A 55475-nucleotide genomic window follows, 5' to 3' on the forward strand; every position below is an offset into this window, starting at 1 on the left:
TCGCTGGACGGGCCGCTTGCGAAGGCGACATTCCGAGCGGGATTGGTGTGCGCGGCGAGGAGCATCTGCAACAGGGCGCCGGCTTCGGGGACGAGGATCCCGTTCGCCCGGAAGTTGCCATTGGGAAGTTCGGTCACCGTCAGGCCGCGCGCCCGGAAGGACTGATCATGATCGTGGTCCGGGTCGAACCCATCGGCGGTGAGGACATCGACCCACGCGTCAGCGTGCGCTTTCACCACGCTCCAGGGCGGCACCGCCAGCACCCCTTCCGCGGTTGCGGCAGCGGCGCCTGCGAGTGCCGGCGGCAGCACCGCATCCTCGAGGTCGGAGGCGATGGCGCCGGTGGCGATCCCGATGAGGTGGCGTTCCATCGTGTCGACCCTGTTCCGCTCGTTCGCCGGCAGGGCGCGTGCGGCGGTGTCCATCGCCTTCAGCAGCAGTGCCGCCGGCTCCGCCCCGAGGAGTCCCGCTTCCAGCGCCGCGGCCAGCAGCGGCCGTTCAGCGGGCAACGGCAACCCGGTCGCGGACTCCCGGTCGCGCGTGCGCTCATCGGTCCGAGTTCGGACGCCGAGCGACGCGCTGGGCGCTCCGGTCAGGCGTTCGAGGAGCTCTCGCCCGGTGCGGCACCCGAACGCCTCCGACAGTGGATGCTCCAACCCGCGCCGCGAACGCCGGGTGACCTCTCCCGCGGTTCGAATCCGCACGGCGTCGACCAGCCGGCCGAGCTGCTCGACGCGCCCCGTCAGCGCCACCAACTCCGCGTCGGGGACCTGTTCGACCAGCCCGAAGACCCCGTCCAGCAGCTTCGCGGCCCCTCCCACCAAAGCGGTGGGAGCGGATCGCGTGACCGGGCTGGCGTCTTCGACCATGCCCTCACGATAGGAGCGACCACGGACATTCCCGGCCCTGAGAATCGAAAATCGAGCGGCGGGGGAGAACTCGAAGAAGACACGCCGCGTGAGGGAATCTGTGCACGAGACGTGCTTCCCCAACCGAACACGAAAGACATCGACATGAAGCGCATTGCTTACCGCACCACGCGCGTGACGCACCCGATCCTCCTCGCCGGGCCCAGACCATCCGCTCAGAGAACCCAGCGAGCGCATCTGTCAATCCCCTCGTCGCTCGCGGCGTCGAGGAGAAGGCTCGCCCCATGCAGAACGAACCCGACAACGACAAGCTGGCACAGGAGAACGCGCAGGGATCCCCGGAGCGTCTGCCCGACGGTCCCGCAGGCCTCGGCTCGAGCGATGGCGAGGTGCCGCCGGATGCCGTTCGGGGCCCCCTCAGCGGACCGGACGAAGGCGACGGCCAGACCCAGGACGCGGACTCCGTCGACGTGGAAGACCTGCCCTGACCCGAGCATCCGCGACGGGCGCCGCGGGGACCAGCGGGGGCGATCCTTCGGGATCGTCCCCGCTTCGTGCCGAAGCCACACGATCCGAGGAGCGAGCATGACCGACAGCGACGAGCGCTACGACGTCGTCTTCCACATCGCCGTCGAGGACGACTGGGAGCTGAGCCGGGCACCCGGCATGTACCGCGTGTCGACGCGGGGGATCCCGTTGGAGGAGGCCGGCTTCATCCACGCGACGACCGAGGACCGTGTCGACGACGTCGTGGCGAGCGAATTCGCCGACAGCTCGCTGCCGCTGGTGGCCGTCGAGCTCGACGTCGCCGCCCTCGAGGCTGCGGGAAGTCCCGTGCTCATCGAGGACGGGAGCCCATCGATCATGGGCCCCATCCCGATGACGGATGACGTGATCGTCTCCGAACGTCCTCTCTACGACTGATCGGACGCCCGTCGGCCGGATTCGACAGCGGCGCGCGCTTCGGCCAGCTCGGCGAAGTCCGCGATGCGCTCGGAGTGCGCGTCGAAGGCGGCGAACCCGCCTCCCGGCAGCTTCTCGATGAAACCCATGAACGCTCCGCCCCGGTTCGCCACCTGAAGGCCGCCCGCAACCGGGCACCAGGTCGTGCGCGTGCCGTGATCCGCGATGGTCATGACTGCATCTCCTCTACTCGGCCGACGGTGCTTCTCGCAACGCGGCGCAGCGGTCCACCTCGACCGCTCTTCCACCATAGGCACGGCGTCGTGCCATTCGCATCCGCCTTGTGGCGGAGCACGACCGGTGCTACCCGAGCGCCCCCGCGCAAGGGGCAGATCGGGATGCGGTGGATGGAATATGGTCGCCGGAGGAAGAGCGCCGAGGAGGACCCATGGGACTGCACGACATGAGCGACGAGGAGAAGCGCCGCGATCAGCTGACGTCCGCCCCCGAGGCGACGGAGGAGGACGCGAAGCCGCGCATCGACGTCACCCATCGCGACGGCGTCACCCGCATCGACGTCCGTGACGATGCGGCGGTGCGACCCGGGTTCGGGCAGCCGGGTGAAGACCAGTCACGCGAAGACGAGCCGCGGGACTGATGGTCCGCCTGCTGCTCGTCCGCCACGCGACAGCGGACTGGCCGGATGGCGTCGACGACCTCGAGCGGCCGGTGACGGCGCAGGGCGCCGCGGCCGCTCGAGAACTGGGCGCCTACATCGCCGCCCACGACCTGACGCCGGATGTCGCGCTCGTCTCCGTGGCGCGCCGCACGAGGCAGACGTGGGAGCAGCTCGCATCGGAGCTGCCGACCGCTCTGGACGCGCAGTTCGAGGAGGACGCCTATGCGGCGTCCGCGCGGCGGCTCCTGCAGGTGGTGCGCGAGCGCGGTGGCGACGCGGAGACGGTGCTGGTCGTCGGCCACAATCCGGGCATCCACGATCTGGTGGCGGTGCTGTCGGCGGACCGCGAGCGCGTGCCGCTCAGCTACCCCACGACGACGCTCGCCGTGCTCGACCTGCCCGCAGACGGATGGTCCGGGGTCGAGGTCGGCACGGCGAGCGTCGAGCGCGTAGTGGTGAAGCGCTCTCGCTGAATCAGCGCGAGCGGGGCGTGCGGTTCTCGGCGCTGACCATCCAGGACAGCTGCTCGAGGCGCTCGAGGACGGCGTGGAGGATGTCCGCGGTGGTCGGGTCCTCCTCGTCCACGTCGTCGTGCACGTCGCGGCACGTCTGGCAGACGGCGTCGATGCGCTCGGTGATGAGGTCGATGACCTCGCTCGTGGCGATCTCGCCCTGCGGGAACTCCGGCAGCGTCGTGCCCTCGGCGACGGTGTCACTGCGCCCGTCGGGCAGCGCGTGCAGCGCGCGCATCCGCTCGGCCACGGTGTCGGAGAACTCGCGAGCGGACTCGATGACCTCGTCGAGCTGGAGGTGCGTGTCGCGGAAGTTCGTCCCGACGACGTTCCAGTGCGCCTGCTTGCCCTGCAGCGAGAGCTCGATGAGGTCGACGAGCACGGCCTGGAGGCGCTCGCTCAGCTCCTTCGAGGCGGTGAAGCCGTGCTCCGCGTTCTGCTCCTTGGTGACGTCGGCGCCGCTGCCGCCGCGCGCGGGGCGCCGGCGGTTCTTCTGCGTCGTGCTCTTCGATGCGTTCGCGGTGTCGTTCTTGGTCTCAGCCATCGTGTTCCTTCCGGTCGCGTGGATGGCCAGCCTACGAAGGAGCGGCGGCGGCTGTCGCGGCCTTGTCGAGCGCGCTCGGTCGTGTTAGCCGCGCATGTCGGGCCGCCCGCGATGTCGGCGGCCGGCCCTATCGTGGGAAGCGCCGATGACGCTGTCGGCATCGATCGAAAGGACACTCGATGAGGACCGTCCCTCTCGGACCCACCGGCCAGCAGGTTCCCAACGTCGTCGCGGGCCTCATGCGCATCTCGGACAAGACCGACGAGCAGATCCGCGAGCTCGTCGACACCGCTCGCGGCGCCGGGATCGACTTCTTCGACCACGCTGACATCTACGGCACCGAGCCGCACCAGTGCGAGCGGCGGTTCGCCGAGGCGATGCGGCTCTCCTCGTCGGAGCGCGCGGAGCTCACCATCCAGACGAAGTGCGGGATCGTGCGCGAGGGCCCGTACTTCGACTTCTCCTACGAGCACATCATCGAGTCGGTCGAGGGCTCCCTGCGCGCCCTCGAGACGGACTACATCGACGTCCTCCTCCTGCACCGCCCCGACGCGCTGGTCGAGCCCGACGAGGTGGCCCGCGCGTTCGACGAGCTGGAGTCTGCCGGCAAGGTGCGCGCGTTCGGCGTCTCCAACCACACCCCGCGCCAGATCGACCTGCTGCGCACGTCGGTACGACAGCCGATCGTCGCGAACCAGGTGCAGCTGTCCATCACGCACGCGCCGATCATCGCGCAGGGGATCGCGGCCAACATGGCCGGCGTGGAGCAGTCGCAGGTGCTCGACGGCGGCGGTCTCGTGGAGTACAGCCGGATCAACGACATCACCCTCCAGGCGTGGTCGCCGTTCCAGTCCGGCTTCTTCACGGGCGTCTTCCTCGGCTCGTCGGACTATCCGGAGCTCAACGCGGTCATCGACCGACTCGCGGCGCAGTACGAGGTGGAGGCGATGGCCATCGCCACGGCGTGGATCACGCGTCACCCGGCCGGCATGCAGGTCGTGCTGGGGACGACGACGCCCGAGCGGGTGGTCGCCGCCGCGGCAGGCAGCGACATCCCGCTCACCCGCGCCGAGTGGTACGAGCTGACGAGGGCGGCCGGGCACCGGGTGCCCTGACGGGCAGGGGTCGGCGGATGGCCGGGGCCGGTCTCCCAGGACCGGCCGGTACCGTCGTGGCATGCGTCGACCCGTCCTCGTGCCGCTGCTCGCCGTCGGTCTGCTGTCGGCCCTGGCGGGCTGCGCCCAGGCGTCGCACGTCGCGGCGGACGCGCTCGGCGTCCCGGTCGAGGAGATCTGCGCGACGGCGGATGACGCGTACGGGCAGTACCGGCAGACGGTCGACCAGGTCGGCGTGACGCAGGAGCAGCTCGGCGTCGCACGCGACTCGCTCGTGCAGACGCTCGACGACCTGGCCGACGACGTCGGGGGACAGGTCGGCGAGCTCATCCGCACGCAGTCCGCCGGGCTGGCCGGCATCTCGGATCTGTCCGCGCCCGAGAGCATCGCCGCCATCGAGCAGGCGAAGGCCGCGCTCTCCGCCGTGTGCGAGTAGTCGCCCGCGGCGCCTCGTAGGATCGAGGAAGGCCCGGCCATCGCAGGACGGCGCCGGACGGGGAGGCGCGAGATGCGCGGAAGCGGTACGACCTGGGTGCTCGTCGACGGCGAGAACATCGACGCGACGCTCGGGACGTCGATCATCGGCCGCCGCCCGCAGCCCGAGGAGCGCCCCCGGTGGGACCGGCTGATGTCGTTCGCCGCCCGGCAGTGGAACCAGTCCTCCCGCGGCGTCTTCTTCATCAACGCATCCCAGACCATCCCGCAGAGCTTCGTGCAGGCGCTGAAGGCGATGGACTACGAGGTGGTCCTCCTCTCCGGCGCGCCGGACGAGAAGGTCGTCGACATCGCCATCCAGCGCACGCTGCAGGCGCTCGTCGGGCGCGACGACGACGTGATGCTCGTCAGCCACGACGGCGACTTCCTCGACGACGTCGCGGCGCTGATCGGCGGCGACCGGCGGGTGGGCGTCGTCGCGTTCAACGAGTTCCGCAACGCCGGCTACGCCGCGCTCCCGGGCCTGCACCGCTTCGACCTCGAGTACGACGCGGCCGTCTTCGACGCGCAGCTGCCGCGTCTGCGGGTCATCCCGATCGACGAGTTCGACCCGACCACCTTCCTCGGCGCGTAGCCCCCGCCGGCATCCGAGTCAGCGCGGTCGGAATCAGTCGCGGATCACCGGGATCTCGCCGGTGAGGGCGGCTCCCGGCGCGTCCTCGCTCGCCTTGCGCGCGGCGAGGGCGGTGCCGATGCTCGCGGCGACCACGAGCGCGACCGCCGCGATGCGCAGTGCGCTCATCTCCTGACTCAGCAGCAGCCATCCGGCCGCGGCCGCGACGACCGGCTCGAGGCTGAGCAGCACCCCGAACACTCGCTGCGGCAGGCGCCGGAGGGCCAGGAGCTCGAGCGTGTAGGGCACGACCGAGGCCAGCAGCGCCGTCCCCGCGGCCAGTGCGAGGAGGTGGGGCTCGGCGAACGCGGCCGCGGCAGCCGGCACGCCGAAGGGCAGCAGCGCGACCGACGCGACGACGAGCGCGACGGCGAGTCCGCCCATCCCCGGAACGAGCTGACCGACGCGGGCGCTCGCGCGGATGTACAGCGCCCAGAACGCCGCGGCGATGAGCGTCAAGACGACGCCGACCCCGTCCAGCGCGACGCCGAGGGCGCTGTCCACGCCCAGCAGCGCCATGCCGACCAGCGCGAGCGCCACCCACGCGAAGTCCAGAAGGCGACGGGTGAGGACGGCGGCGAGCACGAGCGGTCCGAGGAATTCGATCGCGACGGCCGTGCCGAGCGGGATCCGCTCGAGCGCGGCGTAGAAGAAGCCGTTCATCCCGGTGAGCGACAGGCCGAACGCGATCACCGCGAGCCACTGGCCGCGGTTCCATCCGCGCACGCGCGGCCGGACCGCGACGAGCAGCACGAGGGCGGCAATCGTCAGCCGCAGGGCGCTCACGCCCCACGAACCCAGCGCGGGGAACAGCTGCACGGCGAGCGTGGCCCCGAACTGCAGCGAGACGCAGGACCCGAGGACCAGTGCCATCGAGCTGCTCAGGGAGGAACGGGGCGTCACTCCTCCAGTCTCTCTCCGTCCTGCTCCACCTCGTGTCAAGGCCTGCCGTGCGCGAGCCTCGGCAGGCAGACTCGCCGCATGCCCCGCCTCCGCCGCACCTCTCCTCAGGACCGCGGCTGGACACGCCGACGCTCAGGCAGCGGCTTCACCTACCTCGACGAGAACGGCGAGCGGCTGCCGGATGAGGCGATCGAGCGGATCAAGGCCCTGGTCATCCCGCCCGCCTGGAAGGACGTGTGGATCACGCCCTATCCGAACGGGCACCTGCAGGCGGTGGGAACGGACGACGCCGGACGTCGGCAGTACCTGTACCACCCGCAGTGGCGCGCGCGTCGGGATGCGCTCAAGTTCGACCGGGTGCTCGACTTCGGCGCCGCCCTCGGGCTCGCGCGTCCGGCCATCCTCGGCGAGCTCGCGCTGGACGGCATGCCGGTGAACCGCGCCTGCGCGGCCGCGGTGCGAATGCTCGACATCGGCTGCTTCCGCATCGGCGACGACGTCTACGCCGACAAGAACGGGAGCTTCGGGCTCACCACGCTCGAGCGTGCGCACGTGCGGCGAACGGGCGATGCGCTGGTGTTCCGCTTCCGCGGCAAGTCGGGTGTGAACCACCGCATCGAGATCGCCGACCCCGGCGTGGTCGCCGCCATCGAGACCATGCGCCGGCGCCGCGACGGGGAGCCGGCGCTGCTCGCCTATCGGGATGCGACGGGGTGGCGACGCCTCACGGCGACCCTCGTCAACGACTACGTGCGCGCGTCGACCGGAGCGAACGCCACCGCGAAGGACTTCCGCACCTGGCACGCGACGGTGCTGGCCGCGACCAAGCTGGCCGAGCGCTCGCTCGAGCTGGATGAGCGCGCGAGCGCCACGAAGAAGCGGAAGGCCGTCACCGCCACCATGCGCGACGTGGCGACCTTCCTCGGGAACACCCCGACCATGGCGCGCACGTCGTATGTCGACCCGCGGGTGGTCTCGGCCTTCGACGAGGGGCGCACGATCGCCGAGACGGTGCGCGTCGAGCACGCGGACGAGATCGCGCGGCAGACCGCGCTCGAGGCGGCCACGCTCTCGCTCATCCGCGACTGACGGATGTCGGCGCTCGGCCGTAGGGTCGGGGCATGACGGAGTACGTCGCGCTGCTGCGCGGAGTGAACGTCGGCGGCGTCACCGTCCGCTCGGCGGACCTGAAGGCGCTGTTCGCCGAGAGCGGCTTCGCCGACGCGCGCACCTACCTCGCCAGCGGCAACGTGCGGTTCTCCGCGGATGGCGAGGGCCGGGCTCTCAAGACCGACCTCGAGCGGGCGCTGGCCGAGCGCTTCGGCTACGACGCATGGATCGTCCTGGTGACGCTCGCGGAGATGCGCGCGGCGCTCGACGCCTTCCCGTTCGACGCGTCGGATGAGGCGCGCCAGCCGTACGTCGTGTTCTGCGCCGACCCCGCGGTGCGGGAGGAGCTCCTCGCGAGCGCGGAGCCGTCCGATGAGGACCCGATCGCACCCGGTCCCGGCGTCGTCTACTGGACGCCGCCGAAGGGCTCGAGCGTCGACACCGCGTTCGCGAAGCAGCTCGCGAAGCCGCGGTGGAAGGCCGTCACCACGACGAGGAATCTCCGCACGGTGGCGAAGATCTGCGCCTGAGGCGGGCCGGAAACAGCCGAACGGGCCCACTGTGCGTCAGGCCCGTTCGAAAGGTATGGCAGACGAGGTGGCGGTGCGAGCGTCAATCCCGTCGATACCCCTCCAGCGTCCCCCGGGTCATCCGATCGCGACAGCGGCGAGAAGGACAGGGTGCGAAAGGATTCCGCCAGCGCCGCCGCACGACGTGCGCGGCAGACTGACGAGCATGGATCCGCTCGATGCACTGGCAGAGATCGCCTACCTCCTGGAGCGCGAGCGCTCGTCGCGCTACAAGTCGAAGGCGTTCCGACGTGCCGCCGACGTCATCGCATCGCTCACGCCGGAGGAGCTGCGCGACGCGGCGTCGCTCCGGCGACGGGAGGGGATCGGCGAGACGACGTTCCGCGTCATCCAGGAGGCGCTCGCCGGTGACGTTCCGGCCTACCTCGCCGACCTCCGCGAGCGCACCGGCGTCGCCGGGCGCAGCGAGCTGCGAGCGGCCCTCCGCGGCGACCTCCACAGCCACTCCGAGTGGTCGGATGGCCTCACGTCCATCGACCTGATGGTGGCGGCCGGTCGTCGGTTGGGGCACGAGTACCTCGCCCTCACCGATCACTCCCCGCGGCTGCGGGTCGCGAACGGGCTCTCACCGGAGCGGCTGACCGCGCAGCTCGACGTGGTGGCCGGCCTCTCCGGCGACGGCTTCACGCTGCTCAGCGGCATCGAGGTCGACATCCTCGACGACGGCGGCCTGGACCAGGAAGACGCGCTGCTCGAGCGCCTCGACGTCGTCGTCGCGAGCGTGCACTCCCATCTGCGCGCAGATCGACGCGAGATGACCGCCCGCATGCTCGGGGCCATCCGCAACCCCCGCACGCACGTGCTCGGGCACTGCACCGGCCGTCTCGTGGAGGGGTCGCGCGGCACGCGGCCGCCGTCGGAGTTCGACGCGGACGCCGTGTTCGACGCGTGCGCGGAGCACGGCGTCGCGGTGGAGATCAACTCGCGGCCCGAGCGCCAGGACCCGCCGGACGAGCTCATCGCGCTCGCCCTCGCGAAGGGCTGCCTGTTCTCGATCGACAGCGACGCCCACGCGCCCGGTCAGCTGTCGCTGCTGGACTACGGCGCCGAGCGCGCCGAGCGGGCGGGAGTGCCGGCCGATCGCATCATCACGACATGGCCCCTCGATCGGCTGCGCGGGTGGCTGCAGTGCGAGCGCTGAGCGCTCGCATCCCGCCGATTGGGTCGCGCAGATGAGACCTTCGGACGACGCGGAGCGCCGCCGCGCGTTCCTAGGCTTCGAGTATGACGGTCGACATCGCGCACCCGGCGAACGGGCAGAGCATCCGAGGCGTCCCCCGCTCCGGCAGGTGGCGCAGACTCGGCGGAGAAGCGTGGCGTCTGCTGGCCGCGCTCACGGCCGGGGTGCTGCTCTTCATCGTGAACTTCGGCCTCAGCGTCGAGTCGGGCCTCGCCCCGGATGACCTGCGGACAGGAGGGATCCTCCTCGCCGACCTCGTGCTCGGCCTCGTCGCGGTCCTGCTCATCCCGTTGCGCCGTCGCGCGCCGGTGGTCGTCGGGACTCTGGTGGCCGTCGTCGCGGGCTTCTCCACTCTCGCGGTGCCCGCGGCGCTGCTGATGCTCGTCTCCGTCGCGACCCGCCGCCGCTGGCAGGAGATCGCCGTGGTGTCATCCGGCGTGATCGCCAGCAGCGTCGTCGTCGAGATGACAGGAGCGACGCTGCTCCCGTCCGCGGATCCGCTCTCCGAGCTGGGTCTCTTCGTCCCCCTGCTCGTCGCCGTGCTCGCCGTGGCCATCGCGATCGGCATCTCCATCGGCGGCAGGCGGGAGCTCGTGGCGTCGCTTCGCGAGCGCGCCCAGCTGAGTCGACGAGAGCAGGCGCTGCGTGAGAGCCGTGCCCGCGAGCACGAGCGCACGCGCATCGCGCAGGAGATGCATGACGCGCTCGGCCATCGCCTCTCACTGGTGGCGATGCACGCCGCGGCTCTCCGCTACCGCACGGATCTGACGAGCGCGGAGACGCGGTCCGCCGTCGACCTGGTGCACGACAACTCCCGCTGCGCCCTGCAGGAGCTGCGGGAAGTGCTCGCGGTGCTGCGCGAGCACCCCGACGACGCGTCGTCGCCGCTCCCGACGCTCGCGGACCTGGACGATCTCGTCGCCCAGCATCCGGACGCCTCGCTGCAGGTGGACGTCGACACGGCGGGCATTCCGGTGACCGTCAGCCGTCACGCGTTCCGCATCGTCCAGGAGTGCCTCACGAACGCGCGCAAGCACGCGCCCGGTCGGCGCGTGTGCGTGGCGCTGTCCGGCGAGGTCGGCAAGACGCTCTGCATCTCGGTGTCGAACGAGCTGCTCGAGGCAATGGCGAGCACGTCCGGCGGCGGATTCGGCCTCATCGGCATCGACGAGCGCGCCCGCACGGTCGGCGGCTCTGCACGTGCACACGTCGACGGCGGCGCGCACATCGTCGAGGTGGAGCTCCCGTGGACGTGAGCGCGGCCACCGCGAAGGCGATTACGAGTCCGGACGCCGTCCGCGTCGTGATCGTCGACGACGACGCGTACGTGAGAGCCGGCCTCACGCTTCTGCTCGGCACCGATCCCGGCATCGTCGTCGTCGGCGAGGCAGCCGACGGGCTGTCCGCCGCGGCCGCGATCGAGACGACCGATCCGGACGTGGTGCTCATGGACATCCGGATGCCGCGGTGCGACGGCATCGCGGCCACTCGGCGCGAGCTCGACCGCGACCCGGACCTCGCCATCATCATCCTCACGACGTTCGACGCCGACGACCTGGTCGTGCAGGCGCTGCAGGCCGGAGCCAGGGGCTTCCTGTTGAAGGACACGCCCCCCGATGAGCTGGTGCGGGCAGTCCACGCGGCGGCGCGCGGCGGCTCGACGTTGACGCCTTCGGTATGGCAGCGGATCGTCCACCTCGCCGCCGGAGGCGCGCGTCCGGCATCGACCGCGGATGCCTCGGCCCTGTCCGCGCTCACCCGGCGGGAGCGAGAGGTCGCGGCGGCGGTGGCCAGGGGCATGTCGAATGCGGACATCGCGGCCGAGCTCTTCCTCTCGCTCGCCACGGTGAAGACCCATGTCGGTCGCGTGCTTCAAAAGCTCGGCGTGGACAATCGCGTCCAGGCCGCCGTGCTGCTGAAGGACCTGGCGGGCAGCGGCAGCGCTGAGCGCTAGCCGCCGCGAGTGAAGGTGCGGCGGTAGTCGGTCGGCGTGGTCCCGAGGATGCGCTGGAAGTGCTGGCGCAGGTTCGCTCCGGTGCCGAGGCCCACATCGGCGGCGATCTGCTCGATGCCGAGCTCCGACCGCTCCAGCAGCTCGCGCGCGAGGTCGATGCGTGCGCGCATCACCCACTGCATGGGCGTGTAGCCGGTGTCCTCGAGGAACCGGCGCGAGAAGGTCCGCGCGGACACCGCCGCGTGACGGGCGAGCGTCTCCAGCGTGAGCGGGTCGCCCAGGCGATGAAGCGCCCACTCGCGCGTCGCGGCGAAGCGCTCGCCGATGGGCTCGGGCACGCTGCGGGGCACGTACTGCGCCTGCCCGCCGCTGCGGTACGGCGCGGCGACGAGACGGCGGGCCGCGTGATTGGAGGCGGCGACGCCGAGATCCGCGCGCAGGATGTGCAGACACAGGTCGATGCCCGACGCGGCGCCGGCGGAGGTCAGCACGCTCCCCTCGTCGACGAACAGGACGTTCTCGTCCACGCGGATGCGCGGGTGCCGACGGGCGAGCGCACGCGTGTAGTGCCAGTGCGTGGTCGCGCGGCGGCTGTCGAGGAGGCCGGTCGCCGCGAGAGCGAAGGCGCCGGTCGAGATGGCGGCGAGCCGGGCGCCGCGCGCGTGCGCGGCGATCAGCGCGTCGACGACAGCGGGCGGCGGATCGTCCTCGTCGGGGCGACGGTAGCCGGGGATGAAGACGAGGTCCGCCCACTCCAGCGCCTCGAGCCCGTGGGCCACGTGGTACGACAGGCCGTCGCCGCCGGCGACGAGCCCGGGGGCCGCGCCGCACACGCGCACCTGGTACGGCATGCTCGCGCGCGTCGTGAACACCTGCGCGGGGATGCCGACGTCGAGCGGCTTCGCGCCCTCGAGCACGACGACGGCCACGCGCCGGAGGTCGGCGGCGGGATCGGTCACCGCACTACTCTCGCACGCGGGCGGCGGCGGTCAGAGGTGCACGAGGGCGTCGTCGGGGCGGCGGTCCTCGTCGCGGTGCGAGACGAGCACGACGACCCTGTCTTCTGTCGCCGCACGGACGTCGGCCATCATGGCGGCCGCGGTCGGGGCGTCGAGGTGCGCGGTGGGCTCGTCGAGGAGGATGACGTCGGCCCGCGCCAGCAGCGCCCGAGCGACAGCGAGTCGCTGGCGCTCGCCGCCGGAGAGCGCGGAGCCGGCCGCTCCCACCCGCGTGCTCAGGCCATCCGACAGCGCAGCGAGCAGCGGCCCGAGCCCCACCCGGATCAGCGCGTCCTGCAGGGCCGCGTCGTCGGGGCTTTCGTCCCGGCCACGGGCGAGGAGGAGGTTGCCGCGGAGGGTGGAGTCGAAGACGTACGCGTCCTGCGGGCACCAGGCCACGCGACCGCGCCAGGCGTGCTCGTCGAGCGACGTGAGCGCGGTGCCGTCGGCGCGGATCTCGCCGTGCGCGACCGGAAGTGCGCCCATGATCGCCGAGAGCAGTGTCGATTTGCCCGACCCGGAGGGGCCCGCGACGACGAGCCAGCGGCCGGCGGTCGCCGTTCCCGAGACGCCCGAGACCGCCGGATGGTCGGCGCCGGGGTACTGCACGGCGACGTCGTCGAGGTCGACGGCCTGCGTGACGCCGTCGGGCTGCTGCTCGCCCCACGCGGCGGTGGGGGCGGGCCGCAGCACGGGAGCCAGGCGGCCGATCACCTCGCGCAGGGCCGGAACGCGGTGCGCGGCGGCGACGAATCCGGCGAGCGGGTCGAGCAGTGCGAGCGCGAGGAGGGCGATGACGGAGACGCTCTCGGCGGGGATGCCGGGGGAGAGCGGCGCGACGACGACGGCGAGGATGGCCGTGGCGGCGGTGACGACGGCGGTGCCGAGCCCGGCGGCCCAGGAGGCGCGGCGCTCGGCGTCCGCGAGTCGGGCGGCGGCCGCGTCGAGCGCGGTGAGCGCGGCAGGAGCCATCCCGTTGCCGCGGAGGTCGGCGGACGCGGCGGCGAGGGCGGCGGTGCCGCGGACGATCTCCGAGCGGGCGGCGACGCGCGCGCGCCCCGCGCCCCGCTCGGCGAGGGACGACAGCCAGGCCGCGAGGGCGAGGGCCCCGGCGAGCACGACGAGGACGAGCAGGGTGAGGTGCGGGACGACGAACCAGGTCGTCACGACGGCGCCGAGTGCGGCCAGCACGCCGATCGCGAGCGGCGCGACGACGCGCGGCAGCTGGTCGCGCAGGTCGTCGGCGAGCGTGACGAGGTAGTCCAGCGGCGCGCCGCCCTCGAGGAGCCGGCGCGATCCCGCGCCGCGGGCGGCGATCGCACGCCACAGGCGCAGGCGCAGCGCGTCCACGGTGCGGAAGGCCGCGCGGTGCGTGACGAGGCGCTCGGCGTATCGGCCGACCGAGCGGCCGATGCCGAACGCGCGGACGCCGACGATCGCGACGAGGAGGTACATGATGTACTCCTCCACGCTGGCGCGGACGATCAGCCACCCCGACACCGCCGTGAGCGCGAGCCCGAGTCCGGTGGCGACGACGCCGAGCGCGACCGCCCCCGCCCACGCCGGGAGCTCGGGCCGGAGGAGCGAGAGCAGGCTGAGGCCCTTCGCCTGATCCGCCGTGTCTCGGTCGCTGCGAGTTCGCGGCTCGGATGCCCGCGCGGGCTGAGACACGGGGGAAGCGGCGGATGGCCGCGCGGCGTGAGACACGGTCCCCGGCGTGAGGGGGGCGGCGGGCGCGAGGGCGACGGTGGACGTCGCGAGGGCGAGCGTCTCGGGCTCGTGGCTCGCGAGGACGACGGTCGCCCGCTCCGCGCGACGGCGGATGGCCGCGCGCACGCGGTCCGCGGACGCCCGGTCGAGGTGGGCGGTCGGCTCGTCGAGCACGAGCAGCCGGGCTCCCGCGTCGACGCGCGCCAGGGCCCGTGCTACCGCCAGGCGGCGCAGCTCGCCGGGGCTCAGCTCGGCGATCGACGCCTCCGCCACGTGCGCGAGGCCGAGCTCGGCCAGGGCGCCGAGCGGGTCGGCGGCACCGTAGAGCGCGAGCTCCTCGATGGGAGTGCCCGCGAAGCCGCGGGGCGCCTGCGGTGCCCAGCCCACGCCATCCGCCCCGACGCCGTCGACCCGGCCCGTCGCCGTCGCATCGGCGGGAAGCGTGCCGGTCAGCGCCGCGAGCAGGGTCGACTTGCCGGCGCCGCTCGGGCCCGCCACGGAGACGATGCCGGAGAGCTCGGCCGTGACCGGGGTGAAGGCGACGTGCTCGCGGCCGGCGTACCGGACGGCGAGGCTCTCGACCCGGACCGTTGCGAGAGCGCCGCCGTCGCGGACGTCGCGCGCGACCGGTCGCGACAGCAGCGCCTTCGCGCGGTCGAGGGCGGCGAGGCCGTCCTGCGACGCGTGGAACGCGGTCCCCACCTCGCGAAGGGCGGCGTAGCACTCGGGCGCCAGGACGAGGGCGAGGATGGCCGGGGCCAGTTCCACGGTGCCGTTCAGCAGGCGGATGCCGAGGAGGACCGCGACGAGCGCGACCGAGATCGTCGCGATGAGCTCGAGGGCGAGCGCGGACAGGAACGCCCAGCGGAGGGTCTCCTGGGTGCGCTCGCGATACGCGCGCTGGATGCCGTCGAGGGCATCCGTCTGCTCCGCCACCCGCCCGAGGCCGACGAGCACGGGGAGCCCGCGGGCGAGCTCGGCGAGGTGGTCGGCGAGACGCGTGAGCGCCGAGAGCGCGGCGTCGGTGCGCTGCTGCGTGTGCTTGCCGATGAGGATCATGAACAGCGGCACGAGCGGCACCGTGAGGACCACGACGCCCGCGCTGATCCAGTCGGCGCCGAGGATCCGCAGACCCACGACGAGCGGGACGACCGCCGCCGCGATGAGGGCGGGCAGCGACTGCACGTAGTAGTCGTCGAGGTCGTCGAGTCCGTCGGCGGCGAGCACCGCGGTGCCGCCGCCGGCCGCGTCGCCGCCCGCGATGCGCCGCCACAGCCGGGAGCGGAGATCGCGCTTGACCTCGCTCGCGACCCGACGCGCGGTGACGGCGGTGGCCCATTCGGCGCCCGCGCGCAGCAGCGCGCCCGCGACGCCGGCGATGAGGAGGGCGCGCGCGGCCGCGGTGTCGAGACCGCCGGTGGCGAGGGCGGCGATGCCGCGGGCGATGGCGTCGGCGATGAGGACGAGACCCAGCGCCCGGAGCGCGGCCAGCACGCCGAGCGCGACGAGCCGTGCCCGGGGCACCGGGCCGAGGTCGGGGCGGCGGAAGCCGGGGACGCCCGCGGTGCGCTCAGCTTCGAGGACCCAGGGGTCGAGGGCGGGCTGCGGCGTTTCGTCTCGCTTCGCTCGCTCAACCTCCGGGGCGGCCATGCCGCTCACTTGGCGCGGAGGATCGCGGGCAGCACCACGTGCACGTCGGGGATCATCCCGGGCGTCACGCGACGGCGGAAGATCCAGTAGCTCCACGCCTGGTAGAGGAGGACGACCGGAAGGCCCACGCACGCGACGACCGTCATGACCCCCAGCGTGTACTGACCGCTCGACGCCGTCCACACGGTGAGGTCGAAGGCCGGATCGATCGTCGAGGGCAGCACGCGGGGGAACAGCCCTGCGAAGATCGCCGCGACGCCGAAGACGCCGAACCCGGCGTATCCGACGAAGGCGCGGCCCTCCCGCCGGCGACGCGCCTGCAGCCATCCGTAGACCGCCGCGACCACCGCGAGCACGACGAGCGCCCACGACAGCAGCGTGCCGCCGTGCGCGAACTGCACCCACAGCGCCCAGACCGCGGCCGGGATCAGGCAGAACGGCGCCCATCGCGAGGAGAACCGGCCCGCGCGAGCGCGGACGGGGCCATCCGACTTCAGCGCGAGGAAGGTCGAGGAGTGCGCGAGGGCGAAGCCGACGACCGCGAGGCCGCCGATGATCGCCGGCAGCGTGAGCCAGACGAACGGCCCGCCGACGCGGTTGCCGTTCTCATCGAGCGGCAGCCCCGTCGAGGTGAGGGCGAGGGCGGCGCCCACGCAGAACGTGACGATGACCGAGCCGATGCCGATGCAGCGCGTCCAGAAGCGCGCCCACCGGGCCGTCGCGACCTTGCCGCGGTACTCGATGCCGACCGCGCGGATGATGAGCCCGATGAGGGTGATCGTCAGCGGGAGGTAGAGCGCGGAGAACAGCGACGCGTACCAGTGCGGGAATGCGGCGAAGGTCGCAGCTCCCGCCGTGATGAGCCACACCTCGTTGCCGTCCCACACCGGGCCGATCGTGTTGAGCATGACGCGGCGGTCACGTTCCTCGCGCGTGCCGAAGAGCATGTGCATGCCGACGCCGAGATCGAAGCCCTCCAGCAGGAGGTAGCCGGTCCAGAGAGCGGCGATGGCGATGAACCAGAAGACGGGAAGAGCATCCATGGGGGTTCCTCAGCAGTCGATCAGTAGGCGAACGCGAGCACGTCGTCCCGCGGGCCGTCACCATCGGGATGGTCGTCGCGGTCATGCGCGGGGGCGAGCTCCGGCATGGCGCTCGCCACCCCGCCGCGCACGTACTTGACGAGCAGGAAGAGCTCGAAGACGAGCATCACCGCGTACACGGCCGCGAGCGAGATGACGGAGAACAGCAGCTCGCCGGCCGTGACGCCGGGGGACACGGCGGCCGCCGTGAACATGAACACCCCGTCGACCCCGGTCGCGTCGGGGTTCGGCGCCACGACGAAGGGCTGGCGGCCCATCTCGGTGAAGATCCAGCCCGCGATGTTCGCCGCGAACGGGGCGAGGATGCCCAGGAGCGCGAGGCGCATGATCCAGGGCGAGCGCGACACGGTCCCCTTGCGGGTGAGCCACAGCGCGATGACGGCCGCGCCCGCGACGATGCCGCCGAGCCCGATCATGAGCCGGAAGCCCCAGTACGTGATCCACATGACCGGCACGTACTGCACCTCGCTGCCGGCCCGGTCGCCGTAGAGCGCGTCGTCGGGGATGGTCTCGCCGTACTGGTCGACGTACTGCGGCTCGAGGTCGCTGATGCCGGGCATCTCGGCGCCCCACTCGCCGGTGCCGAGGAAGCCCAGGACGCCGGGGACCTCGATGAGGGTGACGACGTCGGAGCAGTCCGACGAGCCGGGGTCGCCGAGCGACAGCACGGAGAAGGACGAGCCGGTGTGGCAGGCGGCCTCCGCCGCGGCCATCTTCATGGGCTGCTGCTCGTACATGAGCTTGCCCTGCACGTCGCCGGAGATGACGGTGCCGGCGAAGCCGAGGATGGCGACGACCGCGCCGAAGCGGAGCGACCACAGCCAGACGCCGTGATCCTTCTCGTCGCGACCAGGGACATCCGCTCGCCCGACGACGACGCGGCCGTCGTCGTCGACGGAGTCGATGCCGTCATGGCGCCGCCGCCACAGGTGGTACCAGGACAGCCCGAGGAGGAACATGCCGGCGACGACCAGCGCGCCGAGGATCGTGTGCGTGAACGCGGCGATCGCGGTGTTGTTCGTGAGGACCGCCCAGATGTCGGTCATGACCGGACGGCCGTCGTCGCCGAGCTCGACGCCGACGGGGTGCTGCATCCACGAGTTGGCGACGATGATGAAGTACGCCGAGACCCAGGAGCCGATGACCGCGCACCAGAGGGCGGCGAGGTGGAGGCCCTTCCGCAGGCGGCCCCAGCCGAAGATCCACACGCCGAGGAACGTCGACTCCACGAAGAACGCCAGCAGCCCCTCGAGGGCGAGCGGGGCGCCGAACACGTCGCCGACGAACCTCGAGTACTCGCTCCAAGCCATCCCGAACTGGAACTCCTGGACGAGGCCGGTCGCGACGCCGACGATGAAGTTGATGAGGTAGAGCTTCCCCCAGAACTTCGTCATGCGCAGGAACCGCTCATCGCCCGTGCGCACCCAGGCGGACTGGAAGATCGCGACGCACATGCCGAGCCCGATCGTGAGCGGGACCATGAGGAAGTGGTAGACGGTGGTGATGCCGAACTGCCAGCGGGCGATGTCGAGGACGTCCACGCGGGTTCTCCTTCGGGGGGATCGGGTCGGGCGCCTCGCTCGACCACGTCTAATTCTACGCCTTGTAGAACTAGTTCGACTGATCGTAGAACAAGTTCGACCGGGGGTAGAATTGCGGCAGATCACGACCGGTGCGGATGGCCGTGATCGCGAGGATCGGGAAGCAGGGAGGTGCGCATGGGAACGCTGGGCGAACTCGAACGCGCCGTCATGGACGCGGTGTGGGATGCGGATGTGCCCCTGACCGCGTACGACGTCAAGGACCGACTCGAGCTGGAGCAGGGGCGCGCGCTCGCCGCGACGACCCTGCTGACCGTGCTGTCACGCCTCGAGAAGAAGGGCTTCGTCGCCTCCGACCGCTCCGTGCGCCCGCACCGCTACACGCCCGTCGCCTCGCGCGCGGACCACGTCGCCGAGCTCATGCACGAGGTGCTCGGCGAGTCCGCCGACCGGATGGCCGTGCTCGAGCGGTTCGTCGGCGGCGTCTCCGAGGAGGACGCGGCCGTGCTCCGCAAGCTGCTGCGCGGCGCGGTCTGAGCGAGCGCCCGTGACGCGCTTCGCGGCCGACGCCGTGGCCTCCGGGCTGGACGGGGCCATCGTCATCCCGCACGGGATGATCGTGTGGAGCGCGGTCGCGCTCGGCCTCTTCGCGCTCGCGCTGGCCTGGCCGGTGCCCGTCGTCCTGTCGCGGGCGGCGTGGCCGATGCGCGCCCCCGTCATCGCGCTGCTGCTGTGGCAGGCGATCGGCCTCGCGGGCGGCCTGTCGATGATCGGCGCCCTCGCCCTCGCCGGCTACGCCGCCGCCCCGGGCCGCCATCTGCTCGCGCTCGCTCCCGCGGCGGCCTTCGCGCTGTACCTGCTCGTCCACCTCGCGGTGACGATCGTGCAGGTGGTGCGCCAGCGCCGACGGCACCTGTCGCTGCTGGATCTGCTGTCGTCGCCGCATCCCACGCGCGCCCGCACGCGGGTGCTCGACGACGCGGTGCCGGTGGCGTACTGCCTGCCCCGCGGCGCCGGGTCGGTGACCGTGCTGTCGCAGGGGCTCCTCGACCGCCTGGACGCCGACGAGCTCGTGGCGGTCATCGCACATGAGCGCGCGCACGTCGAGCAGCGGCACGATCTGCTGCTGCTGGCCTTCCGCGCTTGGCGTGCGGCGCTGCCGTGGTTCCCGATCGCGGCGCGCGCAGAGGCGGAGGTCGCCGCGCTCGTGGAGATGCTCGCCGACGACCACGCGCGACGCGAGGTGCGCGACGAGGTCCTGGCCCGGGCCATCCTGCATGTCGGTGCGCCGGGGGTCGCCGGCGCCGAGGTCGTCGTGTCGGGCTCAACGCGCGTGAGCGACCGCTTCCGCCGTCTCGCCGCGTAGGGGGCGGCCCTCAGGCGGAGTCGCGGACGATCACGCGCGGCCGCACCGGCGGGAGGATCGGCTGCTCGCCGGCGAGGATCGCGTCGATCTGCTCGGGCCCGATCTGCGGGTGGCCGCCGTCGCTCTGCGAGACCGTCGTGAGCTGCGGATGGGTGCGGCGGGCGAGCGGCAGGTCGTCGATGCCGATGATGGCGAGCTCGTCCGGCACCGCGATGCCCGCGCGGCGGGCGGCGCCGAGCACGCCCACGGCCACCTCGTCGTTGTACGCTGCGACGCCGGTGGCTCCCGCGGCACGCAGCCGCGCGAGCTCGGCGGCCAGCGGCTCCTGCTCCGCGAGCGGGATGGCCGTGAGCGCGATCCCGCGCGCGGTCGCCTCCGCGCGGGCGGCGGCCAGCCGCAGCTCGGAGAGCGCTGCGAGCTCCGGCTCGGGCGGCGCGACGTAGACGAGCGACCGATGCCCGTGCTCGGCGAGATGCGCGACCTGCAGCGTGGCCATCACGCCGATGTGGTCCTGTGACGACGCCGTCACGACGCGCGCGACGCCCAGGCCCTCGAGTCGGGTGACGAGCGCGGGATCGAGATCTCCGAGCGCCAGCACGACCTCGGGTCGCAGCCGGTCGGCCAGCGCGACGAGCACCTCGCCGCCGGCGTCGGCGCCGGTGTACTGATTCACCACCGGCACGTAGCCCCGCTCGACGAGCGCTCGAGACAGCGCGCGGGTGGCGTTCGCGACGAGCTCGCCGTGCGGGATGGTGCTGGTGTCGATCACGACGATGCCCGTGCTCCCCGATGCGAGGGCGCGCGCATGGACGCTGGGCACATACCCGAGGTCGGCGGCCGCCTGCAGCACGCGACGCCGTGTCGTCTCCGGGATCGTCTGCCCCGGGGTGTCGTTGAGCACGTAGCTCACGGTGGCGCGGGAGACGCCGCTTGCGGCGGCGACGTCGGCGGCGGTCACGCGGGCGCTGCGCGTGCCGCGCGGGGAGGGAGGGGCCATGCGCTTCCTTGCGTTCGGAAAGGGCTCGGGGTACATTCAACCCCATACTGAAGCGCGTAAGTGATCTCGGCGACGAGGTCCGGCACGGACCGAGAAAGGCCTCCCCATGCACCCAGCCGTCTCCCGCCTCTCCCTCGACGAGAAGATCTCCCTGCTCACGGGCGACACCTTCTGGTCCACCCGGGGCATCGAGCACGCCGAGATCGAGGGTGCGACCCTGACCGACGGCCCGCACGGCGTCCGCCTGCAGTCCGGCGCCGCGGACCACCTCGGCATCAACGACAGCCACCCCGCCACCGCGTTCCCGACGGCGGCCGCGACCGGCTCGACGTGGGACCCGGAGCTCCTCGCCGAGATGGGCGAGGCCCTCGGCCGCGAGAGCCGTGCGCTCGACGTCGACGTGCTCCTCGGCCCGGGCGTCAACATCAAGCGCTCGCCCCTGTGCGGCCGCAACTTCGAGTACTTCTCCGAGGACCCGCTGCTGGCCGGCGCGCTCGGCTCGGCCTGGGTGCGCGGCATCCAGCAGCAGGGCGTGGGCGCCTCCCTCAAGCACTTCGCCGCGAACAACCAGGAGTTCGAGCGCATGCGCATCAGCGCCGAGGTCGACGAGCGCACGCTCCGCGAGATCTACCTCCCCGCATTCGAGCGCACCGTGAAGGAGGCGCAGCCCGCCACCGTCATGTGCTCGTACAACCGCGTCAACGGCGTCTACGCGTCGGAGAACCGCTGGCTCCTCACCGACGTCCTGCGCGACGAGTGGGGCTACCAGGGCTACGTCGTCTCCGACTGGGGCGCCGTCAACAACCCGCCGGCAGCCGTCGCCGCCGGCCTCGACCTCACGATGCCCGCCGCGGGCGCGCGCCACGCCGCGGACGTCCGCGCCGCCCTCGAGGCGGGCGAGGTCGACGAGGCCGCCATCGACATCGCCGTCTCGCGCATCCTCACCGCGCACGACCGCCTCCGCGCCGACCGCGGCGCGACGGAGGACGTCGACTTCGAGGCGCACCACGCCCTCGCGCGTCGCATCGCGGCCGAGAGCACCGTGCTCCTCGCCAACGAGGGCGCGATCCTCCCGCTCTCGGCCGAGCAGGGCGGCGCGATCGCCGTCATCGGCGAGTTCGCGCGCACGCCGCGCTACCAGGGCGCCGGCAGCTCGCACATCAACCCCACCCGCCTCGACACCGCGCTCGAGGCCATCCGCGAGGCGACCAGCCGCGACGTCGCATTCGCCGCCGGCTTCCGCCTCGACGGTCAGGCCGACGCCGCGCTCGTCGACGAGGCCGTCGCCGCCGCCCGCGGCGCCGAGACCGTCGTGCTCTTCCTCGGGCTGCCCGACGCGGAGGAGTCGGAGGGCTTCGACCGCACCCACCTCGACCTGCCCGCCGTGCAGCGCGGGCTGCTCGACGCGGTCGTCGCGGCGAACGCGAACGTCGTCGTCGTGCTGTCGAACGGCTCCGTCGTCTCGCTCGACGGCATCGCCGGCCACGTCCCGGCCATCCTCGAAGCCTGGCTGGGCGGTCAGGCCTCCGGCTCTGCCGCCGCGGACGTGCTGTTCGGGATCGCCGAGCCCGGCGGGCGCCTGGCCGAGACCATCCCGCTGCGCCTCGCCGACAACCCCGCGCACGTCAACTTCCCCGGCACGCCGAAGAAGGTCGTCTACGGCGAGCGCATCTACGTCGGCTACCGCTGGTACGACATGACCGAGCGCGACGTGGCCTTCCCGTTCGGCTTCGGCCTCGGCTACACGACCTTCACGCTGTCGGATGTCGCGGTGTCGGCTCCCGAGTCCGGCCGCGCGCATGCCGTCGTCGAGGCGACCGTGACGAACACGGGCTCGCGTGCGGGCGCGGAGGTCGTGCAGGTCTACGTGGGCGACCCGGAGGCCTCCGTCGACCGTCCGGTGCGCGAGCTGAAGGCGTTCCAGAAGGTGCGGCTCGCCGCCGGCGAGTCGACCCGCGTGCGCCTCGAGCTCGACGACCGCGCGTTCGCGTTCTGGGGCGAGAGCGGCTGGACCGTCGAGCCCGGCGCGTTCGTCGTCGAGGTCGGCACGTCCTCGCGCGACATCGTCGCGGCCGAGACGATCGAGCTCGACGTGCCGGCTCCGGTCTTCTCGCTCGACATCGAATCGACCGTGGGCGACTGGCAGCGCCACCCGCAGGGAGCGGGCGTGCTCTCGCAGGCGCTCGCCCAGCAGGGCGCCCAGGTCGCGGCGATCATCTCCGACGAGGAGATGGTACGGATGCTGGAGTCGATGCCGCTGCGCACGCTGCTCGGCTTCGGCGGCGAGGTCGACGGCACGGAGGTCGTCCACCAGCTCCTCGCGGAGGTCTGACCCGCACCGAGAGGGCCCGCGCGTCGCGATGACGCGCGGGCCCTCTCGCGTCTGCGCGGGGTCGCGCGGAGAGGCGCGCGCGGGGCGTGAGCGGTGTCAGACCGCCACGCGGCCGAAGCTCGCGGCGAGGCCCGCGGGGGAGAGCGCGTGCTCCACCGCGAGCATGCTCGCGCCGACGACGGCCGCCCGATCGGCGGCAGCCGACTGCACGATCGACAGGTGCTCCGTCGCCAGCGGCGTCGAGCGCGTGTAGACGATCTCGCGCACCCCGGCGATGAGGTGCTCGCCCACGCGCGCCATCGATCCGCCGATGGCGATGACCGACGGGTTGATGAGGCTGACCGACGCCGTGAGGATCTCGCCGATGTCGCGCCCAGCCTGGCGGACGGCCTGGATCGCCTGGAGGTTGCCGTGCTTGACGAGCTCCACGACGTCGCCTCCGCTGCGCGCGGCCACGCCCTGCTCGCTGAGTGCGCGCGCGAGCGCGGGCCCGGACGCGAGCGCCTCGAGGCACCCGGTGTTGCCGCACTGGCAGGGGATGTCGACCCCGCGGGCCACGCGGACGTGGCCGATGTCTCCCGCGATGCCCTGCGCGCCGCGCTGCAGGCGACCGCCGGAGATGATGCCGGCGCCGATGCCCGTGGCGACCTTCACGAACATGAAGTGGTCGGCGCCCGGCCACGACGTGGCGCGCTCGCCGAGCGCGGAGATGTTCACGTCGTTGTCGACCAGCACCGGCACGGGCATGGGGAGGTGCGAGCGCACCCATCCGGGCACGTCGAACCGGTCCCAGCCGGGCATGATCGGCGGGTTCACCGGCTGGCCCGTGAAGAACTCCACCGGTCCGGGCAGGCCGATGCCGATGGCCGCGACGTCGGCCTCGCCGCGTCCCGTCTCCTCCAGCAGCCGGTGCGCGCTCTCGATCAGCCACGTCAGGACCGGCTCCGGGCCATCCGCGATGACGATGCGCTCGCTGTGCTCGGACAGCACGGCGCCGGTGAGGTCGGTGATCGCGACGGTCGCGTGCGAGGCGCCCAGGTCGGCCGCGACGACGACCTTGGCCGCCGGGTTCAGCGCGAACTGCGACGGCGGGCGGCCGCCCGTCGACACCGCGTCGGCCACGGGGGTGATGAGCCCCATCCTCATGAGCTCGTCCACGCGCGCGGCGACGGTCGATCGGGCCAGCCCCGTCGACTTCGCCAGCTCCGCGCGCGTGCGCGGCGTGCCGTCGCGCAGCAGCTGGAACAGCTGGCCGACATCGGCGCGGCCGGTGGAGGCCTCTCGCATGTCGCTTCCCTTCCCCGCGCCGCCGCAGCAGATCGCGGCCCCGACACGGACACGTCATCCTACGTGCGCGTCCGCTCCCTCATCCTGCGACGACGGCTCGGTCGGCGCGTGCTCGCTCCGCCCAGCGCGTCGTCCACGGCTCAGCTCGAGCGCGTGTCCCGCGCGGCGAAGCGCTGCTGCAGGAGCACCGCGATGACGATGATGACGCCCTTCGCGACGGCCTGCACCGAGGAGGAGAGGTTGTTCTGCACGAAGACGTTCGACAGCGTGGCGAAGATCAGCACCCCGAACACGGTGCCGGTGATCGTGCCGCGGCCGCCGATGAGGAGGGTGCCGCCGACGACGACGGCGGCGATGGCGTCGAGCTCCCACAGGGTGCCGTGCGTCGAGGTGCCTGCCGTGGTGCGCCCCAGGATCATGACGGCCGCGATGCCCGCGGTGAGCCCCGACAGGGCGTAGAGCCACATGGTGTGCCGCTTCACCTTGATGCCCGCGAGGCGCGCGGCCTCGCGGTTGCCGCCGATGGCGACGGTGCGGCGGCCGAACGTGGTGCGGTTCAGGAGCAGCCAGCCGGCGACCGCGACCAGGGCGAAGATCCAGATGAGGATGTCCACGCCCAGGATGTCGACGTTGAGCGCGCGCACGAAGTCGCGGTCGGAGATGACGAGGGTGCGGTTGTCGGCGAGGATCTCGGCCACCCCGCGGGCGCCGACGAGCATCGCGAGCGTGGCCATGAACGCCGCGACCCGGCCGTAGGCGACCACGACGCCGTTGATGAGCCCCGCTCCGAGGCCGATGAGGAGGGCGATGAGGATCATCAGGGTCCAGTGGATGGAGTCGGCGAGGTCCTGCACGACCGCCAGCGACGCCGCCACCGAGGCGAGGGCGGTCACCGCGCCGACCGACAGGTCGATGCCGCCGGAGATGATCACGAAGGTCATGCCGATGCTGATCACGCCGATGATCGACGCCTGACGCAGGATGACGAGCGCGTTGTCGAACGTGGTGAACGTGCCGGGCGCGGTCACGGCGCCGACGATGACGATGATGAGCAGCGCCACCACGAGGCCGAGGTTGCGCCCGGCGGAGCTCGAGAAGAACCGGCGCAGGGGCGATGCGGGCGCGGTGGTCGCGGTGGCCGTGGTGGGGTCGGCGAGATCGGGGGACGTCTGCGCGCTCATGCCGCAGCTCCTTTCATGACGAGATCGAGCACGCCGTGCTCGTCGATCTCCGAGGCGGGAAGAGTGGCGAGGACGCGCCCGTCGCCGACGACGAGCACGGTGTCCGCGAGTCCGAGCACTTCCTCGATCTCGCTGGAGATGACGACGACGGCGTTGCCGGCCGCCGCGAGGCGTCGGATGAGTCCGTAGATCTCCGCGCGAGCGCCCACGTCCACGCCGCGCGTGGGCTCGTCGAGCAGCAGCACACGGCTGCCGTGGACGAGCCAGCGCGCGAGCAGGATCTTCTGCTGGTTGCCGCCCGACAGCGTCGCGGCGGGCCGGTCGGGGTCGGCCGGGCGCAGCTCCAGCGCATCGATCTGCTCGCGCGCGACGCGCCGCTCGGCGCGTTCATCGAGGAAGCCGCCCTTCGCGTGCCGCCCGAACGACGACAGGGTCACGTTGCGGAAGATCGGCTCGCCCAGCACGAGTCCCTGCGACTTCCGCTCCTCGGGGCTGAGTCCCATGCCGGCGGACACCGCGGCGGCGACGGAGCCGCGCGGCAGCGTCTTCCCCGCGACCCGCACGGTGCCCGAGGTCGAGCGGCGAGCCCCGTACACGGTCTCGACGATCTCGGAGCGCCCGGAGCCGACGAGCCCCGCGAGCCCGACGACCTCTCCGGCGCGCACCGAGAACGACACGTCCTCGAAGACGCCGTCGAGAGCGAGATCGTCCACCTCGAGCAGCACCGGGGCGTCCGCCGGCAGCGGGATGGCCGGAGGGAAGACGTTCTCGACGGTCCTGCCGGTCATGTGGCGGATGAGGACATCGGTGGGGGTGTCCGCGACGGCGAGATTGCTCGCCATGCTGCGGCCGTCCTTCAGCACCGTGATGCGGTCGCCGATCGTGCGGATCTCCTCGAGGCGATGCGTGATGTAGATCACGGCGATCCCCTGCGCGGTGAGCTCGTGGACGACGTGGAAGAGCTTCCGCACCTCCTCGGCGTCGAGCACGGCGGAGGGCTCGTCCATCACGATGAGCTTGATGTCGTGCGACAGGGCGCGCGCCATGCTCACGATCTGCTTCTCCGCGGCGCTCAGCGAGCCGACCTCGGTGTGCGGGGAGAGGGAGCCGTGCCCGAGCCGCTCGAGGAGCCGGCGCGTCTCGCGCGCGGACTCCGCGCGTCGGGTGAAGCCGCCGCGGTCCAGCTCGTGGCCGAGGAAGATGTTCTCCGCGATGGTGAGGCCGTCGACGACGTCGAGCTCCTGGTACATCGTGGCGATGCCGAGCTCGATGGCCTTCTGCGGGTGCGTGATGTCGACGGTCTCGCCCTGCCAGACGATCTCGCCGGAATCGGGCTGGTGGACGCCCGCGAGCGTCTTGATGAGGGTGGACTTGCCCGCGCCGTTCTGACCGAGCAGGCAGTGCACCTCGCCGGGGCGGACATCGAGATCGACGCCGCGCAGCGCCTTCACGCCCGCGAAGCTCTTCTTCACCTGGCGCATGGACAGTAATGTCGATCGGTGGTCATCTTTGATCACGCGATGAACATAACAGCTCGCCCATCCGCCGTACAGGGGCGAACGGGCCGCGGCGAAGCGCAGGATCGACGACCGCCGAAACCCTCTCTGACCGGGCCTCTCGCACACGGTCGCGCCGTCCGCGGGCACTTCTGACGACCGCGCGGCGAAAGCTGTACACGCCCTGCGCGGTTCTGTTAGCTTGACCTCGTCGATGTGGACACCTTCTCCGAGAGCGGATGCGCTGCGGCGCGGGGACGCATTGGCGCATCTGCATCATGTTCAAGGAGGAGACATGCGGACAATGCGTAGACCCGGCGCTCGTTCCCTGGTGACGGGCACTGTCGCCCTCGTCGCCGTCGGACTGCTGGCCGGCTGCACCAGCGACGGCGAGGAGGCGACTCCCGAGGAGAACGTCGCCGAGCAGGGCACGTCCAGCGACGAGAACGCCGCCTCGGGCGACACCGTCGTAATCGGCTGGTCGGGACCCGAGGCCGACCACGGCTGGCTGGGCGCGATCAACTCCGGCGCGCTGGCCGCGGCGGAGAGCTTCGACGACGTCGAGCTGCGCCAGGCGGAGGGCACGAACGACGCCAGCCAGCAGATCGCCGCCGTCGAGCAGTTCATCAACGAGGACGTGGACGCCATCGTCCTGCTCCCCACCGACGGCGCCGCGCTGACCGAGGTCGCCCTGCAGGCGATGGAGGCGGGGATCCCGGTCATCAACGTCGACCGCGAGTTCTCCAGCACGTTCGCCTCGCGATCCACCATCCTCGGCGACAACTACGGCATGGGGGTGAGCGCCGGCACGTACATCTGCGAGCAGCTGGATGGGCAGAGCGACGCGGTCGTCGGCGAGATCGCCGGCATCGACTCGCTGCCGCTCACCCAGGACCGCTCGCAGGGCTTCGCGGATGCGCTCGAGGACTGCGGTCTCGAGGTCGGCCCCCGCGTGGCCGCCGACTTCACCGTCGCGGGCGGCGAGTCCGCCGCGTCGCAGCTGCTGTCGGCGAATCCGGAGATCGACGCCATCTGGAACCACGACGACGACCAGGGCGTCGGCGTGCTGGCCGCCATCGAGGCCGCGGGGCGCGACGAGTTCTTCCTCGTCGGCGGCGCCGGCAGCGTCAACATGATGGACCGCATCGAGGCCGACGACAGCGTCATCAAGGCGACCGTCATCTACCCCTCGACGCAGGCCGCGGACGGCATCGCGCTCGCGCGCCTCGTCGCGCAGGAGAAGACGATGAGCGACCTCATCACCCCGAGCGTGCCGTACCGCATCGTGCTGGACGCGCCGGTCGTGACGAAGGACAACGTCGCCGACTACATCGATCTGGCGTTCGAGTCCTGATCACGAGCGGGGGCGCCGGGTTCGGCGCCCCCGCTCGACCGGGCCTCGCGCCCGCATGAGGGAGTGAGACATGACGACAACGCTGCGGGTCGCGATGATCGGCCACGGCTTCATGGGCGCCGCCCACTCGCAGGCGTGGCGCACCGCGCCGCGGGTCTTCGCGCTGCCGAGCGCCGTCGAGATGTCGGCGATCGTCGGTCGCAACGAGGCCGCGGTGGCGGGGGCGGCGGCGGCGTGGGGATGGCGCGAGGCCGCGAGCGACTGGCGGGAGGTGATCGCCCGCGACGACATCGACGTCGTCGACATCGTCACACCCGGCCACTCCCATGCCGAGATCGCGATCGCGGCGCTGCAGGCCGGCAAGCACGTGCTGTGCGAGAAGCCGCTCGCCAACACGGTGGCCGAGGCCGAGCGGATGGCCGAGGCCGCGCGGAGCGCGGCGGAGCGCCGGATCGTCGCGATGCTGGGATTCACCTATCGGCGCGTGCCGGCGCTCTCGCTCGCGCGGGACCTCATCGCCGCCGGTCGCATCGGCCGCATCCAGCAGGTGCGCGCGGCGTACCGGCAGGACTGGCTCGTCGATCCGCGCGCACCGCTGTCGTGGCGCCTCGAGAAGGACAAGGCCGGCGCGGGAGCGCTCGGCGACATCGGCGGCCATGCCGTCGATCTCGTGCAGTTCCTCACGGGGCAGCGGATCGAGCGGGTCACGGGCGTGCTCGACACGATCGTGACGGAGCGCCCCGTGGAGACCGAGCGCGTGGGCATCGCGGGGGTGGGTGGCGACGAGATGGGACCCGTCACGGTCGACGACGTCGCGATGTTCACCGCACGGCTGGAATCCGGGGCGCTGGCGGGGTTCGAGGCCACGCGCTTCGCCACCGGGCGCAAGAACGCGCTGTCCGTGGAGCTGTCGGGCGACCGCGGCGCCATCGCCTTCGATCTGGAGGACCTCAACGTCCTGTGGGTCTACGACCGCGATGCCCCCGCGACCGAGCAGGGATTCACGCGGGTCGTCGTCACCGAGCCCGGCCATCCGTATCTCGAGGGATGGTGGCCAGCCGGTCACATGCTCGGCTACGAGCACGCGTTCTCGCATCAGGTGAAGGACCTCGTCGAGGGCATCGCGTCAGGGACGACTCCGGCGCCCTCCTTCGACGAGGGACTGCATGTGCAGCGGGTGCTGGCGGCGGTGGAGGAGAGCGCTTCGGCCGAGGCGCGCTGGGTGGCGGTGTCTGCGGGCACCGCGGGAGAGAGGGTGTCGCGATGACGCGTCCGGTCACGTTGTTCACGGGTCAGTGGGCGGATCTGCCGTTCGAGGAGGTGTGCCGGCTGGCGGGGGAGTGGGGGTACGACGGTCTGGAGATCGCGTGCTGGGGGGATCATCTGGATCCGTGGCGGTGGGATGACGACGCGTACGTGCAGGACCGGTTGGGGATCCTCGAGCGGCACGGGCTGAAGGTCTGGACGATCTCGAATCATCTGAAGGGTCAGGCGGTGTGCGACGACCCGATCGATGAGCGGCATCGGGACATCCTGTCGGATCGGGTGTGGGGCGATGGGGACGCGGAGGGTGTGCGGCAGCGGGCGGCGGAGGAGTTGAAGAACACCGCGCGGCTGGCGGCGAGGCTGGGTGTGAAGACGGTGACGGGGTTCACGGGGTCGTCGATCTGGAAGTACGTGGCGATGTTCCCGCCGGCGAGTGAGGAGATGATCGCGGCGGGGTATCGGGACTTCGCGGATCGGTGGAATCCGATCATCGACGTGTTCGAGGAGGTGGGGGTGCGGTTCGCGTTGGAGGTGCACCCGTCGGAGATCGCGTATGACTACTGGACGGCGAAGGCGACGCTGGAGGCGATCGGGCATCGGCCGGGGTTCGGGATCAATTTCGATCCGTCGCATTTCATGTGGCAGCAGCTGGATCCGGTGGCGTTCGTGCTGGATTTCGCGGATCACATCCTGCATGTGCATGTGAAGGAGTCGGTGACGAATCTGGATGGCCGCAATGGGGTGCTGGGGTCGCATCTGCCGTGGGCGAATCCGCGGCGGGGGTGGACGTTCGTCTCGACGGGTCATGGGGCGGTGCCGTGGGAGCGGTTGTTCCGGGCGTTGAACGCGATCGGGTACGACGGGCCCACGAGTGTGGAGTGGGAGGACGCGGGCATGGACCGGCTCCAGGGCGCCCCCGAGGCGCTCGCGTTCGTGCGCACGCTCAACGCGATCACCCCGCCCGACGCCGCCTTCGACGCCGCCTTCGCCACCCGATAGCCGCCCCCGGCGCTCGGGCGTCGCGCCTCTCCGCGCGGCGGCGGCGATTCCGCGAGAAACGCGCAACTTTTGCTTGTAGAGGAGCAGAAGTCTGGTAGCGTCGCGATCCGCGGGATGGCCCGCCGCCGCCGACGAGAGAAGAGAACGAAGATGTCCGACGCCACCGTCGCCCTGCAGCTGTACACGATCCGCGACGCCGTCGCGCAGGACGTCGACGCCGCCCTCGCGCGAGCGGCGGAGATCGGCTTCACCCAGATCGAGCTGTACAACATCGTCGAGTGGCGCCCGCAGCTGGAGGCCGCGCTCGCCGCGCACGGTCTCGCCGCTCCCACCGCCCACGCGCCGCTCTCCGTCGGTGAGCCCGAGCGCGCGTTCGAGGCCGCACAGGCGCTCGGTGTGACGACTCTCATCGACCCGTTCATCGCACCGGAGCGGTGGACCAGCCGCGACGAGGTGCTGCGCATCGCCGACGAGCTCGCCGCGAACGCGGAGAAGGCGCGCAGCTACGGGCTGTCGTTCGGGTACCACAACCACAACTGGGAGATCGAGAACCGCTTCGACGGCCAGACCGCGCTCGAGGTGCTCGCGGGCGCCCTTCCCGACGACGTCGCGCTCGAGGTCGACGCATACTGGGCGGCCGTCGGCGGCGCCGACGTGCCCGCGCTCCTCGAGACGCTCGGCTCTCGCGTGCGCTTCCTGCACATCAAGGACGCGCCGGAGGTCGACGGAGCCCTGAGCAAGGACCGCGAGGACCAGCTTCCCGCCGGCCAGGGAGCGATCGCGTGGCAGCCCGTCCTCGAGGCCGCCCCGCAGATCGAGCTGCTCGTCGTCGAGTTCGACGAGTACCGCGGCGACATCTTCGACGGCATCGCCCAGGGCCTCGCGGGCACGCGCGCCCTCCTCGGCGCGTGACGGCGGACCGGAACAGACAGAAGGAGACAGGCCTGTGAGCGAACGGGAACCCGTCGGCGTCGGCTTCATCGGCGCGGGCATGATCAGCAACACGTACCTCGAGCACCTCGGGCGGTTCCCCGACGTGCGCGTGGTCGCCGTGGGCGACATCGACACGGTGCGCGCCGCCGCGCAGGCGCAGAAGCACGAGGTCGGGTTCTCCGGAACGCCCGACCAGGTGCTCGCGCACCCCGACGTCGAGCTCGTCGTCAACCTCACCATCCCGGCCGTGCACGCGCAGGTGTCGCTGGCCGCCATCGAGGCCGGCAAGCACGTGTGGAGCGAGAAGCCGATCGCCGTCGACTACGCCTCGGGGCAGGAGCTCGTCGCGCGCGCCGCCGAGAAGGGGCTGCGCGTCGGCATCGCGCCCGACACCGTCCTCGGGCAGGGCGTGCAGAGCGCGCTGCGCGCGATCGCCCGTGGTGAGATCGGGCGCCCGATCGGCGCCTGGACCGCCATGATGAGCCTCGGCCCCGACCGCTGGCACCCGAATCCGGACTTCTTCTTCGCCCCGGGCGCCGGGCCCGTCTTCGACATGGGGCCGTACTACCTGACCACCCTCGTGAACGTCTTCGGTTCCGTGGCACGGGCATCCGCCGCGGGTCTGACGAGCACCCCCACGCGCACCGTCCGCGCCGGGGAGCGCATCGGCGCCGAGTTCCCCGTAAACGTCCCGACGCACGTCAACGCCATCCTCGAGTTCGAGGCGGGCGGCACGAGCTCCAGCATCTTCAGCTGGGAGTCGGCGCTCACCCGGATGGGCGTGGTCGAGATCACCGGCACCGAGGGCACCCTGGCCATCCCCGACCCGAACATGTTCGAGGGTCCCCTGCGCATCCTCCGCGCGCCGACCGCGTCGCACCCCGAGCCGGAGTGGGAGGACCTTCCGACCGAGGGCGTCGTCGGCGGCCGCGGTCTCGGCATCGTCGACATGGTGCGCGGCATCCGCTCGGGGCAGCCGCACCGCGCGACCGGCGAGATCGGCCTGCACGTGCTCGAGACGATGATCGCGATCGACACCTCCGTCGCCAGCGGCGAGAGCGTGGCCGTGACGAGCCGCATCGAACGGCCCGAGCCCATCCCCGCGGAGTGGACCCCCTATGAGCTCTGACATCGGCGCCGGGTTCCTCGGCGGCGGGTTCATGGCCCGCGTCCACTCCCGTGCGGCCCGGGCAGCGGGCGCGCGCCTGCGCGGCCTCGCCTCCTCGTCGCCCGAGCGCGCGTCGGCGGCGGCGGCGGAGCTCGACGTCGAGGACGCGTTCTCGGGAGCCGACGCGCTCCTCGCGGACGCGGAGGTCGACATCGTGCACGTGTGCACGCCGAACGCGCAGCACGCCGAGCAGGCCCTGGCCGCCCTCGCGGCGGGCAAGCACGTCGTCTGCGAGAAGCCGATCGCGACGACCTCGGCCGACGCGCGGCGCCTCGTGGACGCGCAGGCGGATTCGGGGGTCGTCGGCGCCGTGCCGTTCGTCTACCGCTACCACCCGATGGTGCGCGAGGCGCGGGCGCGCATCGCGCGCGGCGGCGAGGCCGTGCTCTCGATCGACGCCGCCTACCTGCAGGACTGGATGCTCGAGCAGGAGGACGGCAACTGGCGCGCGGGCGCCGCCGGCGGCGCGTCTCGCGCGTTCGCCGACATCGGCTCGCACCTGTTCGACCTGCTCGAGTTCGTCACGGGGGAGCGGGTCGTGCGGCTGTGCGCGCTCACCCGCACCGTGTACGACGAGCGGGATGGCCGTCCGGTCGAGAACGAGGACATCGCGGCCGTGCTCTTCCAGCTCTCCGGCGGGGCGCCCGGAACGGCGCTCGTCAGCCAGATGGCCGCCGGTCGCAAGAACGGCCTGACGCTCGAGGTGCACACGGGCGACGCCGCGTACCGCTTCGAGCAGGAGCGTCCGGAGGACCTCTGGATCGGACGACGCGACGGCGCGCTGCTGCTGCCGCGCGAGGAGAGCCTCCTCGCGCCCGACGCGGCTCGTCTCTGCCGGGTGCCCTCGGGTCATCCGATGGGCTACCAGGACGCCTTCAACGCGTTCGTCTCCGACGCGTACGCGGCCACCACGGGCGCCGAACCCGAGGGGCTGCCGACCTTCCGCGACGGCCTGCGGGCCGCGCAGCTCACCGAGGCGGTCGTGGAGTCCGCGCGCTCCGGCGCGTGGGTCGCGACGCCGTTCGACGCCTGATCCAGGAGGATCCATGACCGACCCACGCCATCCCGTCACGCTCTTCACCGGGCAGTGGGCGGACATGCCCTTCGAGGAGCTCGCCCAGCGCGCGGCGGAGTGGGGCTACGACGGGCTCGAGATCGCCGCATCCGGCGACCACCTCGACCTGCAGCGGGCCGACGAGGACGACTCCTACGTGCAGTCGCGGCTCGACATCCTCGACCGATACGGCCTGAAGGTGTGGGCGATCTCGAACCACCTCGCCGGCCAGGCCGTGTGCGACGACCCGATCGACTTCCGCCACCAGGCCATCCTGCGCGACTACGTGTGGGGCGACGGCGACGCGGAGGGCGTGCGACAGCGCGCGGCCGAGGACATGAAGCGCGCGGCGCGCGTGGCGCGGAAGCTCGGCGTCGACACCGTCGTGGGCTTCACGGGCTCGAAGATCTGGCCGTACGTGGCGATGTTCCCGCCGGTGCCGGCCGAGGTCATCGATGCCGGGTACGAGGACTTCGCGAACCGGTGGAACCCCATCCTCGACGTCTTCGACGACGAGGGCGTGCGCTTTGCCCACGAGGTGCACCCCTCGGAGATCGCGTACGACCACTGGACCAGCGTCCGCACCCTCGAGGCCATCGACCGGCGCCCCGCGTTCGGCTTCAACTGGGATCCGTCGCATATGGCGTGGCAGGGCGTCGACACCGTCTCGTTCATCACCGACTTCGCCGACCGGATCTACCACGTGGACTGCAAGGACACACGGATCCGTCACGCGTCGGGCCGGCAGGGCATTCTCGGCTCGCACCTGCCGTGGGGTGACCCGCGGCGCGGCTGGGACTTCGTCTCGACCGGGCATGGCGACATCCCGTGGGAGGACGCGTTCCGCGCTCTCGCCTCGATCGGCTACGACGGCCCGATCTCCATCGAGTGGGAGGACGCGGGCATGGATCGCCTGCACGGCGCGGCGGAGGCCGTCGGCTACATCCGCTCGCTGCTGTGGCAGCTGCCCGCCGCGTCGTTCGACGCGGCATTCAGCAACCAGTAGGGGCTTCTCCGGTCGGGAGGCGGCGGAGCCCCCTCCCGACCGCCTACTGCCGCGGGCTGTACTGCACCCACTGCACCGCGACGTCCTCCGCCAGCGCCTCCACGGTGAGCATCCGTCCTGTGAAGCCACCCGCGACCTCGGTGGAGAGGTAGCGGCCGTCCAGGCGCGCCAGCTCGACGAAGGCTCCGTCGCGATCGACACCGAGCAGGAGCTCGTCGGGGCCGCGCGTGTTGTCGAATTCCACGGGCTCGCGCACGGCTCGAATGGCGAGGGCGTCACCGTCCTGCAGCGGCGCGGTGGCCACGGTCTGCGTGAGCGCGCCGACCACGGCGCGTACCTGCACGACCGCGCCGAGGGTCTCCACGCCGTACCAGTGCGAGCCGTCGATGCGCACGCCGAGACAGGCGTCACCGCTGAACGCAGCGCTGGCGTGCCATTCGTGGTCGCGGATGCGCGTCGCGAGCACGGCACGGCCGTCGGTCTCCTCGGGCGCGCGGCTGAGTGCGAGCGCGCCGTGGGGCGTGGCGACCTGCGCGGGTGCGACCGAGGGCGACGCCCACCGGCCGTGCAGCGTGTCCGCGTCGAAGTGGTCGACGAACGCGGTGTCGGCGGCGGGCACGTCGAACCGATCCTCGATCACCGCGGGCCAGCCGTCCCGCCACTCCACTCCCGCCAGGAAGGTCTCCCGCCCGTTGGCGTGGAAGCGCGGGAAGGCTCCGGCCGGCCGGATGCCGAGGTAGACCATGGCCCAGGTGCCGTCGACGCGCTCGACGAGGTCGGCGTGGCCCGTCGCCTGCACCTCGTGATCCAGGCTCCGGTGGCTGAAGATCGGGTTCGCGGGGTGCGCCTCGAAGGGGCCCCGCGGGTCGCGCGCCCGCGCGACGGAGACGCTGTGGCCGAGATGCGTGCCGCCCTCGGCCACGACCAGGTACCACCAGTCTCCGCGACGCAGCAGGTGCGGCGCCTCGGTGTCCGCGAGACCGGAGCCCTCCCAGATCACGGTGCTCTCGCCGAGGCGCTCGCCCGTGCAGGGATCGATGGGAACCTGGTGGATGCCGGGGCGAGTGAACCCGCGCCAGGTGAGAAGGCAGGTGCCGTCATCGCTCCACGCGAGGTCGGGGTCGATGCCCGGCGTCTGCGGCACATAGGCGGGCGCCGACCAGGGCCCCGCGGGATCGGTCGCGTGCACGACCAGCTGACCGCGCCCGACGTCCCGGATGCTCGTCGTCGCGATGAAGAAGGTGCCGTCGCGGTGCCGGATGGTCGGGGCGAAGATCCCCTGACTGGCGCCGGGGCGTCCGGGCGCTGCATTGACGACCGCGGCGTCTGTCAGGGCATGCCCGACGAGCTCCCACGTCAGGAGATCGTGGCTGCGATGGATGGGCACGCCCGGCACGTACTCGAAGGTCGAGTTCGCGAGATAGTATGCGTCGCCGACGCGGCAGATCGACGGGTCGGGGAAGAACCCGGGGAGGATGGGGCGCACGACGATCAGCCCGTGAAGGACGCCGCGACGTTCGCGGCCTCGCCCGGCGTGAAGGCGCAGGTGAACCGATGCGTGCCGGCGCCGACCACGGTCGGTGCGGAGCCGTCGGGAAGCGCGACCTCCGCCTCCGTCGACGGCGGCACGACGACCTCGAGCGCGAATGCATCCCCCTCGAGAGTCCACGACACCTCCGCGCGCCCATAGGGCGTCTCGTGCGCGGTGCGGGCCCAGGTCAGCTCCGGGGTCGGCAGCGGCGCCACGCGGATGCGGCGGTAGCCGGGGGCGGCCGGGGCGAGACCGCCGACGCGCCGCTGCAGGAAGTCCGCCACGGCACCGAAGGCGTAGTGGTTGAACGAGGTCATCTCGCCGGGGTTGATGGAGCCGTCGGGCAGCATCGAATTCCACCGCTCCCAGATCGTAGTGGCGCCCATCGTCACGGCGTAGAGCCACGACGGGCACTCCTCCTGCAGCAGCAGCTTCCAAGCTGTAGCAGCGTGGCCGGTGTCAGCGAGGGCGTCGAGCACGTGCGGCGTGCCGAGGAACCCAGAGCCGATCCGGAAGCCGTCGGCGGCGACCTGCTCTGCGAGCATCGCGCCGGCATGCTCGACCTGATGCGGCAGGAGCAGGCCGAAGCGGATGGCCAGGGCGTAGGCGGTCTGCGACGGGAACGCGGCCCGGCCGGTCGGGGTGACGTACTCATCGCGGTAGCGCTGCGCCGCGCGGTCGAACAGATCGCCGTATCGCAGCGCGTCCTGAGAGCGGCCCAGCTCCATCGCGGCGTCCCGGAGGATGCGCGCGGACTGCGCGAGGTAGGCGGTGGCGACAGCCTGCCAGGGCAGACGCGCCGCCCAGGGCTGGTCGTCGGGGGCGGCGGAGTCGAGCCAGTCGCCGAAGGAGAATCCACCGCTGGCGAAGTCCAGGTGCTCGCCCGCCCGCCTGGCGAAGGCGTCCACCCACGCACTCATCGACGGCCACTGGCGCTCGAGGATGCCGAGGTCGCCGTAGCGCTCGAAGAGCGTCCACGGGACGACGGTGGCGGCATCGCCCCATCCCGCCTCCGCGCCGAGCGGCGGCAGGTGCGGGTCGACGTCGGCCCACGGGATGTAGACGGGGACGTTGCCGTCCTCGTGCTGATCGACCGCCAGGTCGGACAGCCATCCCGAGAGCATCCCCGCGGTGTCGTAGAGGTAGGCCGCGGTGGGGGCGAACGCCATGAGATCGCCCGTCCATCCCAGACGCTCGTCGCGCTGGGGGCAGTCCGTCGGCACGTCGAGGAAGTTGCCGCGCATCCCCCACACGACGTTCTCGTGCAGCCGGCTCAGCTGCGGGTCGGATGCCTCGAACGTGCCGATGCGCCGCATGTCGGTGTGGAGGACGACGGCCCGGAAGGCGGCAGGGTCGACCTCGCCCGGCCATCCGCTCACCTCGGCGTAGCGGAAGCCGTGGAACGTGAAGGACGGCTCCCAGGTGAACGCCTCGTGGCCGAGGGCCACCTCGTCCGTAGCACGCGCCTGACGCAGCGGGCGCGTGCCGAGCTCCCCGTGCTCGAGCACCTCGGCGTGCCGCAGAACGACGGTGCCGGGGCCGGCGGGCAGGTCCACGCGCAGGCGGCCCACGAGGTTCTGCCCGAAGTCCAGAAGGGTCTTCCCGCTGGGGCTCGTCAGCACGGCGCGGGGCTGGAGGGTCTCGGTGGCGCGGACGGCAGGTCCGTCCGGCGCGACGAGGACGGCAGGGTCGAGCGTCGTCACCTCCACCGCCTCCCAGCCGGCGTCGTCGAAGCCGGGCGCGTCCCAGCCGGGAAGGGCCCGGTCGGCGTCGTACGACTCGCCCATGTAGAGGTCGGCGCGCGTGACCGGGCCGAGGGTGGAGCGCCAGGTCCGGTCGGTGCCGGCCACCCGGATCGTGCCGTCGGCGTGCTCGATCTCCAGCTGGACGAGCGCGCCGGTCCGGTCGCCATAGACGTCGCGGAGGCCCGCGAAGCCCAGGTAGCCGCGGAACCAGCCGTCGGCGAGGTGCACGCCGATGGCGTTGCGCCCCTCGCGGACGAGGTCGGTGACGTCCCAGGTGCGGTAGCGCAGCCGGCTGGCGTAGCTCGTCCAGCCGGGGTGGAGCGCGTCGTCGCCGACCGGCGTGCCGTTCAGATGCAGGGTCATGACGCCGTGCGCGGTGGCCCGGATGCGCGCGCGGACGATGCCGCCGTGCACCTCCACCTCGCCGCGCAGCAGCGCAGCCGGCTCCCCGCCGTCGCCCGGTTCCGGGAGCACGGGTACGACCATGCGCGCCTGCCACAGGCTCGCGTCGAGGAGGCCCGTCTCCAGCGCGGTCGGCGCGCTCCAGCCCGACGCGGCGTCGTCGAGGCCCCACACCCGCACGCGCACCGAGCGGCGCTCGCGGCTGCCGAGCGGCGCCGCGGGCCACGGCACGAGCACCTGCTCCGCCGACTCCACGCGGCCGGTGGTCTCCGTCTTCGTCGGAGAGGCGACCTCGATCTCGTAGGCGCGCTGCGCCCATCCGCGCTCGGCGCCGTCGACGACCCACGACAGGCGCGGGCGCGTCTCGCCGATGCCCAGCGGCTCGCGGTGGTGTTCGACGGCGACGGGACGTATGGCGATGGGCATGATGCTCCTGCGTGTCGGCGGGCGGCGGCACCCGCGGAGGGATGAGGGGTCAGAGAGGATCGACGAGGTGGCCGTCGATGAAGGCGCGGATGTCGGCCGCCATGTCGACCTCGAAGCCGTTGAGCCAGAGGAGCTCCAGCCCCTCCGTCATGGCGAGGGTGCGCAGGGCCGCGTCCCGGGGATCCACGTCCTCGCGCAGACCGCCCGCGGCGCGGACCTCCTCGAACGCGCTCGTGACCGCGTCGGCGATGCGGTGCAGTCGCGCGTGGAAGTACTCGTGCGCAGGATGATCGGGATCCACGGCCTCGGCGGAGAGGTTGCGGTAGAGCTGGACCACGCCGCGCTGCGACGCCTGTGCCGCGGAGATCTCGACGAGCCCGGCGAGGAAGTCCCGGCCACGGCGAGGTTCCAGGATGCCGGCCGCCCGCGCGTCGCGCTGCTCGAGCACGGCGCGAAGCAGGGCGATCTTCCCACCGGCGAAGTGATGCAGCACTCCCGTCTGCGTGATGCCGACGGCGCGGGCGATCTCATTGACGGAGCTGGCGGTGTACCCGTTCTTCGCGAACACCGTGAAGGCCGCCTCGAGGATCTGCGCGCGCCGCTCGGCGCTCTTGCGGTACTCGCCTCGGGGCCCTGCCATATGAGCACCGTACCAGGATCCGAGCGAAAACATTGAGGGCAACAGGTTTTCGTGTTAGCGTCTCCGTCGCCCCCACTCCCGGGGTGCCACAATCGACGACGACCCGGCCGACCCGACGGCCTCACGGCAAGGAAGCCACCACCATGACCATTCCCGAGAACGCCCCCGCGGCCACGCCGCTCGGCACCACTCCGTCGCTCACGACCGACGCGGTGGCGGAGCCCACCCCGACCCAGCTGTTCCGACAGAGCGTGCGCCCGCCGCGCGGCTTCACGTTCTTCCTGGTGCTGGCCATGGTCGGCGCCGGTGCCGCGCAGATGTCCGCCGCGCTCCTGACGCTGACGCTGAAGGCGACCGCGCTCGACGCCGCGGCCGCCACCACGACGATCTCCCTCTCCAGCGGCATCGCCGGCATCCTCACCCTCTTCGCCCTTCCGATCATCGGCACTATGAGTGACCGCTCGCGCTCGCGGTTCGGTCGCCGCCGCCCGTACCTCCTGCTCGGCGCGCTCGCATTCGCCGTCGGCGCGGTCGCGCTCGTCGCCGCGCCGAACATCCCCGTCTTCGTCCTCGCGCACCTTCTCATCACCACGGGCTTCGTCACGGCGAACGTGACGGTCACGGCGCTCCTGACGGATCAGCTGCCAGCCGACCGCCGCGGCGTGGCGACGGCGCTGATCAGCATGGGAACGCCGGTCGGGGCGCTGTTCGGCATGGCCGTGTCCGTGCCGTTCGGCGACCACCTCGTTCCGCTCGTCGGGATCCCCACCGCCCTCGCGGTGATCGGGATGCTCGTGCTCGCCGCGGTGATCCACGACCCGAAGTGGGAGTTCCCGCGGCCGGCCTTCGACCTCCGGGCGCTGCTGAACGTCTTCTGGGTGAATCCGCGGAGGCACTCGCCCTTCACCTGGGTCTTCACGAGCCGGATGCTCGTCTTCTCCGGCGTCGCCGCCCTCAACGGTTACCAGGCGATCTACCTCCTGCAGAAGCTGCATCTGGAGCCCGCCGGCCTGGGCACGGCGATCCTCCTCACCGTCGTCGTGAACGCGGGCATCACCCTGCTCGTCGCTCCGGTGATCGGACGCCTGAGCGACCGCCTGGGAGTGCGCAAGCCCTTCATCCTCGCCGCCGCAGTGATCCTCGCCGTCGGACTGGTGCTGGCATCGGCGGCTCCGAACTTCGGCTTCTACCTCGTCGCGTGCACGGTCGTGGGCCTGGGGCAGGGCGTGTACTTCGCCGTCGAGCTCGTGCTCGCCACGCAGGTGCTGCCCGATCCCGACAACCCCGCGAAGGACCTCGGCATCCTCAAGATCGCCGACAACCTTCCGGTGACGATCGTCGCGGCCGCAGCCCCCGCCCTCCTCGCGATCGGCGCCGGAGCGACCGGGCCCAACTTCGCGGCCCTGTTCGTCGCGGGAGCGATCTCCGCCGTGCTCGGCGGCCTGGTCATCCTCTTCGTACGCGGCGCACGCTGATACCGGATGGCCGCTCCCTCCCGGGAGCGGCCATCCACGCCGCCTGTCTCAGAAAGCAGCTGATATGACCTCCTTCCCCGATGACTTCCTGTGGGGCGTCGCCACCGCAGGCCACCAGAACGAGGGCGGCAACGTCCACAGCGACATCTGGCACCTCGAGAACACGACGCCGTCGCTGTTCCGCGAGCAGTCGGGCGAGGCGTGCCGGGCATACGACCTCTTCGAGGCCGACCTCGACACCGTCGCGGGCATGGGCCTGAACGCCTACCGCTTCTCGGTGGAGTGGGCGCGCATCGAGCCCGCGCGCGGTGAGGTGTCGCAGCGCGAGCTCGACCACTACGAGCGCGTCGTGGACGCCGCCCTCGAGCGGGGCATCGCGCCGCTGGTGACCTTCAACCACTTCGCCTCCCCGCACTGGTTCTCGGCGGCCGGGTCGTGGCTGGCTTCCGACGCCGCCGACCTCTTCGCTGATCAGTGCGACCGGGTGATGGCGCGCTTCGGCGACCGCCTTGCGGCAGGCGTCACGCTCAACGAGCCGAACCTCGAGCAGCTGCTGCAGGCCGGCGGCAAGCTCCCCCCGGTGGCGGAGCAGATCAAGCGCGAGATGCTTGCCGCTGCCGCACGAGCCGCGGGAACCGACCGCTACTTCGCCTCGAACGTCATCCCCGCCGACGTGCAGGACGACTTCCAGGCGGGCTTCACGCTCGCTCATCGGGCGGCGAAGGCCGCGATCAAGGCTCGCCGCGCCGATCTCCCCGTCGGTGTCTCCATCGCGATCGCCGACGACGTCGCGCTGCCCGGCGGCGAGGAGCACCGCGACGCGCGGCGCGCGGCGGTCTACGACCACTGGCTCGAGGTCGCCCGCGAGGACGACTTCATCGGCGTGCAGAACTACGAGCGCTTCCTCTTCGACGCCTCCGGCGAGGTGCTGCCCGACGGCCCGCGCAACGGGATGGGCTCCGTGCTGGAGCCGGCCTCGCTCGCCGGAGCAGTCCGCTACGCCCATGAGGTGTCGGGCGTGCCGGTCCTCGTCACGGAGCACGGCATCCAGACCGACGACGACTCCCAGCGCGCCGCGTTCATCCCCGCAGCACTCGAGACGCTCGCCGCCGAGATCGCGGCCGGGACGCCGGTGCTCGGCTACTGCCACTGGACGCTCATGGACAACTTCGAGTGGATCTTCGGCTACGGACCCAAGCTCGGCCTGGTGTCCGTCGACCGGGACACCTTCGCCCGCACGCCGAAGCCGAGCGCCGACGCCTACGCGGCCGTGGTGCGGAAGGCTCGCGCGCTCTCGCCCTCCGTCTGAGAGGAACTCCTCCCGTGCGGGATAGTCTGACCACACGATGAGGATCACGCGCCGCACGCTGCTCGTCGGCGCCGGAACGGGCGCCGCCGCGATGCTGCTCGCCTCGTGCACCGGCGGGCAGCGGCCGTCCCCCTCGCCGACCGGGAGCGCGACGCCCACGCCGACGCCGAGCGCGACGACCGTGACGCCGACGCCGGCACCCGCCGTGCCGTCGCCCGAGCGGTGGCTCCGCAGCGCATGGACGAGCGACCCCTTCTCTCGGGGAGCGGCGAGCTTCATCCGCGTGGGAGCGACGCCCCAGCAGCGCGCCGTGCTCGCCGCACCGCTCGAGGACCGCGTCTTCTTCGCCGGCGAGGCCACCGCATCCGACCGGCCGGGCTCCGTGCTCGGCGCATACGACTCGGGCGCGCGCGCGGCGGCGGAGGTGCTCGACCGAGCGGTCGAGGGCGAGCGGATGGCCGTGGTCGGCGCCGGCGCGGCCGGCGCGACGGTCGCGCGCAGCCTCGCCGACGCGGGCTTCGACGTCACGGTGTTCGAGGCGCGGGACCGCGTCGGCGGCCGCATCCACTCCGTCTCCGACGACGCGTGGCCCATCCCGGTGCAGCTCGGTGCGTGGACCCTCGGCGAGGACGACGCGGCGTTCCTCGGGCGCCTGCGCCTGCTGGGCGTCGAGGAGCTCGACCTCGAGCCGGCCGTCGGATGGTCGGCGTCCGGCGAGACGGCGACGCCCGGCTTCGACGCGGTGCGGCAGGCGACGGACCGTGCGGCCGATCAGCCGGCGGACTCGTCCCTCGCCGACGCGCTCGATGCGGCCGGCGCCGACGTCGAGGACCCCGCGCTCGAGGCCTCCCTCGCCTGGCTCGCTGCGACGACCGGCGCCGATCCCGACGCCGCCTCGAGCTGGTTCGCTCCGGCCATCCCACCGGAGACGCTGATCGGCGCGGCGGGGAACCTGAGCGGGCTCGTCGAGAACCCGCTGACCGACATCCAGGTGACGCTGTCGTCGCCGGTCGTCCGCATCGCCTACGACGAGCGCGGCGTGAGCCTCCGCATCGCGACGGGGGAGGCGTTGTCGTTCGACCGCGTCGTCGTCACGGTTCCGCTCGGCGTGCTGCAGAACGAGTCCATCGAATTCTCGCCAGAGCTGCCGACCGCCCACCGCGGGGCGCTCGCCGCCCTCGGCATGGGAGCCATCGAGACGGCGTGGCTGCGCTTCGAGGAGCGGTTCTGGTCCACCGACGCCGTGATCTGGCACGTCGTGGGCGGCGACGGGCTCATCCGCACCTGGTTCAACCTCGAGCCGGCGACCGGAGAGCCGGTGCTCGTCGGGCTCGTGGGCGGCGGCGCCGCGGCCGAGTTCGCCGCGCTCGACGACGACGAGGCGCAGGCCGCGGCGCTCGCCTCGCTGGTGTTCTTCGCCCCGGAGTGACACCGGCCGCCTCGCGGCGGCGACGCCTCAGTCCCCGGCGGTCGTGCGCACGCGGCTGAGCAGCACGAGCCCGGAGGCGACCGCGGCGAAGATCGCCAGCGCCACCGCGCACGAGCCCCAGAACTCCGCGAGTCCGGAGACCTGGCGCGGGTCGAGGAAGTAGTAGGGGTACCAGCCGACGACGGATCCGCGCCACAGCGTGAACGCCCCCCAGAGCACCGGGTACAGCAGGACGAACGGCACCACGCGCCACGACGCCGCACGCCGACCGGGACCGAGCACCCACGCGAGGATGGTCCAGATCGGAAGCACGAAGTGCAGCACGACGTCCGACCACGGCACGCTCATGGCGATGCCGCGCATGCCCGCCTGCCAGACGATTAGCGCGAACGCGAGGCCCGCCGTGATCGTCCAGCTCAGCACGAGGGCGCGCGCGGTCGTGAGCCAGGGCGGGTCCTCGTCGCGGCGCAGCGCGATCACCCCCGCGACGGCGGCGAGCGCCGTGAAGGCGATATTGGACTGGATGGTGAGGTAGGCGAGGAAGTTCTCACCCGCGATGGTCTGCGAGCCGAGCCCCCAGAGCAGGCGATGCGCGAGCGCGACGAGGCACAGGGCGGCCGCCGCCAGGCGGGACCACCCGAACATCGTCCGCGTCGTCACCCTCGCGTCTACCTCCCGCCCGGCGCTCGGGCACGCCGTGGCCCGAGTCTACGGAAGGCGCATCGGGCGGGGCTCGTCAGCGCGTGATGACGAGCGCCTCACCCTGGCCGCCGCCGCCGCACAGTGCGACGACCGCCATGCCGCCCCCGCGACGGGCGAGCTCGTGTGCCGCGTGCACGACGAGGCGGTTGCCCGAGGCGCCGAGCGGGTGGCCGATCGCGATCCCGCCGCCGTGCACGTTCACGATCGCCGAGTCGAGGCCGAGCTCCCGCGATGCGTACGCGACGACCGCTCCGAACGCCTCGTTGATCTCCACGAGGTCGAGATCCGCCGCGTCGATACCCTGCTTCTCGAGGGCTCGTCGGATGGCCTGGGCCGGCTGCCCCTGGAGGGACGCGTCCGGCCCCGCCGTCTGACCGGACGCTCCGACGCCCGCCAGCACCGACCATCCCTCGGCCCGGGCCCGCGCGCGCGTGGTGACGACGACAACGGAGGCGCCGTCGGAGATCTGCGACGCGTTGCCCGCGGTGATCGTGCCGTCTTCCGCGAAGGCGGGACGGAGCCTGGCCAGGCTCTCCGTCGTGGTGTCGGCGCGGATCCCCTCGTCGCGGCGCACCACCGTCGGACCGCCGCGGCGCGCGGGGACCTCCACCGGCACCACCTCGACGTCGAAGACGCCCGATTCCCACGCCGCGGCCGCGCGCTGATGAGACAGGGCCGCGACCGCGTCCTGCTCGGCGCGCCCGATCCCGAGCGGTCCGTTGCGGCGCTCGGTCGACAGTCCCATGCTGACGCCCTCCGAGGCGTCCGTGAGCCCGTCGTGCGCGAGGTGGTCGAGGACCTCGACCGACCCGTACGTCCAGCCCGTGCGGGAGCCCATGAGGAGGTGCGGCGCGCGCGACATCGACTCCATGCCGCCCGCGACGACGACCTCCGCGTCGCCGAGGGCGATCATCCGGGCCGCGTCGATGACGGCCGTGAGCCCCGACAGGCAGACCTTGTCGATCGAGTGCGCCGGCACGTCCCACCCGATGCCCGCGCCGACGGCGGCCTGACGCGCGGCGTTCTGACCGGCTCCGGCGGCGAGCACGTGGCCCATGATGACGGCGTCCACCACGTGCGGATCGACGCCGCCCCGCGCGAGAGCGCCGCGGATCGCCGTCGCGCCGAGCTGCGGAGCGGTCAGCGCGGCCAGCTGGCCGTTCAGGCGCGCCTGCGGGGTGCGGGCCGCCGCGACGATGACGACGTCGGCAGAGTCCATGGCTGCTCCTCCTCGCGGTGAGCCGCGACTGCGGCCGTCCCGTCGAGCGTCGCACCCGGGCTCTGCCCTCGCAACACCGCGAGAAGCGGATGGCCCCTCTCGCGATGCGGGAGGGGCCATCCGGTCGTCCGTCGGCGAGTCAGACGCGCTGGGACGCGCGGCGGGCGCCCTCGCCCAGCGCGTCGAGCTTCGCCCACGCGATCTGCGGGTGCACGCGGCCGCCGAGGCCGCAGTCGGTGGCGGCGATCACGCGGTCGGGGCCGACGATCTTCGCGAAGCGCTCGATGCGCTGCGCGACGAGGTCGGGGTGCTCGACGAGGTTCGTGGAGTGGCCGACGACACCGGGGACGAGGACGAGGTCGTCGGGGATGAGGTCCTTGTTCTCCTCCCAGACCGCCCACTCGTGCTCGTGGCGCGCGTTGGCGGCCTCGAACGAGATCTGGCCGACCTTCGCGCCGAGCACGGTCCTCAGGATGTGCTTCAGCTCGATGTCGGTGGTGTGAGGGCCGTGCCACGAACCCCAGCAGAGGTGCAGGCGCACCTGCTCCTTGGGGAGGCCGGCGATCGCGTCGTTGATGGCGTCGATGCGGATCTGCGTGAAGGCGAGATAGTCCTCGACGGTCGGCTCCGGGTTGATCTGGTCCCAGTTCTCCGCGAGCGACGGGTCATCGAGCTGGAGGATGAGGCCTGCGTCGGTGATGGCCCGGTACTCCGGCTTCAGGGCCTCGACCCACGCCTGGATGTGCTCGTTCTCGCTGCCGTAGAAGTCGTTCGCGATGCGCGCGGCAGACCCGGGCGCGATGGCGGTGAGGAAGCCCTGCTCGCCGTCGCGGAGCGCGCCGGCGAGGTGGCGCACGTCGGCGGCGACCGCGTCGTGCCCCTTGTAGGTGATCTCGCCCGTCGTCGTGGGGAAGGCCGTGGCGTTCTTGCCCGTCGAGATGCCGCTCGCGGGGTCGGTGTAGGCGTCGCGGAAGATCGTCCAGTCGCGGCGGTCAGGGAACGAGGTGAGCCGCACGTTCCCCGGCTCGGAGCGAACGGGCTGCTGCGTGAAGATGTTCTCCTCGGTGAGGGAGAGGCCGTTCACGCGCTGGAAGGAGTAGCCCCACCAGGCGCCGTAGTCGACGGAACTCGACATGGCCTTGCCGAACTCGCCGTCGCCGGGCTGCGTGATGCCCGCCTCGCGCTGACGCTCCACGACGTCGCGGACGGCCTCGGCCACGAGCTCCTCGTACTCGGGCGTCGAGGTGAGGGTGAACCCGTCGTCCTCGAAGGTCCGCGCCGCGTTGGCGTCGATGAGGGCCTGCGTGCGCGGCAGGCTGCCGGCGGTGGTCGTCTCGATGGTCGTCATGCTGCTCCTTGTTCGTTCCGGGGATGCACCCCGTCGCGACGCTATCGCCCCGCTGCGCCTCCTGTCGCATCGCGTGACCGTCGGTGACATCGCACCGGGCCCTTGGCAGGCGCGGTTCCTCGCGATATGCTCGACGCAGAGCGAACGCCTGTTCGCACAGCGAACGAGAGAGATCACGATGATCGACAAGACCGTCGAGACCGCGGCAGCCGCTGTCGCGAGGATCCCCGATGGCGCGACCGTGATGATCGGCGGCTTCGGCCGTGCCGGGCAGCCCGTCGACCTCATCGACGCGCTCATCGCCCAGGGCGCGCGCGACCTCGTCATCGTGAACAACAACGCGGGCAACGGCGATGCCGGCCTCGCCGCGCTGCTCGACGCCGGCCGCGTGCGGCGCATCATCTGCTCGTTTCCGCGCCAGAGCGACTCCTGGGTCTTCGACCGGCTGTATCGAGCGGGTGAGATCGAGCTCGAGCTCGTCCCGCAGGGGAACCTCGCCGAGCGGATCCGCGCGGCCGGCGCCGGCGTCGGCGCCTTCTTCAGTCCGACCGGTGTCGGCACGCAGCTGGCGGAAGGCAAGGAGCAGCGCGAGATCGACGGACGGCAGTATGTGCTGGAGTATCCGATCCGCGCCGACTTCGCTCTGCTGAGCGCCTACCGCGCCGATCGCTGGGGCAACCTCGTGTACCGCGAGACCGCCCGGAACTTCGGCCCCATCATGGCCACCGCGGCCGCGACCACGGTCGTGCAGGTCGACGAGATCATGCCCCTCGGCGCCCTCGACCCGGAGGCGGTCGTCACCCCGGGCATCTTCGTCGACCGCGTGGTAGCGGTCGGCGAGCGGGCCTGGCTGCACGACGGCGAGTTCGTCGGCGGAGTCACGGTCGAGGGCGCACCACTGTCTCGGGGAGAGGACCGATGATGACCACACGCATCGACCGCGATGAGCTCGCCGCCCGCATCGCGGCCGACATCCCCGAGGGGTCGTACGTCAACCTCGGCATCGGCGCGCCGACGCTCGTCGCCAACTTCCTGCCCTCCGATCAGGAGATCATCCTCCACACCGAGAACGGGCTGCTCGGCATGGGGGAGGCGCCCGCTCGCGAGGCGGTGGATCCCGACCTCATCAACGCGGGGAAGCAGCCCGTCACGGCGCTGCCCGGTGCGGCCTACTTCCATCACGCCGATTCGTTCGCGATGATGCGCGGCGGGCACCTCGACGTCTGCGTGCTGGGTGCATTCCAGGTCTCCGCCCGCGGCGACCTCGCGAACTGGTCGACCGGCGCCCCCGGCGCCATCCCGGCCGTCGGCGGCGCCATGGACCTCGCGATCGGCGCGAAGCAGGTGTTCGTGATGACCGATCTGCTCACCAAGCAGGGCGAGTCCAAGCTCGTCGCAGCCTGCACCTACCCGCTCACGGGAGTGGCCTGCGTCACCCGCGTCTACACCGATCATGCGGTCTTCGACGTCACCGAGCGGGGCTTCCGCGTGCGTGAGCTGTTTGGCGACAACACCCGCGAGGGCCTCGAGGCGCTCACCGGCCTGACCCTCGAGGAGAGCTGACATGACCGCGAGCTTCGTCTACGACGCCGTCCGCACGCCGTTCGGGCGCGCGGGAGGAGCCCTGTCCGACGTCCGGCCCGACGACCTGGCCGCTGTCGTCATGGCGGCCGTCGTGTCTCGCGCGCAGCTCGACTCCGCGCGCATCGACGACGTGCTGTTCGGCGACGCCAACCAGGCGGGCGAGGACAATCGCAACGTCGCGCGGTTCGGCGCCCTCCTCGCCGGCTTCCCGGCCACGGTCCCGGGGGCGACGGTGAACCGCCTCTGCGGGTCCTCGCTCGAGGCCGTCATCCAGGGGTCGCGTGCGATCGAAAGTGGCGACGATCGACTCGTGCTCGCGGGGGGCGTCGAGTCGATGAGCCGCGCGCCGTTCGTCGTCGAGAAGTCGTCGAAGCCCTGGCCGGCCGTCGGCAACCAGACGATGTGGAACACCTCCATCGGATGGCGGATGGTCAACCCCGCCCTGCCGAAGGAGTGGACGATCTCCAACGGCGAGAGCGCCGAGCTCCTCGCCGAGATCCACGGCATCACTCGCGAGGAGCAGGACGCGTTCGCCGTCCGCAGCCACGCGCTGGCCGCGAGGGCGTGGGCGGAGGGATGCTACGACGCGGAGATCGTGCAGGTCGACGGGCATGAGCTCGACCGTGACGAGGGGATCCGCGACGGCTCCACGGTGGAGCGCCTCGCCGGGCTGAAGCCGCTGTTCAAGAAGGATGGCTCGGTCACGGCCGCGAACTCCTCCTCCATCAACGACGGGGCATCCGCGGTGCTGCTGGGTGCCGAGGGCGCCCTCGATGCCGAGCCCCTGGCGCGCATCGCGGGGCGCGGGGTCTTCGCCAACGAGCCGCATCTGTTCGGCGTCGCCCCCGTCGAAGCCGCGAACATCGCGCTGCGTCGAGCGGGCCGCACCTGGGCCGACGTCGACCTGGTGGAGCTCAACGAGGCGTTCGCGTCGCAGAGCCTCGCGTGCATCCGGCAGTGGGACATCGACCCCGAGCGCGTGAATGCCGACGGCGGCGCGATCGCCATCGGGCATCCGCTCGGCGCGTCGGGTGGCCGAGTCCTCGGGCATGCCGCGCACGAGCTCGAGCGACGCGGCGGCGGCGTGGCGGTGGTCGCCCTCTGCATCGGCGTCGGCCAGGGCATCGCCGTCGTCCTCGAACGCTGAGTGGGTAGGGTCGCGGGGTGAGTGAGAACGAACCCGAGGAGCTTCGCGGCGACTTCGTGCAGTCCTTCGCCCGCGGCCTCGCGGTCATCCGGGCCTTCGATGGGGAGCACCCGCGTCTGACGCTCAGCGACGTGGCCGTGCGGGCGGAGGTCCCGAGGGCGGCCGCGCGCCGCTTCCTGCGGACGCTCGAGGTCCTCGGCTACGTGCGCAGCACCGGCCGCGAGTTCGCCCTCACGCCGCGGGTGCTCGAGCTCGGCTTCAGCTACCTCTCCGCCCTGTCGCTTCCGGAGGTCGTGCAGCCGCACCTGGAGGCCCTCTCCCGGCGGGTCGATGAGAGCGTCTCCGCGGCGGTGCTCGACGGCGCCGACATCGTGTACGTCGCCCGCGTCCCCACGCATCGGATCATGAGCGTCGCGATCACGATCGGAACGCGGTTCCCCGCGCACGCCACGAGCATGGGGCAGGTCCTCCTCGCTCAGCTCCCGGAGGCGGAGCGCGAGCGGATCCTCGCGGGGTCGGCGCTGGAGCGTCTCACGGACCGCACGATCACGACGCCCGGCGCCCTCGCCGCGCGCCTCGACGCCGTGCGGGAGCAGGGGTACGAGATCGTCGATGGGGAGCTGGAGTCGGGGGTGCGCTCCGTCGCCGCGCCGGTGCGCGGTCGCGACGGCACGGTGGTCGCCGCGGTCAACGTCTCCGCGAGCGCGGCGCGGGTCTCCGTCGAGCAGCTCCGGACCGACTACCTGCCGGCGCTTCTCGACGCCACCGCCGCCATCCAGGCCGACCTGCGGCTGGTCTGACTCGCGTCAGTCGCGGATGGAGGGATGGCCCTCGACCGGCTGCCGGGGGATGAACAGCGACAGGACGACCGCGACGATGCCGGCGGCGATGGCGAGCCAGAAGCACACCTCGAAGGCCTCGCGCGTGGGGACCGCGACCCCGTCGACCTCGACGCTCATCGCGGCGAGGACCCCGCCCAGCACGGCGGAGGCACTCGACGTGCCCACCGAGCGGAACAGGGCGTTCAGGCCGTTGGAGGCGCCGGTCTCGTCCGCGGGGACCGCTCGCATGATGATCATCGGCATGGCGGCGAAGGTGAAGCCGATCCCGACGCCGATGAGGAGGTTGGCGACGAGGATGTGCCAGATCTCGCTCGACCACAGCAGCACGAAGACATAGGCGAGCACGATGAATCCCGCGCCGCCCGTGAACAGGGGGCGCGGGCCGATGGTGCGCTCGAGCCATCCGGACAGGGGCGAGATCACCATCATCACGAGCCCGGCGGGCATGACGATGAGCGCGGCGCCGAGCATGTCGAGCCCGAAGCCGGAGCCCGACTCGGGGAGCTCCAGCAGCTGCGGGAAGGCGACGTTCGAGGAGAAGAGGGCGAAGCCCATCCCGACCGCCGCGATGTTCGTGAAGAGCACCGCGGGTCGCGCCGCGACCCGGAGATCCAGGAGCGGGTCGCGCACGCGCAGCTCGTAGGCGCCCCAGACGAGGAGCACCACGAGCCCGCCGAGGCCGCAGGCGAGAGTCGCCGCCGAGCTCCAGCCCCACTCCGCGCCGCGCGAGACGAAGAGCAGCAGCCCGGTCAGCGCCACGGCCAGCCCGATCGCGCCGAGGATGTCGAGGCGCCCCGACGTGCGCAGGATGTCCTCGGGGACGAAGAGCAGGACGAGCGCGAGTCCCACGGCGCCGAGCGCCGCCGCGAGCCAGAACAGCGTGTGCCAGTCGGTGTGGAGCGCGAGATATGCCGCCACCGGCATGCCGATCGCGCCGCCCACGCCCATGGTCGCGCTCATCAGAGCGACCGCTGTTCCCAGGCGCCGCGGCGGCAGCACGTCCCGCATGATCGCGATGCCGAGCGGGATGACGCCGGTCACGCCGCCCTGCAGCGCGCGGCCGACGATCACCCCGGTGATCGAGCCCGAGAGGGCCGCGATGAGCGACCCCGCGACGAGGAGCACGAGCAGCACCGCGACGACGCGGCGCTTGCCGTACATGTCGCCCAGGCGCCCCGAGATCGGGGTCGCGACCGCCGCGACGAGGAGCGTGATGGTGACGACCCATGACGTGTCCTCACGCGACGCGTCGAGGAGCGTCGGCAGCTCGGCCTGCAGCGGCACGACCAGCGTGAACATGAACGAGGAGCAGAGGCCCGCGAACGCGAGCACCGCGACGGTCAGGAAGCGGGGCGGGTGCTGCATGCGCCGCCGGCGGGGGTTCTCGCGCATCCGGTCCAGACTATCCGCGGGGGCGGAGCCCGCGCTCGGGGCGCTGGACGTTGCGCCTCGCCTAGGGTGGGGCGCATGATCACGCCCGATTGGATCCCGCACCGGCGCGCGTCGGACGGCGAGCTCGTCGGCTGGGTGCGCCCGGCGGGCGACGACTGGGTGGCGGTGTCGCTCTTCGGCGCGGACCTGACGGAGCCCGTGGACTGGCTGAGCGCCGAGGAGGCGCTCGAGGAGCAGGGGCTGTCTTGGATGGCCGGGGCGTGGCTCCTCCGTCGCGACGGCCGCGACATCCGCGTCCGTCTGGTGGAGTTCTCGCCCGATCGCATCGAGTCAGGCGCGGTGCGACCGGGACGCGTCGTGGTCAAGACCGACGACTTCGGTGCGATCGATGTGCCCTACGAACTGATCGATCTGCCCTGGCCGCCTCCGCCCGAGCTGCGCCCGCTCTGAGCCCGCGGCGGGTCTGGTTGACTGCCGTCATGAGCGCAGCGATCCCCGAGCAGCATCCTGCGGATACCGAGTGGCACCGCTGGGCGCCGATCGGTCAGACGCTCGACGCGAGCGGCATCGTCGGAGGCCCGGTTCCGAGCATCCGCTCGATCGAGATGCTCCCTCTCGACGAGATGCTGGTGCCGGAACGGCCGCGTGGCGGAGAGGTCGATCCTGCGGAGTGCAGCACATGCCGCCCGTCCGAGTTCACGATCTGGGCCGACGCGGACTGGAAGGTCGGCGCCGGCTTCGGCGGTCCGACCGGTCTGCCGTTCGTTGCGGCGATCGCCCCACGCCGACATGTTCTTCTCGAGGACGCTCCCGTCGAACTGCTGACAGGTCTCGGACCGCTCCTGCAAAGGATCTCGCAGGCGGTCAAGCGCATCCCCTCCGTCGCACGATGCCACTTCTCACGCTGGAACGACGGTTCGGCGCACCTGCACCTGTGGGCATATGCGCGTCCCGCCGGCATGATGCAGGGGCGTGGGGCGATCCTCCCCTACTGGGAGCAGGTGATGCCGGCCATGCCCAGGGAACTGATGGACGAGTACGTCGGCATCGTGGCGCACGCTCTCGCGGAGGGCGGAGGCGCCGCGTTTCCCGAGGAGTGACCGGAGTCCGGGCGCTTGCCGGCGTCAGGTCACTCCTTCAGGAGCTCGGCCGCCCGGAACGCGCGCTGGTAGATCTCGCGGATCACCGCGGCCTTGCGGGCGTTGTACTCCATCATCAGCTCGCCCTGTGCGGCGGCCTCCGACGCCGCGCGACGCTTCGCATCCGCGTACAGCCGGCGATCCGCCTCGTCCTCTCGCAGCCAGTCGCGGAAGATCCGGTGCCGGACGAGCTCCGGGGTGCCGGGGGAGAAAACGTGCACGTTGGCGCCCCCTGGCGACGGCTTGAGGCAGCGGTGCTCCTGCCACCAGGGCTCCCGCACCGTGAGGACGAAGCCCGCCGCCTCGAGTGCCGGCAGCCACGCCTCCTCGTCAGCGGAGTCCGCGACCGTGAGGTCGAGGTCGATGATCGGCTTCGCCGGAAGACCGGGCACCGACGTCGAGCCGACATGCTCGACCGCGAGCGCGCGGTCGCCGAGCGCGTCGCGGATGCGGTCCATGAGCGCGCGTGCTCGCTCGGGCCAGCGGGGGTCGGGGTCGACGATCTGGATCTCCTCGACCCGGGGTTCGATCACCCAGGGAGTGCGCCCAGGAGGCGCCGGAGCATCGGAGAAGGTCGTGATCTCCTCGGGCGTCAGCTCGCCGGTCATCTCGGCAGTGCGTCGAGGAGAGGGCGGGGATCGGGGGCGTCGGCGGGCGCCTGGATGGCCACGGCATCCGCTCCGCCGGCGGCCAGCTCTGCCAGGCGGTCGGCGATGCGGCTCTCGAGCGCGTCGGCTCGCGGGTCGATCTCCGTGAAGACCCGGACTCTCGCCCGACCAGCGCGGCCGGATGCCTCGCGCCCCTCGTCCACGAGGTCGCGCGCCGCGCGGACCGCCCCTTCGTCACCAGCCGAGTCGAGGAGGACCGAGTCGCCGATCTCGCCGGCGAGCCTCAGCGTCTTCGGCCCGCGCGCGCCGATGGTGATCTCGGGGACCACGGCCGGGGGCCATCCCAGCCGCACGTCGCGCAGCGTCACGTACCGTCCCGCCACATCGACGGTCTCGCCGTCGAGAAGCGCGCGCACCGCCGTGACGTACTCGCGCAGCAGCGTGAGGGGCGAGGCGACGCGCGCGCCCACCTGTCCCATCCACTCCAGCACGCCGTGCCCGAAGCCCGCCACGAAGCGGCCCGGCTCGAGCCGCGCGAGGGTGGCGACCTCCATCGCCGCCAGTGACGGATTGCGCAGCGGAACAGGGAGCAGGCCGATCCCGACGCGCACGCGCTCGGTCGCCGCCAGCGCCGCAGCGGAGGTTGTCAGACCGCCCTCGAGGAAGCAGTCCTCCCAGAGCCACAGCTCGGGCACGCCGGCGTCCTCCACTGCGCGCGCGACCGCCCGGAGGTCCTCGGGAGCCGACTGGGGACGGAAGACGATGCCGATCTCGGGCGTCGATGCCGCTGTCATGTCCTCATCGTGCCATCCGCCCCCGACGTCGCGCGCGGCCATCCGCGATGTCGGCGCCCCGTGCCATCCTGGTCGCGTGACGACGCAGGAGCCGGGCACTGCCGGCGGGACGGACGAGCGGCCCGCCATCTTCTTCCGCGATGCCGCGGAGTTCCGCGCGTGGCTCGAGCGGAACCACGACACCGCGACGGAGCTGTGGATGGGGCTGCGTCTCGCTCACGTGCCCGACCGGGGTTTGACGTGGGGCGACGCGGTGCTGGAGGCGCTGTGCTTCGGATGGATCGACTCGGTCTCCCAGCGGATCGACGACGACTCCCGACGTCAGCGGTGGACGCCGCGCAAGCGGGGGAGCACCTGGTCGAAGGTCAACATCGCGCACGTGGAGAGACTGCTGGCGGAGGGGCGGATGCATCCGGCTGGCGTGGCGGCGTTCGAGCGCCGACGCGAGGACCGCTCGGGGACGTACTCGCACGAGAACCCGGAGTCCGAGCTGACCCCGCCGCTGCAGGCGCTCATCGACGCGTCGCCCGGCGCGACCGGGTTCCTGGCCGAAGCCGCGCCGGGGTACTGCAAGGCGGTGCGGCACTGGATCATGTCGGCGAAGCAGGAAGCGACCCGCGAGCGGCGTACGCGCCAGCTCGTGGAGGACTCCGAGGCGGGCCGGCTCGTACCGCCGCAGCGTCCCGGGACCACTCCGGCCTGGCTGGCTCGCGCGGCTGCGGCAGCGGCAGAGGCGCCCCGGTGAGGTCGCAGGCGGCGGCGGCGCGCCGCGCGCTCGCGCTCGCCGCGGGAATCGGCCTTCTGTCCGGGTGCGCACCGAAGGAGCCTGCCGAGC

Annotated in this window: 54 protein-coding genes (2 of these 54 running past the window's edge); 33 read left to right on the forward strand and 21 right to left on the reverse strand. The window is 72.1% G+C overall.

The annotated features are described in order from the left end of the window. Positions 1-869, reverse strand: the 5' portion of a protein-coding gene (locus D7D94_RS11640; RefSeq protein WP_173024318.1) for an HNH endonuclease signature motif containing protein. 760 nt of this gene lie to the left of the window's left edge; 869 of the gene's 1629 nt are visible here — the first part of the coding sequence; it begins with the start codon at positions 867-869; the stop codon falls past the left edge of the window. Positions 870-1153: 284 nt separating this feature from the next. Here D7D94_RS11640 and D7D94_RS14300 point away from each other — a divergent pair, with 284 nt between their 5' ends. Further along, a complete protein-coding gene (locus D7D94_RS14300; protein WP_173024319.1) occupies positions 1154-1357 on the forward strand; it encodes a hypothetical protein in 204 nt (67 codons plus the stop codon). Positions 1358-1454: 97 nt separating this feature from the next. After that, entirely contained in the window at positions 1455-1793 is a 339-nt protein-coding gene (locus D7D94_RS14305) for a DUF952 domain-containing protein (protein ID WP_173024320.1), read from the forward strand. Here D7D94_RS14305 and D7D94_RS11650 read toward each other — a convergent pair. Next, a complete protein-coding gene (locus tag D7D94_RS11650; protein ID WP_156242761.1) occupies positions 1784-2005 on the reverse strand; it encodes a hypothetical protein in 222 nt (73 codons plus the stop codon). The genes D7D94_RS14305 and D7D94_RS11650 overlap by 10 nt on opposite strands. Before the next feature lie 215 nt (positions 2006-2220). On the opposite strand from D7D94_RS11650, the gene D7D94_RS11655 reads away from it, so the two are divergent. Then, positions 2221-2430 (forward strand): multidrug transporter, encoded by a 210-nt coding sequence (locus tag D7D94_RS11655; protein WP_246171786.1) that lies wholly within the window; start codon positions 2221-2223, stop codon positions 2428-2430. Further along, positions 2430-2924, forward strand: a complete 495-nt coding sequence (locus D7D94_RS11660; RefSeq protein ID WP_156242762.1) for a SixA phosphatase family protein — start codon at positions 2430-2432, stop codon at positions 2922-2924. Before D7D94_RS11655 ends, D7D94_RS11660 begins: the two co-directional genes overlap by 1 nt. A 1-nt stretch (position 2925) precedes the next feature. Here D7D94_RS11660 and D7D94_RS11665 read toward each other — a convergent pair whose 3' ends face one another. Then, the gene (locus tag D7D94_RS11665; protein WP_156242763.1) at positions 2926-3507 is read right to left on the reverse strand and encodes a Dps family protein; all 582 of its coding nucleotides are present in this window, start codon (positions 3505-3507) and stop codon (positions 2926-2928) included. A 179-nt stretch (positions 3508-3686) separates the two neighbouring features. Here D7D94_RS11665 and D7D94_RS11670 point away from each other — a divergent pair, with 179 nt between their 5' ends. The 3 genes from D7D94_RS11670 to D7D94_RS11680 all read left to right on the forward strand — a co-directional run bounded on the left by D7D94_RS11670 (position 3687) and on the right by D7D94_RS11680 (position 5691). Beyond that, entirely contained in the window at positions 3687-4622 is a 936-nt protein-coding gene (locus D7D94_RS11670) for an aldo/keto reductase (RefSeq protein ID WP_156242764.1), read from the forward strand. A gap of 61 nt (positions 4623-4683) precedes the next feature. Beyond that, on the forward strand, positions 4684-5058 hold the full coding sequence (locus D7D94_RS11675; RefSeq protein WP_156242765.1) for a hypothetical protein: 375 nt from the start codon (positions 4684-4686) through the stop codon (positions 5056-5058). Positions 5059-5130: 72 nt separating this feature from the next. After that, a complete protein-coding gene (locus tag D7D94_RS11680; protein WP_156242766.1) occupies positions 5131-5691 on the forward strand; it encodes an NYN domain-containing protein in 561 nt (186 codons plus the stop codon). Between the two features lie 33 nt (positions 5692-5724). On the opposite strand, the gene D7D94_RS11685 is transcribed toward D7D94_RS11680, so the two are convergent. Continuing rightward, entirely contained in the window at positions 5725-6603 is an 879-nt protein-coding gene (locus D7D94_RS11685) for an EamA family transporter (protein WP_156242767.1), read from the reverse strand. Positions 6604-6711: 108 nt separating this feature from the next. Between D7D94_RS11685 and D7D94_RS11690 the strand changes: the two genes are divergently transcribed. The 5 genes from D7D94_RS11690 (at position 6712) to D7D94_RS11710 (ending at position 11467) form a co-directional block, all read left to right on the forward strand. Continuing rightward, on the forward strand, positions 6712-7722 hold the full coding sequence (locus tag D7D94_RS11690) for a DNA topoisomerase IB (protein WP_156242768.1): 1011 nt from the start codon (positions 6712-6714) through the stop codon (positions 7720-7722). 32 nt (positions 7723-7754) lie between these two features. After that, on the forward strand, positions 7755-8273 hold the full coding sequence (locus D7D94_RS11695) for a DUF1697 domain-containing protein (RefSeq protein ID WP_156242769.1): 519 nt from the start codon (positions 7755-7757) through the stop codon (positions 8271-8273). A gap of 205 nt (positions 8274-8478) precedes the next feature. Beyond that, the gene (locus tag D7D94_RS11700) at positions 8479-9474 is read left to right on the forward strand and encodes a PHP domain-containing protein (protein ID WP_156242770.1); all 996 of its coding nucleotides are present in this window, start codon (positions 8479-8481) and stop codon (positions 9472-9474) included. Positions 9475-9557: 83 nt separating this feature from the next. Then, positions 9558-10769: a sensor histidine kinase gene (locus D7D94_RS11705; protein WP_156242771.1), complete on the forward strand. Its 1212-nt coding sequence runs from the start codon at positions 9558-9560 to the stop codon at positions 10767-10769. Further along, positions 10766-11467, forward strand: coding sequence for a response regulator (locus D7D94_RS11710; RefSeq protein ID WP_246171787.1), 702 nt, complete (start codon positions 10766-10768; stop codon positions 11465-11467). The genes D7D94_RS11705 and D7D94_RS11710 overlap by 4 nt, the downstream gene beginning before the upstream one ends. Here the strand turns inward: D7D94_RS11710 and D7D94_RS11715 are convergent. Genes D7D94_RS11715 through D7D94_RS11730 form a run of 4 tightly spaced genes read right to left on the reverse strand, consistent with a single transcriptional unit; the run spans position 11464 to position 18469 of the window. Then, positions 11464-12426: a GlxA family transcriptional regulator gene (locus D7D94_RS11715; protein WP_156242772.1), complete on the reverse strand. Its 963-nt coding sequence runs from the start codon at positions 12424-12426 to the stop codon at positions 11464-11466. The genes D7D94_RS11710 and D7D94_RS11715 overlap by 4 nt on opposite strands. A gap of 30 nt (positions 12427-12456) precedes the next feature. Continuing rightward, positions 12457-15825, reverse strand: coding sequence for a thiol reductant ABC exporter subunit CydC (cydC, locus tag D7D94_RS11720; protein WP_246171942.1), 3369 nt, complete (start codon positions 15823-15825; stop codon positions 12457-12459). Positions 15826-15830: 5 nt separating this feature from the next. Next, positions 15831-16868 carry a cytochrome d ubiquinol oxidase subunit II gene (gene cydB / locus D7D94_RS11725; RefSeq protein WP_156242774.1) on the reverse strand — a complete coding sequence of 346 codons (1038 nt, stop codon included), beginning with the start codon at positions 16866-16868 and terminating at the stop codon, positions 15831-15833. A gap of 20 nt (positions 16869-16888) precedes the next feature. Continuing rightward, positions 16889-18469 (reverse strand): cytochrome ubiquinol oxidase subunit I, encoded by a 1581-nt coding sequence (locus tag D7D94_RS11730; RefSeq protein ID WP_156242775.1) that lies wholly within the window; start codon positions 18467-18469, stop codon positions 16889-16891. Between the two features lie 177 nt (positions 18470-18646). On the opposite strand from D7D94_RS11730, the gene D7D94_RS11735 reads away from it, so the two are divergent. Together D7D94_RS11735 and D7D94_RS11740 are read left to right on the forward strand one after the other, a co-directional pair. Next, positions 18647-19006, forward strand: a complete 360-nt coding sequence (locus tag D7D94_RS11735) for a BlaI/MecI/CopY family transcriptional regulator (RefSeq protein WP_156242776.1) — start codon at positions 18647-18649, stop codon at positions 19004-19006. A gap of 10 nt (positions 19007-19016) precedes the next feature. Then, on the forward strand, positions 19017-19835 hold the full coding sequence (locus D7D94_RS11740) for a M56 family metallopeptidase (RefSeq protein WP_246171788.1): 819 nt from the start codon (positions 19017-19019) through the stop codon (positions 19833-19835). Positions 19836-19845: 10 nt separating this feature from the next. Here the strand turns inward: D7D94_RS11740 and D7D94_RS11745 are convergent, their stop codons facing one another. Next, a complete protein-coding gene (locus D7D94_RS11745; RefSeq protein WP_156242777.1) occupies positions 19846-20832 on the reverse strand; it encodes a LacI family DNA-binding transcriptional regulator in 987 nt (328 codons plus the stop codon). Between the two features lie 106 nt (positions 20833-20938). Between D7D94_RS11745 and D7D94_RS11750 the strand changes: the two genes are divergently transcribed. After that, positions 20939-23164 carry a beta-glucosidase family protein gene (locus tag D7D94_RS11750; protein WP_156242778.1) on the forward strand — a complete coding sequence of 742 codons (2226 nt, stop codon included), beginning with the start codon at positions 20939-20941 and terminating at the stop codon, positions 23162-23164. 96 nt (positions 23165-23260) lie between these two features. Here D7D94_RS11750 and D7D94_RS11755 read toward each other — a convergent pair whose 3' ends face one another. From D7D94_RS11755 to D7D94_RS11765, 3 genes are all read right to left on the reverse strand, one after another. Continuing rightward, complete coding sequence (locus D7D94_RS11755) at positions 23261-24451, reverse strand: ROK family transcriptional regulator (protein WP_156242779.1); 1191 nt, start codon at positions 24449-24451, stop codon at positions 23261-23263. A 140-nt stretch (positions 24452-24591) separates the two neighbouring features. Next, positions 24592-25632 carry an ABC transporter permease gene (locus tag D7D94_RS11760; protein WP_156242780.1) on the reverse strand — a complete coding sequence of 347 codons (1041 nt, stop codon included), beginning with the start codon at positions 25630-25632 and terminating at the stop codon, positions 24592-24594. Further along, positions 25629-27113, reverse strand: coding sequence for a sugar ABC transporter ATP-binding protein (locus D7D94_RS11765; RefSeq protein ID WP_173024321.1), 1485 nt, complete (start codon positions 27111-27113; stop codon positions 25629-25631). The genes D7D94_RS11760 and D7D94_RS11765 overlap by 4 nt, the downstream gene beginning before the upstream one ends. Before the next feature lie 310 nt (positions 27114-27423). On the opposite strand from D7D94_RS11765, the gene D7D94_RS11770 reads away from it, so the two are divergent. The 7 genes from D7D94_RS11770 (at position 27424) to D7D94_RS11800 (ending at position 34908) form a co-directional block, all read left to right on the forward strand. Next, positions 27424-28482 carry a substrate-binding domain-containing protein gene (locus tag D7D94_RS11770; RefSeq protein WP_156242781.1) on the forward strand — a complete coding sequence of 353 codons (1059 nt, stop codon included), beginning with the start codon at positions 27424-27426 and terminating at the stop codon, positions 28480-28482. 70 nt (positions 28483-28552) lie between these two features. Further along, a complete protein-coding gene (locus tag D7D94_RS11775; protein ID WP_246171789.1) occupies positions 28553-29749 on the forward strand; it encodes a Gfo/Idh/MocA family protein in 1197 nt (398 codons plus the stop codon). Continuing rightward, complete coding sequence (locus D7D94_RS11780) at positions 29746-30747, forward strand: sugar phosphate isomerase/epimerase family protein (RefSeq protein ID WP_156242782.1); 1002 nt, start codon at positions 29746-29748, stop codon at positions 30745-30747. The genes D7D94_RS11775 and D7D94_RS11780 overlap by 4 nt, the downstream gene beginning before the upstream one ends. 150 nt (positions 30748-30897) lie before the next feature. Further along, complete coding sequence (locus D7D94_RS11785) at positions 30898-31659, forward strand: sugar phosphate isomerase/epimerase family protein (RefSeq protein WP_156242783.1); 762 nt, start codon at positions 30898-30900, stop codon at positions 31657-31659. 34 nt (positions 31660-31693) lie between these two features. Further along, positions 31694-32809, forward strand: a complete 1116-nt coding sequence (locus D7D94_RS11790) for a Gfo/Idh/MocA family protein (protein WP_281349290.1) — start codon at positions 31694-31696, stop codon at positions 32807-32809. Continuing rightward, a complete protein-coding gene (locus D7D94_RS11795; protein ID WP_156242784.1) occupies positions 32799-33881 on the forward strand; it encodes a Gfo/Idh/MocA family protein in 1083 nt (360 codons plus the stop codon). Before D7D94_RS11790 ends, D7D94_RS11795 begins: the two co-directional genes overlap by 11 nt. A gap of 13 nt (positions 33882-33894) precedes the next feature. Then, positions 33895-34908 carry a sugar phosphate isomerase/epimerase family protein gene (locus tag D7D94_RS11800; protein WP_156242785.1) on the forward strand — a complete coding sequence of 338 codons (1014 nt, stop codon included), beginning with the start codon at positions 33895-33897 and terminating at the stop codon, positions 34906-34908. A 43-nt stretch (positions 34909-34951) separates the two neighbouring features. On the opposite strand, the gene D7D94_RS11805 is transcribed toward D7D94_RS11800, so the two are convergent. From D7D94_RS11805 to D7D94_RS11815, 3 genes are read right to left on the reverse strand one after another with little or no spacing between them, the layout of a single operon-like run. Beyond that, positions 34952-36394: a glycoside hydrolase family 43 protein gene (locus D7D94_RS11805; protein WP_246171790.1), complete on the reverse strand. Its 1443-nt coding sequence runs from the start codon at positions 36392-36394 to the stop codon at positions 34952-34954. Positions 36395-36399: 5 nt separating this feature from the next. Further along, the gene (locus tag D7D94_RS11810) at positions 36400-39012 is read right to left on the reverse strand and encodes a glycoside hydrolase family 78 protein (protein WP_173024322.1); all 2613 of its coding nucleotides are present in this window, start codon (positions 39010-39012) and stop codon (positions 36400-36402) included. A gap of 49 nt (positions 39013-39061) precedes the next feature. After that, positions 39062-39652 (reverse strand): TetR/AcrR family transcriptional regulator, encoded by a 591-nt coding sequence (locus tag D7D94_RS11815; protein WP_173024323.1) that lies wholly within the window; start codon positions 39650-39652, stop codon positions 39062-39064. A 143-nt stretch (positions 39653-39795) separates the two neighbouring features. Between D7D94_RS11815 and D7D94_RS11820 the strand changes: the two genes are divergently transcribed. The 3 genes from D7D94_RS11820 (at position 39796) to D7D94_RS14540 (ending at position 43865) form a co-directional block, all read left to right on the forward strand. Continuing rightward, positions 39796-41127, forward strand: coding sequence for an MFS transporter (locus D7D94_RS11820; protein WP_156242788.1), 1332 nt, complete (start codon positions 39796-39798; stop codon positions 41125-41127). 64 nt (positions 41128-41191) lie between these two features. Continuing rightward, positions 41192-42436 carry a family 1 glycosylhydrolase gene (locus tag D7D94_RS11825; RefSeq protein WP_156242789.1) on the forward strand — a complete coding sequence of 415 codons (1245 nt, stop codon included), beginning with the start codon at positions 41192-41194 and terminating at the stop codon, positions 42434-42436. A gap of 37 nt (positions 42437-42473) precedes the next feature. Further along, positions 42474-43865, forward strand: a complete 1392-nt coding sequence (locus D7D94_RS14540; protein ID WP_156242790.1) for a flavin monoamine oxidase family protein — start codon at positions 42474-42476, stop codon at positions 43863-43865. 27 nt (positions 43866-43892) lie between these two features. Here D7D94_RS14540 and D7D94_RS11835 read toward each other — a convergent pair whose 3' ends face one another. The 3 genes from D7D94_RS11835 to D7D94_RS11845 form a co-directional block, all read right to left on the reverse strand. After that, the gene (locus D7D94_RS11835) at positions 43893-44525 is read right to left on the reverse strand and encodes a Pr6Pr family membrane protein (RefSeq protein ID WP_156242791.1); all 633 of its coding nucleotides are present in this window, start codon (positions 44523-44525) and stop codon (positions 43893-43895) included. A gap of 76 nt (positions 44526-44601) precedes the next feature. Continuing rightward, complete coding sequence (locus tag D7D94_RS11840) at positions 44602-45786, reverse strand: acetyl-CoA C-acetyltransferase (RefSeq protein ID WP_156242792.1); 1185 nt, start codon at positions 45784-45786, stop codon at positions 44602-44604. Positions 45787-45925: 139 nt separating this feature from the next. After that, a complete protein-coding gene (locus D7D94_RS11845; protein WP_156242793.1) occupies positions 45926-47134 on the reverse strand; it encodes a cobalamin-independent methionine synthase II family protein in 1209 nt (402 codons plus the stop codon). A 178-nt stretch (positions 47135-47312) separates the two neighbouring features. On the opposite strand from D7D94_RS11845, the gene D7D94_RS11850 reads away from it, so the two are divergent. The 4 genes from D7D94_RS11850 to D7D94_RS11865 are packed head-to-tail and all read left to right on the forward strand — an operon-like array spanning position 47313 to position 50665. Beyond that, positions 47313-48056, forward strand: a complete 744-nt coding sequence (locus D7D94_RS11850) for a 3-oxoacid CoA-transferase subunit A (protein WP_156242794.1) — start codon at positions 47313-47315, stop codon at positions 48054-48056. Further along, positions 48056-48697 (forward strand): 3-oxoacid CoA-transferase subunit B, encoded by a 642-nt coding sequence (locus D7D94_RS11855; RefSeq protein WP_156242795.1) that lies wholly within the window; start codon positions 48056-48058, stop codon positions 48695-48697. The genes D7D94_RS11850 and D7D94_RS11855 overlap by 1 nt, the downstream gene beginning before the upstream one ends. Position 48698: 1 nt before the next feature. Beyond that, on the forward strand, positions 48699-49865 hold the full coding sequence (locus D7D94_RS11860; protein ID WP_156242796.1) for a thiolase family protein: 1167 nt from the start codon (positions 48699-48701) through the stop codon (positions 49863-49865). A 17-nt stretch (positions 49866-49882) separates the two neighbouring features. After that, on the forward strand, positions 49883-50665 hold the full coding sequence (locus tag D7D94_RS11865; RefSeq protein WP_156242797.1) for an IclR family transcriptional regulator domain-containing protein: 783 nt from the start codon (positions 49883-49885) through the stop codon (positions 50663-50665). Between the two features lie 6 nt (positions 50666-50671). Here D7D94_RS11865 and D7D94_RS11870 read toward each other — a convergent pair whose 3' ends face one another. Next, entirely contained in the window at positions 50672-52099 is a 1428-nt protein-coding gene (locus D7D94_RS11870; protein WP_246171791.1) for an MFS transporter, read from the reverse strand. A gap of 75 nt (positions 52100-52174) precedes the next feature. Between D7D94_RS11870 and D7D94_RS11875 the strand changes: the two genes are divergently transcribed. Together D7D94_RS11875 and D7D94_RS11880 are read left to right on the forward strand one after the other, a co-directional pair. Next, positions 52175-52549: a hypothetical protein gene (locus D7D94_RS11875; RefSeq protein WP_156242798.1), complete on the forward strand. Its 375-nt coding sequence runs from the start codon at positions 52175-52177 to the stop codon at positions 52547-52549. 29 nt (positions 52550-52578) lie between these two features. Continuing rightward, positions 52579-53199, forward strand: a complete 621-nt coding sequence (locus D7D94_RS11880; protein ID WP_156242799.1) for a hypothetical protein — start codon at positions 52579-52581, stop codon at positions 53197-53199. A 29-nt stretch (positions 53200-53228) separates the two neighbouring features. Here the strand turns inward: D7D94_RS11880 and D7D94_RS11885 are convergent, their stop codons facing one another. Continuing rightward, on the reverse strand, positions 53229-53846 hold the full coding sequence (locus D7D94_RS11885; RefSeq protein ID WP_156242800.1) for a GrpB family protein: 618 nt from the start codon (positions 53844-53846) through the stop codon (positions 53229-53231). Beyond that, positions 53843-54640, reverse strand: a complete 798-nt coding sequence (locus D7D94_RS11890) for an LLM class flavin-dependent oxidoreductase (protein WP_156242801.1) — start codon at positions 54638-54640, stop codon at positions 53843-53845. Before D7D94_RS11890 ends, D7D94_RS11885 begins: the two co-directional genes overlap by 4 nt. A 76-nt stretch (positions 54641-54716) precedes the next feature. Between D7D94_RS11890 and D7D94_RS11895 the strand changes: the two genes are divergently transcribed. Both D7D94_RS11895 and D7D94_RS11900 read left to right on the forward strand, forming a co-directional pair. Beyond that, positions 54717-55385 carry a YdeI/OmpD-associated family protein gene (locus D7D94_RS11895; protein WP_246171792.1) on the forward strand — a complete coding sequence of 223 codons (669 nt, stop codon included), beginning with the start codon at positions 54717-54719 and terminating at the stop codon, positions 55383-55385. Next, on the forward strand, positions 55382-55475 hold the start of the coding sequence (locus D7D94_RS11900) for a hypothetical protein (RefSeq protein WP_156242803.1). 728 nt of this gene lie beyond the right edge of the window; the window shows 94 of its 822 coding nt (coding positions 1-94); its start codon is at positions 55382-55384; the stop codon falls past the right edge of the window. Before D7D94_RS11895 ends, D7D94_RS11900 begins: the two co-directional genes overlap by 4 nt.

Origin of the sequence: Microbacterium oryzae, from assembly GCF_009735645.1 — a bacterium.
GTDB lineage: Bacteria > Actinomycetota > Actinomycetes > Actinomycetales > Microbacteriaceae > Microbacterium > Microbacterium oryzae.

Bases quoted from the DNA above. Each gene is read 5' to 3' on its own strand.
- D7D94_RS11815 (WP_173024323.1), bottom strand. From the start codon at position 39,652: ATGGCAGGGCCCCGAGGCGAGTACCGCAAGAGCGCCGAGCGGCGCGCG.
- D7D94_RS11665 (WP_156242763.1), bottom strand. From the start codon at position 3,507: ATGGCTGAGACCAAGAACGACACCGCGAACGCATCGAAGAGCACGACG.
- D7D94_RS14305 (WP_173024320.1), top strand. From the start codon at position 1,455: ATGACCGACAGCGACGAGCGCTACGACGTCGTCTTCCACATCGCCGTC.
- D7D94_RS14300 (WP_173024319.1), top strand. From the start codon at position 1,154: ATGCAGAACGAACCCGACAACGACAAGCTGGCACAGGAGAACGCGCAG.
- D7D94_RS11840 (WP_156242792.1), bottom strand. From the start codon at position 45,786: ATGGACTCTGCCGACGTCGTCATCGTCGCGGCGGCCCGCACCCCGCAG.
- D7D94_RS11750 (WP_156242778.1), top strand. From the start codon at position 20,939: ATGCACCCAGCCGTCTCCCGCCTCTCCCTCGACGAGAAGATCTCCCTG.
- D7D94_RS11890 (WP_156242801.1), bottom strand. From the start codon at position 54,640: ATGACAGCGGCATCGACGCCCGAGATCGGCATCGTCTTCCGTCCCCAG.
- D7D94_RS11820 (WP_156242788.1), top strand. From the start codon at position 39,796: ATGACCATTCCCGAGAACGCCCCCGCGGCCACGCCGCTCGGCACCACT.
- D7D94_RS11780 (WP_156242782.1), top strand. From the start codon at position 29,746: ATGACGCGTCCGGTCACGTTGTTCACGGGTCAGTGGGCGGATCTGCCG.
- D7D94_RS11705 (WP_156242771.1), top strand. From the start codon at position 9,558: ATGACGGTCGACATCGCGCACCCGGCGAACGGGCAGAGCATCCGAGGC.
- D7D94_RS11660 (WP_156242762.1), top strand. From the start codon at position 2,430: ATGGTCCGCCTGCTGCTCGTCCGCCACGCGACAGCGGACTGGCCGGAT.
- D7D94_RS11760 (WP_156242780.1), bottom strand. From the start codon at position 25,632: ATGAGCGCGCAGACGTCCCCCGATCTCGCCGACCCCACCACGGCCACC.
- D7D94_RS11880 (WP_156242799.1), top strand. From the start codon at position 52,579: ATGAGCGCAGCGATCCCCGAGCAGCATCCTGCGGATACCGAGTGGCAC.
- D7D94_RS11845 (WP_156242793.1), bottom strand. From the start codon at position 47,134: ATGACGACCATCGAGACGACCACCGCCGGCAGCCTGCCGCGCACGCAG.
- D7D94_RS11765 (WP_173024321.1), bottom strand. From the start codon at position 27,113: ATGCGCCAGGTGAAGAAGAGCTTCGCGGGCGTGAAGGCGCTGCGCGGC.
- D7D94_RS11685 (WP_156242767.1), bottom strand. From the start codon at position 6,603: ATGGCACTGGTCCTCGGGTCCTGCGTCTCGCTGCAGTTCGGGGCCACG.
- D7D94_RS11855 (WP_156242795.1), top strand. From the start codon at position 48,056: ATGACCACACGCATCGACCGCGATGAGCTCGCCGCCCGCATCGCGGCC.
- D7D94_RS11755 (WP_156242779.1), bottom strand. From the start codon at position 24,451: ATGCGAGAGGCCTCCACCGGCCGCGCCGATGTCGGCCAGCTGTTCCAG.
- D7D94_RS11690 (WP_156242768.1), top strand. From the start codon at position 6,712: ATGCCCCGCCTCCGCCGCACCTCTCCTCAGGACCGCGGCTGGACACGC.
- D7D94_RS11680 (WP_156242766.1), top strand. From the start codon at position 5,131: ATGCGCGGAAGCGGTACGACCTGGGTGCTCGTCGACGGCGAGAACATC.
- D7D94_RS11770 (WP_156242781.1), top strand. From the start codon at position 27,424: ATGCGGACAATGCGTAGACCCGGCGCTCGTTCCCTGGTGACGGGCACT.
- D7D94_RS11795 (WP_156242784.1), top strand. From the start codon at position 32,799: ATGAGCTCTGACATCGGCGCCGGGTTCCTCGGCGGCGGGTTCATGGCC.
- D7D94_RS11870 (WP_246171791.1), bottom strand. From the start codon at position 52,099: ATGCGCGAGAACCCCCGCCGGCGGCGCATGCAGCACCCGCCCCGCTTC.
- D7D94_RS11735 (WP_156242776.1), top strand. From the start codon at position 18,647: ATGGGAACGCTGGGCGAACTCGAACGCGCCGTCATGGACGCGGTGTGG.
- D7D94_RS11860 (WP_156242796.1), top strand. From the start codon at position 48,699: ATGACCGCGAGCTTCGTCTACGACGCCGTCCGCACGCCGTTCGGGCGC.
- D7D94_RS11745 (WP_156242777.1), bottom strand. From the start codon at position 20,832: ATGGCCCCTCCCTCCCCGCGCGGCACGCGCAGCGCCCGCGTGACCGCC.
- D7D94_RS11655 (WP_246171786.1), top strand. From the start codon at position 2,221: ATGGGACTGCACGACATGAGCGACGAGGAGAAGCGCCGCGATCAGCTG.
- D7D94_RS11700 (WP_156242770.1), top strand. From the start codon at position 8,479: ATGGATCCGCTCGATGCACTGGCAGAGATCGCCTACCTCCTGGAGCGC.
- D7D94_RS11825 (WP_156242789.1), top strand. From the start codon at position 41,192: ATGACCTCCTTCCCCGATGACTTCCTGTGGGGCGTCGCCACCGCAGGC.
- cydC (WP_246171942.1), bottom strand. From the start codon at position 15,825: ATGGCCGCCCCGGAGGTTGAGCGAGCGAAGCGAGACGAAACGCCGCAG.
- D7D94_RS11785 (WP_156242783.1), top strand. From the start codon at position 30,898: ATGTCCGACGCCACCGTCGCCCTGCAGCTGTACACGATCCGCGACGCC.
- cydB (WP_156242774.1), bottom strand. From the start codon at position 16,868: ATGGATGCTCTTCCCGTCTTCTGGTTCATCGCCATCGCCGCTCTCTGG.
- D7D94_RS11670 (WP_156242764.1), top strand. From the start codon at position 3,687: ATGAGGACCGTCCCTCTCGGACCCACCGGCCAGCAGGTTCCCAACGTC.
- D7D94_RS11810 (WP_173024322.1), bottom strand. From the start codon at position 39,012: ATGCCCATCGCCATACGTCCCGTCGCCGTCGAACACCACCGCGAGCCG.
- D7D94_RS11875 (WP_156242798.1), top strand. From the start codon at position 52,175: ATGATCACGCCCGATTGGATCCCGCACCGGCGCGCGTCGGACGGCGAG.
- D7D94_RS11800 (WP_156242785.1), top strand. From the start codon at position 33,895: ATGACCGACCCACGCCATCCCGTCACGCTCTTCACCGGGCAGTGGGCG.
- D7D94_RS11650 (WP_156242761.1), bottom strand. From the start codon at position 2,005: ATGACCATCGCGGATCACGGCACGCGCACGACCTGGTGCCCGGTTGCG.
- D7D94_RS14540 (WP_156242790.1), top strand. From the start codon at position 42,474: ATGAGGATCACGCGCCGCACGCTGCTCGTCGGCGCCGGAACGGGCGCC.
- D7D94_RS11675 (WP_156242765.1), top strand. From the start codon at position 4,684: ATGCGTCGACCCGTCCTCGTGCCGCTGCTCGCCGTCGGTCTGCTGTCG.
- D7D94_RS11885 (WP_156242800.1), bottom strand. From the start codon at position 53,846: ATGACCGGCGAGCTGACGCCCGAGGAGATCACGACCTTCTCCGATGCT.
- D7D94_RS11850 (WP_156242794.1), top strand. From the start codon at position 47,313: ATGATCGACAAGACCGTCGAGACCGCGGCAGCCGCTGTCGCGAGGATC.
- D7D94_RS11775 (WP_246171789.1), top strand. From the start codon at position 28,553: ATGACGACAACGCTGCGGGTCGCGATGATCGGCCACGGCTTCATGGGC.
- D7D94_RS11695 (WP_156242769.1), top strand. From the start codon at position 7,755: ATGACGGAGTACGTCGCGCTGCTGCGCGGAGTGAACGTCGGCGGCGTC.